The 55,308-nt window shown below is 59.3% G+C and carries 56 protein-coding genes (1 of these 56 running past the window's edge); 25 read left to right on the top strand and 31 right to left on the bottom strand.

Features of this window, described 5'->3' with window-relative positions; all coding sequences use genetic code 11:
* Nucleotides 1-19: 19 nt before the first annotated feature.
* Entirely contained in the window at nt 20-1,000 is a 981-nt protein-coding gene (locus Q7U49_RS08905) for an IS110 family transposase (protein WP_304763860.1), read from the bottom strand.
* Nucleotides 1,001-1,465: 465 nt separating this feature from the next.
* The gene (gene nth / locus Q7U49_RS08900; RefSeq protein WP_304763859.1) at nt 1,466-2,110 is read right to left on the bottom strand and encodes an endonuclease III; all 645 of its coding nucleotides are present in this window, start codon (nt 2,108-2,110) and stop codon (nt 1,466-1,468) included.
* Between the two features lie 83 nt (nt 2,111-2,193).
* Here nth and Q7U49_RS08895 point away from each other — a divergent pair, with 83 nt between their 5' ends.
* Nucleotides 2,194-3,381 (top strand): PLP-dependent aminotransferase family protein, encoded by a 1,188-nt coding sequence (locus Q7U49_RS08895; RefSeq protein WP_304763857.1) that lies wholly within the window; start codon nt 2,194-2,196, stop codon nt 3,379-3,381.
* Here Q7U49_RS08895 and Q7U49_RS08890 read toward each other — a convergent pair.
* From Q7U49_RS08890 to Q7U49_RS08865, 6 genes are all read right to left on the bottom strand, one after another.
* Nucleotides 3,378-4,913 (bottom strand): sensor domain-containing diguanylate cyclase, encoded by a 1,536-nt coding sequence (locus Q7U49_RS08890; protein ID WP_304763856.1) that lies wholly within the window; start codon nt 4,911-4,913, stop codon nt 3,378-3,380. The two genes, Q7U49_RS08895 and Q7U49_RS08890, sit on opposite strands and share 4 nt — an antisense overlap.
* Complete coding sequence (locus Q7U49_RS08885; RefSeq protein ID WP_304763854.1) at nt 4,906-6,696, bottom strand: N-acetylglutaminylglutamine amidotransferase; 1,791 nt, start codon at nt 6,694-6,696, stop codon at nt 4,906-4,908. The genes Q7U49_RS08890 and Q7U49_RS08885 overlap by 8 nt, the downstream gene beginning before the upstream one ends.
* Entirely contained in the window at nt 6,696-8,012 is a 1,317-nt protein-coding gene (locus Q7U49_RS08880; protein ID WP_304763852.1) for a hypothetical protein, read from the bottom strand. Before Q7U49_RS08880 ends, Q7U49_RS08885 begins: the two co-directional genes overlap by 1 nt.
* A 108-nt stretch (nt 8,013-8,120) precedes the next feature.
* A complete protein-coding gene (locus tag Q7U49_RS08875) occupies nt 8,121-9,458 on the bottom strand; it encodes a sigma-54 dependent transcriptional regulator (protein ID WP_304763851.1) in 1,338 nt (445 codons plus the stop codon).
* On the bottom strand, nt 9,458-10,900 hold the full coding sequence (locus tag Q7U49_RS08870) for a sensor histidine kinase (protein WP_304763849.1): 1,443 nt from the start codon (nt 10,898-10,900) through the stop codon (nt 9,458-9,460). The genes Q7U49_RS08875 and Q7U49_RS08870 overlap by 1 nt, the downstream gene beginning before the upstream one ends.
* Complete coding sequence (locus Q7U49_RS08865) at nt 10,900-11,655, bottom strand: PhnD/SsuA/transferrin family substrate-binding protein (RefSeq protein WP_304763848.1); 756 nt, start codon at nt 11,653-11,655, stop codon at nt 10,900-10,902. The genes Q7U49_RS08870 and Q7U49_RS08865 overlap by 1 nt, the downstream gene beginning before the upstream one ends.
* Nucleotides 11,656-12,207: 552 nt before the next feature.
* Here Q7U49_RS08865 and Q7U49_RS08860 point away from each other — a divergent pair.
* The 5 genes from Q7U49_RS08860 to Q7U49_RS08840 all read left to right on the top strand — a co-directional run bounded on the left by Q7U49_RS08860 (nt 12,208) and on the right by Q7U49_RS08840 (nt 18,792).
* Entirely contained in the window at nt 12,208-14,736 is a 2,529-nt protein-coding gene (locus Q7U49_RS08860) for a molybdopterin-dependent oxidoreductase (protein ID WP_304763846.1), read from the top strand.
* Nucleotides 14,737-14,764: 28 nt separating this feature from the next.
* Complete coding sequence (locus Q7U49_RS08855) at nt 14,765-15,562, top strand: 4Fe-4S dicluster domain-containing protein (protein ID WP_304763845.1); 798 nt, start codon at nt 14,765-14,767, stop codon at nt 15,560-15,562.
* Nucleotides 15,563-15,630: 68 nt separating this feature from the next.
* Complete coding sequence (locus Q7U49_RS08850; RefSeq protein ID WP_304763843.1) at nt 15,631-16,302, top strand: molecular chaperone; 672 nt, start codon at nt 15,631-15,633, stop codon at nt 16,300-16,302.
* A 60-nt stretch (nt 16,303-16,362) separates the two neighbouring features.
* Nucleotides 16,363-16,707 carry a c-type cytochrome gene (locus Q7U49_RS08845; RefSeq protein WP_304763841.1) on the top strand — a complete coding sequence of 115 codons (345 nt, stop codon included), beginning with the start codon at nt 16,363-16,365 and terminating at the stop codon, nt 16,705-16,707.
* Nucleotides 16,708-16,851: 144 nt separating this feature from the next.
* A complete protein-coding gene (locus tag Q7U49_RS08840) occupies nt 16,852-18,792 on the top strand; it encodes a cytochrome C (RefSeq protein ID WP_304763840.1) in 1,941 nt (646 codons plus the stop codon).
* Nucleotides 18,793-19,249: 457 nt separating this feature from the next.
* Here Q7U49_RS08840 and Q7U49_RS08835 read toward each other — a convergent pair whose 3' ends face one another.
* The 7 genes from Q7U49_RS08835 to Q7U49_RS08805 form a co-directional block, all read right to left on the bottom strand.
* Nucleotides 19,250-20,317, bottom strand: a complete 1,068-nt coding sequence (locus Q7U49_RS08835) for an ethylbenzene dehydrogenase-related protein (RefSeq protein WP_304763838.1) — start codon at nt 20,315-20,317, stop codon at nt 19,250-19,252.
* A 230-nt stretch (nt 20,318-20,547) separates the two neighbouring features.
* Entirely contained in the window at nt 20,548-21,555 is a 1,008-nt protein-coding gene (arsB, locus tag Q7U49_RS08830; protein ID WP_304763837.1) for an ACR3 family arsenite efflux transporter, read from the bottom strand.
* Between the two features lies 1 nt (nt 21,556).
* Entirely contained in the window at nt 21,557-22,060 is a 504-nt protein-coding gene (locus tag Q7U49_RS08825) for an arsenate reductase ArsC (protein ID WP_304763836.1), read from the bottom strand.
* Nucleotides 22,061-22,168: 108 nt separating this feature from the next.
* Complete coding sequence (locus Q7U49_RS08820) at nt 22,169-22,498, bottom strand: helix-turn-helix transcriptional regulator (RefSeq protein ID WP_304763835.1); 330 nt, start codon at nt 22,496-22,498, stop codon at nt 22,169-22,171.
* A 95-nt stretch (nt 22,499-22,593) separates the two neighbouring features.
* Nucleotides 22,594-23,289 carry a VIT family protein gene (locus Q7U49_RS08815; RefSeq protein WP_304763834.1) on the bottom strand — a complete coding sequence of 232 codons (696 nt, stop codon included), beginning with the start codon at nt 23,287-23,289 and terminating at the stop codon, nt 22,594-22,596.
* A gap of 13 nt (nt 23,290-23,302) precedes the next feature.
* Entirely contained in the window at nt 23,303-23,536 is a 234-nt protein-coding gene (locus Q7U49_RS08810; RefSeq protein WP_304763832.1) for a DUF2798 domain-containing protein, read from the bottom strand.
* 48 nt (nt 23,537-23,584) lie between these two features.
* On the bottom strand, nt 23,585-24,523 hold the full coding sequence (locus tag Q7U49_RS08805) for an MBL fold metallo-hydrolase (RefSeq protein ID WP_304763831.1): 939 nt from the start codon (nt 24,521-24,523) through the stop codon (nt 23,585-23,587).
* Between the two features lie 158 nt (nt 24,524-24,681).
* Between Q7U49_RS08805 and Q7U49_RS08800 the strand changes: the two genes are divergently transcribed.
* Nucleotides 24,682-25,470, top strand: a complete 789-nt coding sequence (locus Q7U49_RS08800; RefSeq protein ID WP_304763829.1) for an alkaline phosphatase family protein — start codon at nt 24,682-24,684, stop codon at nt 25,468-25,470.
* A gap of 34 nt (nt 25,471-25,504) precedes the next feature.
* Here the strand turns inward: Q7U49_RS08800 and Q7U49_RS08795 are convergent, their stop codons facing one another.
* Genes Q7U49_RS08795 through Q7U49_RS08780 form a run of 4 tightly spaced genes read right to left on the bottom strand, consistent with a single transcriptional unit; the run spans nt 25,505 to nt 29,748 of the window.
* On the bottom strand, nt 25,505-26,047 hold the full coding sequence (locus Q7U49_RS08795; protein WP_304763828.1) for a TlpA disulfide reductase family protein: 543 nt from the start codon (nt 26,045-26,047) through the stop codon (nt 25,505-25,507).
* A gap of 55 nt (nt 26,048-26,102) precedes the next feature.
* Nucleotides 26,103-27,422, bottom strand: a complete 1,320-nt coding sequence (locus Q7U49_RS08790; protein WP_304763827.1) for a sigma-54 dependent transcriptional regulator — start codon at nt 27,420-27,422, stop codon at nt 26,103-26,105.
* A complete protein-coding gene (locus tag Q7U49_RS08785; protein WP_304763825.1) occupies nt 27,394-28,863 on the bottom strand; it encodes a HAMP domain-containing sensor histidine kinase in 1,470 nt (489 codons plus the stop codon). Before Q7U49_RS08785 ends, Q7U49_RS08790 begins: the two co-directional genes overlap by 29 nt.
* Before the next feature lie 15 nt (nt 28,864-28,878).
* Complete coding sequence (locus tag Q7U49_RS08780) at nt 28,879-29,748, bottom strand: PhnD/SsuA/transferrin family substrate-binding protein (RefSeq protein WP_304763824.1); 870 nt, start codon at nt 29,746-29,748, stop codon at nt 28,879-28,881.
* 249 nt (nt 29,749-29,997) lie between these two features.
* On the opposite strand from Q7U49_RS08780, the gene Q7U49_RS08775 reads away from it, so the two are divergent.
* The 11 genes from Q7U49_RS08775 (at nt 29,998) to Q7U49_RS08725 (ending at nt 40,630) form a co-directional block, all read left to right on the top strand.
* Nucleotides 29,998-30,705: a 4Fe-4S dicluster domain-containing protein gene (locus Q7U49_RS08775; protein ID WP_304763822.1), complete on the top strand. Its 708-nt coding sequence runs from the start codon at nt 29,998-30,000 to the stop codon at nt 30,703-30,705.
* 12 nt (nt 30,706-30,717) lie between these two features.
* Nucleotides 30,718-31,578, top strand: coding sequence for an NrfD/PsrC family molybdoenzyme membrane anchor subunit (gene nrfD, locus Q7U49_RS08770; protein WP_304763821.1), 861 nt, complete (start codon nt 30,718-30,720; stop codon nt 31,576-31,578).
* Nucleotides 31,579-31,599: 21 nt separating this feature from the next.
* Nucleotides 31,600-34,239: a molybdopterin-dependent oxidoreductase gene (locus Q7U49_RS08765; RefSeq protein ID WP_304763820.1), complete on the top strand. Its 2,640-nt coding sequence runs from the start codon at nt 31,600-31,602 to the stop codon at nt 34,237-34,239.
* Nucleotides 34,240-34,344: 105 nt separating this feature from the next.
* Entirely contained in the window at nt 34,345-35,208 is an 864-nt protein-coding gene (locus tag Q7U49_RS08760; protein WP_304763818.1) for a molecular chaperone, read from the top strand.
* Between the two features lie 11 nt (nt 35,209-35,219).
* The gene (locus tag Q7U49_RS08755; RefSeq protein WP_304763817.1) at nt 35,220-35,669 is read left to right on the top strand and encodes a hypothetical protein; all 450 of its coding nucleotides are present in this window, start codon (nt 35,220-35,222) and stop codon (nt 35,667-35,669) included.
* The gene (locus tag Q7U49_RS08750) at nt 35,666-36,352 is read left to right on the top strand and encodes a hypothetical protein (protein ID WP_304763816.1); all 687 of its coding nucleotides are present in this window, start codon (nt 35,666-35,668) and stop codon (nt 36,350-36,352) included. Before Q7U49_RS08755 ends, Q7U49_RS08750 begins: the two co-directional genes overlap by 4 nt.
* A gap of 7 nt (nt 36,353-36,359) precedes the next feature.
* Nucleotides 36,360-36,851: a hypothetical protein gene (locus Q7U49_RS08745; protein ID WP_304763814.1), complete on the top strand. Its 492-nt coding sequence runs from the start codon at nt 36,360-36,362 to the stop codon at nt 36,849-36,851.
* 12 nt (nt 36,852-36,863) lie between these two features.
* Complete coding sequence (locus Q7U49_RS08740; protein WP_304763812.1) at nt 36,864-37,991, top strand: 4Fe-4S dicluster domain-containing protein; 1,128 nt, start codon at nt 36,864-36,866, stop codon at nt 37,989-37,991.
* A 39-nt stretch (nt 37,992-38,030) separates the two neighbouring features.
* Nucleotides 38,031-38,420 carry a hypothetical protein gene (locus tag Q7U49_RS08735; RefSeq protein WP_304763811.1) on the top strand — a complete coding sequence of 130 codons (390 nt, stop codon included), beginning with the start codon at nt 38,031-38,033 and terminating at the stop codon, nt 38,418-38,420.
* Between the two features lie 207 nt (nt 38,421-38,627).
* Nucleotides 38,628-40,076, top strand: a complete 1,449-nt coding sequence (locus Q7U49_RS08730) for an ethylbenzene dehydrogenase-related protein (protein ID WP_304763809.1) — start codon at nt 38,628-38,630, stop codon at nt 40,074-40,076.
* Between the two features lie 2 nt (nt 40,077-40,078).
* Entirely contained in the window at nt 40,079-40,630 is a 552-nt protein-coding gene (locus Q7U49_RS08725) for a DUF2231 domain-containing protein (protein WP_304763808.1), read from the top strand.
* A gap of 29 nt (nt 40,631-40,659) precedes the next feature.
* Here the strand turns inward: Q7U49_RS08725 and Q7U49_RS08720 are convergent, their stop codons facing one another.
* The 3 genes from Q7U49_RS08720 to Q7U49_RS08710 are packed head-to-tail and all read right to left on the bottom strand — an operon-like array spanning nt 40,660 to nt 43,155.
* Nucleotides 40,660-41,010, bottom strand: coding sequence for a cation diffusion facilitator family transporter (locus Q7U49_RS08720; protein ID WP_370653984.1), 351 nt, complete (start codon nt 41,008-41,010; stop codon nt 40,660-40,662).
* Between the two features lie 46 nt (nt 41,011-41,056).
* The gene (locus Q7U49_RS08715) at nt 41,057-42,376 is read right to left on the bottom strand and encodes an ATP-binding protein (RefSeq protein WP_304763807.1); all 1,320 of its coding nucleotides are present in this window, start codon (nt 42,374-42,376) and stop codon (nt 41,057-41,059) included.
* Nucleotides 42,377-42,423: 47 nt separating this feature from the next.
* Nucleotides 42,424-43,155, bottom strand: coding sequence for a response regulator (locus Q7U49_RS08710; protein WP_304763806.1), 732 nt, complete (start codon nt 43,153-43,155; stop codon nt 42,424-42,426).
* A gap of 230 nt (nt 43,156-43,385) precedes the next feature.
* On the opposite strand from Q7U49_RS08710, the gene Q7U49_RS08705 reads away from it, so the two are divergent.
* From Q7U49_RS08705 to Q7U49_RS08675, 7 genes are all read left to right on the top strand, one after another.
* Nucleotides 43,386-43,781, top strand: coding sequence for a hypothetical protein (locus Q7U49_RS08705; RefSeq protein ID WP_304763805.1), 396 nt, complete (start codon nt 43,386-43,388; stop codon nt 43,779-43,781).
* A 63-nt stretch (nt 43,782-43,844) separates the two neighbouring features.
* Nucleotides 43,845-44,105: a hypothetical protein gene (locus Q7U49_RS08700; protein ID WP_304763804.1), complete on the top strand. Its 261-nt coding sequence runs from the start codon at nt 43,845-43,847 to the stop codon at nt 44,103-44,105.
* Between the two features lie 7 nt (nt 44,106-44,112).
* Nucleotides 44,113-44,394 (top strand): hypothetical protein, encoded by a 282-nt coding sequence (locus tag Q7U49_RS08695; protein ID WP_304763802.1) that lies wholly within the window; start codon nt 44,113-44,115, stop codon nt 44,392-44,394.
* A 49-nt stretch (nt 44,395-44,443) separates the two neighbouring features.
* Nucleotides 44,444-45,133, top strand: coding sequence for an ABC transporter ATP-binding protein (locus tag Q7U49_RS08690; protein ID WP_304763801.1), 690 nt, complete (start codon nt 44,444-44,446; stop codon nt 45,131-45,133).
* Nucleotides 45,130-46,374 carry an ABC transporter permease gene (locus Q7U49_RS08685; RefSeq protein WP_304763800.1) on the top strand — a complete coding sequence of 415 codons (1,245 nt, stop codon included), beginning with the start codon at nt 45,130-45,132 and terminating at the stop codon, nt 46,372-46,374. The genes Q7U49_RS08690 and Q7U49_RS08685 overlap by 4 nt, the downstream gene beginning before the upstream one ends.
* Before the next feature lie 29 nt (nt 46,375-46,403).
* Nucleotides 46,404-47,138 carry an outer membrane lipoprotein-sorting protein gene (locus Q7U49_RS08680; RefSeq protein ID WP_304763799.1) on the top strand — a complete coding sequence of 245 codons (735 nt, stop codon included), beginning with the start codon at nt 46,404-46,406 and terminating at the stop codon, nt 47,136-47,138.
* On the top strand, nt 47,135-48,448 hold the full coding sequence (locus tag Q7U49_RS08675; protein ID WP_304763798.1) for a hypothetical protein: 1,314 nt from the start codon (nt 47,135-47,137) through the stop codon (nt 48,446-48,448). The genes Q7U49_RS08680 and Q7U49_RS08675 overlap by 4 nt, the downstream gene beginning before the upstream one ends.
* A 70-nt stretch (nt 48,449-48,518) precedes the next feature.
* On the opposite strand, the gene Q7U49_RS08670 is transcribed toward Q7U49_RS08675, so the two are convergent.
* The 9 genes from Q7U49_RS08670 to Q7U49_RS08630 form a co-directional block, all read right to left on the bottom strand.
* Nucleotides 48,519-49,490: a cation diffusion facilitator family transporter gene (locus tag Q7U49_RS08670; protein ID WP_304763797.1), complete on the bottom strand. Its 972-nt coding sequence runs from the start codon at nt 49,488-49,490 to the stop codon at nt 48,519-48,521.
* A 189-nt stretch (nt 49,491-49,679) separates the two neighbouring features.
* Nucleotides 49,680-50,864 (bottom strand): acetyl-CoA C-acyltransferase, encoded by a 1,185-nt coding sequence (locus tag Q7U49_RS08665; RefSeq protein WP_304763796.1) that lies wholly within the window; start codon nt 50,862-50,864, stop codon nt 49,680-49,682.
* Between the two features lie 47 nt (nt 50,865-50,911).
* Nucleotides 50,912-51,772 carry a universal stress protein gene (locus tag Q7U49_RS08660; RefSeq protein ID WP_304763794.1) on the bottom strand — a complete coding sequence of 287 codons (861 nt, stop codon included), beginning with the start codon at nt 51,770-51,772 and terminating at the stop codon, nt 50,912-50,914.
* A 125-nt stretch (nt 51,773-51,897) separates the two neighbouring features.
* Nucleotides 51,898-52,317 (bottom strand): rhodanese-like domain-containing protein, encoded by a 420-nt coding sequence (locus Q7U49_RS08655; RefSeq protein WP_304763793.1) that lies wholly within the window; start codon nt 52,315-52,317, stop codon nt 51,898-51,900.
* Nucleotides 52,310-52,999 carry a cytochrome c biogenesis CcdA family protein gene (locus Q7U49_RS08650; RefSeq protein ID WP_304763792.1) on the bottom strand — a complete coding sequence of 230 codons (690 nt, stop codon included), beginning with the start codon at nt 52,997-52,999 and terminating at the stop codon, nt 52,310-52,312. The genes Q7U49_RS08655 and Q7U49_RS08650 overlap by 8 nt, the downstream gene beginning before the upstream one ends.
* Nucleotides 52,996-53,481: a co-chaperone YbbN gene (locus Q7U49_RS08645; protein WP_304763791.1), complete on the bottom strand. Its 486-nt coding sequence runs from the start codon at nt 53,479-53,481 to the stop codon at nt 52,996-52,998. Before Q7U49_RS08645 ends, Q7U49_RS08650 begins: the two co-directional genes overlap by 4 nt.
* Before the next feature lie 17 nt (nt 53,482-53,498).
* A complete protein-coding gene (locus Q7U49_RS08640) occupies nt 53,499-53,939 on the bottom strand; it encodes a hypothetical protein (RefSeq protein WP_304763789.1) in 441 nt (146 codons plus the stop codon).
* A 49-nt stretch (nt 53,940-53,988) separates the two neighbouring features.
* The gene (locus Q7U49_RS08635; protein WP_304763788.1) at nt 53,989-54,225 is read right to left on the bottom strand and encodes a thioredoxin family protein; all 237 of its coding nucleotides are present in this window, start codon (nt 54,223-54,225) and stop codon (nt 53,989-53,991) included.
* 94 nt (nt 54,226-54,319) lie between these two features.
* A protein-coding gene (locus Q7U49_RS08630) for a permease (RefSeq protein WP_304763787.1) crosses the window boundary here: on the bottom strand, nt 54,320-55,308 show its 3' portion. Its footprint extends 58 nt past the window's final position; only the last 989 of its 1,047 coding nucleotides appear in the window; its start codon lies beyond the right edge, outside the window; its stop codon occupies nt 54,320-54,322.

Genomic DNA, 55,308 nt, shown 5'->3' with positions numbered 1-55,308 from the left:
AAAGACACCGTTGTCTTTGTCAAGCGGTAATCTGCCTCAAGTGATTGGGGTCGAAGGGTTTTCCTGACCGCAAGACGCCGTATGCAATTGCCAGAAGCTTGTGCATACACGCCACCACAATGACCTTGCCCGGCTTGTTCTGAGCTTTGAGCTTGGCCCAGAAGGCTGCCACCACAGGGTTGTAGCGTCCTGCCACCAGGGCCGGAAAGTACAGCGCGCGTTTGAGTTCTTGATGCCCCATGGGATGCGTGCCTCGCCGCTTGTCCAGTGAGGTTCCAGACTGCCGTATCAGTGGCGTCAGTGCCGCATAGGCAATGAGCGCCTTGACGCTCTTGAATCGATCCGGCCTTCCCACATAGGCCAGCAACTGCGGGATCGTCCTGTCTCCAAGGCCCGGGATGGATTGCAGCAGCGCTGCGCGTTGCCTGAGGTCCGGGTCGTCATCGATGGTACTGGCAATCTGGGCCTTGACCTTGGCGATAGCTTTGTCCAGGTTATCGATCACCTCTTGCACCGAGTCTGCAACCGAGCTGTGGGCAACCTCCAGGCGGTTGCACTCGCCTTGGCGCATGGCCTGCAGCGTGTCCAGGCGAGCCACCAGCGCTTGCAACGTCCGTACCGCTTTGGAGGGCGCCTCCCAGCGCTCAGGGCTTGTGCTCCTGCAAAACAGTGCCAGACACTTGGCGTCACCGCCATCGGTCTTGTTGCGCAGCCGGTTTGCTTCGGCAAAGCGCTTGACCAACAGCGGGTTGACCACGGACACCACCAAAGCCTGGTCGCTCAGAAAGCAAGCCAGTGCTTCGTGGTAGCTGCCGGTGGCTTCCATGCACAGGTGCAGCGAGGTGTGCGCCTCAGGTACATGGGTTTGCAGCCATTGCAGCAACGTTTCAAAGCCTGCAGTGTTGTTGGCAAACACTTTGGACTTGAACTTGTCGTGGGCCAGCAGCAGCACTACATCCAGCTTGGCCTTGCTGACGTCGATTCCAATGAAATATTGCACGCTCTGACCTCCTTGTTTGATGACAGGGATGAGTTCGCTGAATTCGACATGCGCACCCTAATATGCGGGGTCACTGCCGTCAGACCAAAAGGTTCGAGGCAGCGCCCCAAGACACCGTTCGAGCTACAGCGTCGAAACCGGGTTGTGCCCCAGTCTTTACCGCAGGATCAATGTCCCAAGGAGGAGCACAGGGTCAACAACCCGAACCCCCATCAGCGCTTAGGGGGTGATTGAATGATATTAAGGAGGAGCCCGCAGGGCGGGGGACACGCAGCAGGACGCTCTGCCGCCCAGACTCCCTGGTTAGGCGCCTTCAGCTTGGGCCGCAGCGCGCATTGGGTATCTGACTGCGCTCATGTCCCCCGGTTCGGGCTGGCGCCCGAACCTCCTCCTTGACTTCGCTTCGCCAGACACCCAACGCACGCTGCTCGGGTTGTCGGTGCCAGGTGCGATGGGGTGACTCGTTCAGCTTTTTGGCTGCGGTGTTTTTGCCTTGAAGTCGCAATACGGTGCCACCGCGCATTGCCAGCATTGCGGCGTGCGCGCCTGGCAGACGTAGCGGCCCAGCAAGATCAGCCAGTGGTGGGCATGCACGCGGTAGGGCTCGGGAATGCGCTTGAGCAGTTTCAGTTCTACTTCCAGTGGCGTTTTTCCCGGTGCCAGACCGGTGCGGTTGCTGACCCGGAAAATGTGGGTGTCCACTGCCATGGTGGGTTCGCCAAAGGCCACGTTGAGCACCACATTGGCCGTTTTGCGGCCCACACCGGGCAGCGATTCCAGGGCTTCCCGCGTGCGCGGCACCTCACCGTTGTAGCGCTCCATCAGGATCTGGCAGGTTTGCAGCAGATGTTTGGCTTTGCTGTGGTAGAGGCCGATGGTCTTGATGTAACTCTCCAGCCCCTCCAGGCCCAGTGCCAGCATTTTTTGCGGCGTGTTGGCCACCAGGAACAGGCTTTGCGTGGCCTTGTTGACGCTGACGTCGGTGGCCTGCGCCGACAACAGCACCGCGGCCAGCAGCTCGAACACGCTGCTGTATTTCAGCTCGGTTTGCGGCTGCGGGTTGGCTGTGGCCAGGGTGGCGAAAAAGTGTTCGATGGCAGAGGTTTTCATGGGTTTGATCGAGCGGGTGAGGGCTGGCAGGCAAGGCAAAATCATCGGTCACAATTTGGCCTTCATTCATCCGAGCTTATCTTATGCAATTCGCCACCCGACTCGACGCCATTGAAACTTCTGCCATCCGTGAGCTTTTCAAGTTGCTGGGCAAGCCCGGCATCATCAGTTTCGCCGGTGGCTTTCCTGACCCGGCGCTGTTTGACGCCGAGGGTATCGCCCAGTCCAGCGCTGCGGTGCTGGCCAACAACCCGGGCCCGGTGCTGCAGTACGGCGCCACCGAAGGTTTTCAGCCGCTGCGCGAAGCCATCAGCCAGTTCATGGCGGGCAAGGGCAGCACGGTCAAACCGGAGGGCCTGATCGTCACCACCGGCAGCCAGCAGGCATTGGACCTGATTGGAAAAACCATGATCTCGCCGGGCGACAAGGTGATTGTGGAGGCGCCCACCTTCCTCGCCACGATCCAGTGTTTCCGGCTCTATGGCGCGCACATCATCGGCGCGCCGATCGATGCCGACGGCGTGGATGTCGACCAGCTTGAAGCCCTGATTGAAGAACACCAGCCCAAACTGGTCTACCTGATCCCCACGTTTGGCAACCCGAGTGGCGCCACCCTGAGCCTGGCACGGCGCAAGCGCATTCTGGAAATTGCGGCACGTACGAAGACGCTGATTGTCGAAGACGACCCTTATGGCGAGCTCTACTTTGATACGCCACCACCGCCCAGCCTGCTGGCGCTGAGTGACGGGGTTCCCGGCAGCCGCGACTGGCTGGCGCATTGCGGCAGTTTCAGCAAGATACTGAGCCCCGGCCTGCGCGTGGGCTGGCTGATTGCGCCGCCCGAGTTGCTGGCCCGGGCCACCATGTGCAAGCAGTTCAGCGACGCGCATACCAGCAACCTGACCCAGGCCATTTGCGCCCATTACCTCACCTTGAACCGACTGAACCCGACCCTCGCCGTCGTGAGAAAAACCTACGCCGAGCGTGCGCGTGTCATGGCTGAGTCCTTGCGCCGTGAATTGGGTGATGCGATTGAATTCAACCAGCCCAAGGGCGGCATGTTTTTCTGGGCGCAGTTAACCGGTGCACAGGGCAAGCCATCCAACGCCGCCGAATTTGCCAAGCGCGCCATTGACCAGTTGGTGGCCTTTGTGCCTGGTGCACCGTTTTATGCGCACGACCCTGACCTGGCCACGCTGCGCCTGAGTTTTGCCACGGCCGATGTGGCCAAAATTGAAAAAGGTGTTGCGCGCCTGGCGCGTGCGCTTTAAGCCAGGATGGCTGATCGGACGCCGGTGCTGTTGGAGAACCCCATGAACAGGCGAATCCGGTTGCGGCCCTCGTCCTTGGCCTGGTACATGGCGGCATCAGCCCACTTCAAAAGATCATCCACAGGGCTGGCGTCGTCGGAAAAAATGAGCACACCCAGGCTCGCCGTGCATTGGTGTGTGACGCTGAACCCGGCACCGTCAACGTGTGTCGCTTCCAGCACATAAGGCTCTGACAAGGTGGCACGGATTTTTTCCGCAATGCCCATGGCCGTGGCGGTTGCGTCAGTCTGCATGTTGCCGAGTTCCGGAATCAGCACGACGAACTCGTCACCACCAAAGCGTGCCACCGTGTCCATCTCGCGAACACACTTTTTGAGTCTGGTGGCAGCGTCGACCAGCAGGGCATCACCCAGGGCGTGGCCATGGCGGTCGTTGAGCGCCTTGAAATTGTCCAGGTCAAGGAACATCAGGGCGTTGAAGCCACCGTGTCTTTTGCTGCTCGACAGCACCTGCCGCAGGCGGTCATCCAGCAGGCGCCTGTTGGGCAGATGGGTCAGGTCGTCGTAAAACGCCAGTTGCCTGATGTCGCGTTCCAGCTTTTTGCGCTCTGTGATGTCATGGATGGACACATGAATGGCAGGCTCGCCATCAAAGTCGATGGCGGTGCCCTGCACCTGGACGTCGATCACGGTGCCGTCGAACCTGAGAAACCTGGACTCGGTGGCCGGTGGAATGACCTCCTGGTTGATGATGCTTTTCATGCGCGCCGTCTGGGCTGCCCGTTCGTCCGGGTGAATCAGGTCGGTGGTTTTTTTCGCCAGCAGTGCGGCTGCATCCGGTGCGCTAAATAGCTTGATGGCTGCCGGGTTGGCGTAAATCAAGGTTCCCAGTCGGTGCACCAACATGGCTTCGGGTGACCACTCAATCAGGGTCCGGTAACGATCCTGGCTTTGTTGCAGCGCCAGCGCCTGGCTTTTCAAGGTGTTCTTGGTTTCCCGCAGTTGATCGAACCGCAAGCCAAAGCTCCTGACGACAAAAACGATCAAAACAGCCGACAGCAGGACAATGATGACCTGGTGGATCGCGTACACAACGGTTGGTGGCGCAAATTGTCCCGGCAAGTAGTGCAGGTGCTCGGCCGACCACAGGCCCAGGCTCGAAGCCACCGAAAGCAGGGCCATCCACTTCGCCGAACGGGCGCCATCGAGCCAGCCCGTCATCAGGATCAACACCGGATAAACCACCATGACGGGTGAGCGCAAGCCTCCGGAAAAAATGGCGATCCCGGTGATCGACACCCAGATGCCAGTCATGCTCAGCTGGATGGCCGCGTTGATTTTTTGCACCGAGATCAGGTACCAGGCGGCCAGACCCAACACGAAAATAGCGGGAGGACCTATCAAGTTGACGGGTGAATCGGTAAGCGCCGGACCCAGGGCCAGCACGGTGATGATCGGGCCCAGTAGCAGGGCCGCCACCATGTAGCGCAACACGGGCAGCAGCGTTTGCTGCGCGTTCAGCTCATCATTCATGGGGGTCCACATGCACCTGCAACCACCATTCCAGCAGCGCCAGATGCCAGAGCTTGCTGCCGTTGATGCGCGTGAAATGCTCGGGCGCCTCGGGGGCGGCCAGCAGTTTGTCGACATAGTCGCGCTGGTACAGGCCGCGCTGGACACAAGCGTCGGACATCAAGATGCCGCGCATCATTTCCAGGAACGGGCCGCGCACATATTTCAGCGCGGGCACCGGGAAGTAGCCTTTGGGCCGGTCAATGACGGCATCGGGAATCAGCCCGCGCGAGATCGCCTTGAGCGGAAACTTGCCGCCTTCCTTGAGCTTGAGTGACGGTGGCATGTGTGCCGCCAACTGCACCAGTTCGTGATCCAGAAACGGCGTGCGCACCTCCAGGCCCCAGGCCATGGGCATGTTGTCGACGCGTTTGACCGGGTCATCGACGATCAGTGTGGTGGCATCCAGGCGCCAGACCTGGTCCAGAAATTCATCGGCGTCTGGTTTGCCCAGTTCGGCGGCGATCAGTTCGGACGTCACGTCACCCACCTGAAACGCCGGGGTGATCATCTGCCGGTACTCGCTGTGGTCGCGGTCGAAGTAATGCTGGCTGAAGCGCTCCAGCGGTGTGCCGCTGGCGGCGTCCATCTGCGGGTACCAGAAATAGCCGCCAAAGACCTCGTCGGCGCCCTGGCCCGACATCACTACTTTGACATCTTTGGACACCCGTTCGGCCAGCAAGTAAAAGGCAATCACATCGTGGCTGACCATGGGCTCGGTCATTTGCGCCACCGCTTCCGGCAGGCGGGCCATGACCTCGCTGTTGGGGATGCTGTACTTGTGGTGGCGCGTGTGGAAGTGGGCGGCAATCTGGTCGGAGAATTCAAATTCGTCGGCTTTTTCGGCGCCTGCGCCCAGGTCTTCGAAGCCGATGGAAAAAGTGCGCAAATCCGGCACCTGGTCCGCCAGCAAGCCCACCAGCAGGCTTGAGTCGAGTCCGCCCGACAGCAGCACGCCCACTGGCACGTCGGCGGCGAGCAGACGACGCTTGACGCTTTGGCTTAAGTGCTCACGGGTGGCCGCCAGCCACTCGGCTTCGGACAGGGACGTTTCAGGTCGGGTGGCATCGAGTGTCCAGTAGACCTGCTCGGTGACCGTGCCGTCCGGGTCAAAGCGCAGCGTGGTCGCTGGGGGCAATTTGCGCACACCCTTGAGCACCGTGCGTGGTGCCGGCACCACGGTGTGCAGGGTGAAGTGGTGGTGCAGCGCCACGGCATCGAGCGTGGTGTCGACACCGCCACCGGCCAGCAGCGCAGGCAGGCTTGAGGCAAAGCGCAGCCTTTGCGTGGTCTGGTTCAGGTACAGCGGCTTGATGCCAAAACGGTCGCGCGCCAGAAACAGCTGGCTGCTGCGCTGGTCCCAGATGGCAAAGGCAAACATGCCCTTGAAGCGGGTCACACACTGGTCGCCCCAGGCGTGGTAGCTTTTCAGGATGACCTCGCTGTCACCATCCGAGAAAAAACGGTAACCCATGGCCTGCAACTCGGAGCGCAGCTCGCGGTAGTTGTAAATGGTGCCGTTGAACACCAGGCTGAGTTGCAGCACGGCGTCGACCATGGGCTGGTGCGCATGGGCGGACAAGTCAATGATGGACAGGCGCCGGTGGCCGAATGCCAGCGGGCCGTCCTGGTAACTGCCCGCATGGTCGGGTCCGCGCCGTGCCAACTGGGTCGACATGCGCGCCACGGCCGCCATGTCGGGTGCGGCACCGTCAAAGCGAAATTCCCCGCAAAGACCGCACATCAGCAAGCGCCCGAGGTCAGCGTCGTTGATGGCACCACAATCACGGGCGCAAAGCCACCGCCCTGGGTTCGGAAGTTGGTGGTTTGTCCGGCGTACATGCGCGCCGCCAGCAGTTGCACCTGCCCGGCATAGCTGTAGGCGCGGATGTCGAACTTGAGGTCGGTCTGCACGCCATCGACCAGGGTCATGCGCCCGCTCGGCGGCACCAGCGCCTGCGCGACAAAGTCGCCTTCCAGAATCTCGCCCCAGACGCGTCGCGTGAGTTTGTCACCACGGTAAGCGGCTTTGGCGCCATAACCCGCCACCGGTTTGAAGAACAGCTGGCGCCGTTGTGCCCACAACTCATCCGCGCGCTCGGGCGTGACCAGGCGCGTGGCCGGCACACTGGTGGACAGCAGCTTGCGGTCGGCAGCAGACGCACCCCAGGCCAGCAACAGCTCGTTCTGGCTCAGGGCAATCAGATTGCGCTTGTCGGCCAGCAGCGCGTGGGCGCGTGGGTGGGGGGTGAGCACCACGGCGTCGGCCTCATGCGCCTGGCGCAGGGCCAGATGGGCGGGCTCGGTCAGGTAAAAGTCGGTCAGGCGGTTGTAAACCATGTCGACCGGCAGGCCTTGATGCAACAGACGGCCGCTTTGCCAACTCAGCTCGGACGGGTCGGCAATGGCCGCCTGCACGCCGTACTGGCTGAACAGCTGGCGAAACAGCTCGAACTCTGGCGCCAGGTATTGGTCTTGGGGGGCCTCGTCGACGATCACCACCGAGCGCCAGGGGAGGGCACCGCGCTGCAGTTGCCACTCGGCAGCAAACATGTCAAAAATGGCTTTTTTCAGGGTGTCGTGTCGGGCGCCGGAGGTAAACGCCCAGTCCAGCTCGTCGCAACAGGCTTCCTGCGCGCGCGCCAGTGCCACATTGAGCAGCAGGCCGCCGGCGTTGGTGTTGATCTCGATGAGTTGCGGGCCATGGGCGCTCAAATGAAAGTCATAACCCATACAGGCACCGAGCAGCCCGAAGTCGTGCTGCGCCGAGGCGTCGGCCCGTGACAGCGCCTGTACCTGGTAGCCCGGCAGGGCGGCGACACGCTCGATGGCGGCAATGGTGGCCGTGATTTGCTGCTGCACCTCCTGCGAGATGAACACCACGGTGGAGGAAAACAGGTTGGGCCGGGTTTGCGTGATGTTGGCCATCATGCCCTTCAGGCTGGGCTCGCTCTCCAGTTGTTCGCGCAGGCGCGCGACGTTCAGGGTGCGGCAAAAACAGTCGCGGTTCAGGGCATCGGCAGCAGACAGGGCGCCCACTAAGGCAGGGTTTGGATTCATACAAGGAAGGATTTTGCCTGAGTCGGCTTGTCCGTGTCTGGTATGGGACCACATCGGCTTGTAGGCAGTAGCTTGACCACCTCACGGGTGGCATGGGTGAGCCAGAATTCAAGGTTTGCTACCGACTGTGTCTTTGTCGATGCCCAGTTTGCGCATTTTTTCCCACAAATTCTTCCGGCTGATGCCCAGACTGTCTGCGCAGCAGGCAATTTGCCATTGGCAGTTATCGAGGGCGTGCACGATGAAGTCGCGTTCACACTCACTCAGGTAGTCACGCAGACTGCCGGCCTCTACCTGTTGCTCGGTCAGCTGCGGGGCGGGGCGGTCAAAAAGTTTGTCGTGGGCAATGGTCCGGCCGTCGCTCATCAGACTGGCGCGTTCCAACGCGTTTTTAAGTTCCCGCACGTTGCCTGGCCAGCGGTAGTGCTTCAGCGCGTGCTCGGCGGCGGGGGTCAGGATGAGTGGGGGCTTTTTGTTAGTCGCTGCAATGGCGGCCAAAAATTGACGTGCCAGCGGCAGGATGTCTTCCGGCCGCTCACGCAGTGGCGGAATGCGCAGCTCGACCACGTTGATGCGGTAGTACAGGTCTTCGCGAAAATCACCCGACTGCACACGCTCCTGCAGCACCTGATGGGTGGCACACATCAGCCGGAGGTCCACCGGGATGGGCGTTTCACCACCAACCCGCACAATGCAGCGCTCTTGCAGCGCGCGCAGCAACTTCACCTGCATGGAAAGCGGCATGTCACCGATTTCATCCAGGAAAAGCGTGCCACCGTTGGCTTGCTCAAAGACCCCTTTTTTCGTTCGGAGTGCCCCGGTAAAAGCGCCCTTTTCGTAACCAAAAAGCTCGGCCTCGAGCAGGCTTTCGGTCAACGCACCGCAGTTGACGGCAATAAAGGGCTTGGTCACACCGGTCAACTGATGCAGGGCCTGGGCCACACGCTCTTTGCCAACGCCGGATTCACCGGTGATCAGCACCGAGGTATCACTGGTCGCCAAACGATGCAGCATGGCCTCGATGCGCCGCATGGCAGGCGATTGGCCCAGCGCAGTGTGTCCCTGGCTGCTGCCTTGGGCAACCACGGCATTGATTTTTTCGATCAATTCATCCAGGTCGAAAGGTTTTGTGATGTAGTCGTGCGCGCCGGCCTTGAGCAAGCGCACGGCGGTATCGATGTCAGCGTGTCCGGTAATGAAGACGAATGGTGGCAAGCTCAGGTGTTCACCCCTCAATTGCTCATACAAGGCATCGCCGGTGATGTCGGGTAGGCGGATGTCACTGATAACCAGTGCATAGTCGTGTGAGCGCAGGGCCGCGTGGGCGGCGCAGCCGTCACGGTGCCAGTCAAAGCTGAAGCCTTCAAGTTCGAGGCGATCGGCGAGTGACTCGCCCATGATTTCGTCATCTTCGATCAGGCAAATTTTGGGCAAGAGTTGCGGCATCAGGGTGTTTTGAATGTGGTCAGGGGAAAGCTCACGCTAAAGCGGGTCAGTGCGGGATTGGATTCAGCTTGAATGGTACCCCCCAGTTGTGTCACGATTTGGTAACAAATCCAGAGTCCCAGCCCGTTGCCAGTTTCCGAGAACTGGGTAAAGGGCTCAAACAGACGACCGAGTTGCTCGGGCGACAGCGATTTTCCGTTGTTCTCGATCACCATGTTCACGCCCCGCAAGTCCGTGGTCACGTGCAGTGCTACCTTGCCACCCTGTCCCGCGGCCGTGATGGCGTTGAGTAGTAAATTGATGAGCACCTGACGTACCAGCGTGGAAGGCAGGGCTACTTCATTGGGCAGGGCAATGTCCCAACTAAGCTCGGTGGCAAGCTTTTTGGCTGCGTGCTTCACCAGAATACGCACATCCTCAAGGTCCGTCGGACTCAAGGCGCGGCTTTTTACTTTGGCTTCCACCAGCAAGGCGGCTACCGTGTCGCGCACCTGTGACAGACCCCTTTCCAGCAATGACACGGTCTTTTGCATGACCGGGTCGGGGCTACCGAAACGTTTGAGGGTGCTGATGGCGTTGAGCATGCCGCCCAGCGGGTTGTTGATCTCGTGGGCAATGCTGGCCGTGAGTCGCCCGACGGCAGCCATGCGCTCACTTTTGATCATTTCCTTTTCCAGCTCTGCCTTCTCCATCAGCTTGGAGCGCATGTCGGCATAGGCTGCAAACAGCTGGCCCACTTCATCTTTGTAGGGGTAAAGCGAGGCGTCGAGTGCCTCAAACTCGTTGCTGCCGATGCGGCTGATGCGCTCGGTGATCAGTCGCATCGGCTGCATCATGCGCCGCCCCCAGTAGGCGGTAATGGGCAGCAGCACTCCCAACACCAGCAGGGTGACCCATAAGGCGTTTGCAAGCAGGTGGGTAAAGCGCTGCCAAAGCAGGGATTTGTTGTAGGCCACCACCAGGGTGCCCAGCCGGATCCCGTCATTAACAATCGGCAAGGTCACATAAATGTGTTGTCCCTGGTCAAGCACAAACACATTGGCATCCGGAGCGCGCGGGAACGCACGGTCCAGTTCAGCCAGTTCCTCGCCAAGGGAGTCCAGCGGACTCAGCATGGGATGTTCTTCGGGGCGCGACGACACGTAGACGCGGGCAGCGCTGTCGAGCACCATCAGGCTCTCGGCCAGTGCGGCGCTGGGCACGGCGGCAAAGGGCAGCGACACAATCTCAAAGGCCTGCCAGACCTCATCGTGCAGCATCACCGGAAACAACGACCGCGCCATGGTGCGGCCAATGTCCTGTGCGTTCTTGTGAATTTCCTGGTGCAGGTTGTCCCAGGTCTGAACGACAAACGAGATCGACAAGGCCAAGGCCGTGGCCAGGATCAAGCCGCCGCCCCAGAGCGGCATCTTGAACTGCAGACTGAGGTCAAAAAGACGCATCAGGGCTCGCCAAACAAGCGCATCATTTCGGCCACGCGGTCATACAGCTTGGGTGTGCCGGTGATGAATCCATCTAGGTTGAGCCGCTTCAGCAAGGCGCGACCCTGCGGCTCGTTGGCCATCCCCAGCAAGATGTCTTGCATCCGTTTGAAATCAGCCTCCGGCACATCGCTGTGAGCCACCATGGGCGGAAAACCGTATTCTTCGGATTTCCAGGCAATGCGCGTTTTGGCGGTGATGTCGGGGCGCACCTTACTCAAGGAATCCCACACATAGCTGTCCACGGTGGCGCCCTGAACCAGCCCGGCTGCCACCGCATCGATCACCTTGCGATGCGACCAGGTAAAAAATGTGCGCTTGAAAAAAGTGGCGGGGTCGGCGCCGCTGCTTTTGATTTCGAAGCGCGGCACCAGGTAACCGGTGTTTGAATAGGGGTCGGCGTAGGCAAAGACACTTCCCTTGAGGTCAAGCACGCTGCGGGTCTGGGTGTCTCGGGTCGGCACGATCAGGTAGGAGCGGTAGGTGGGTTTGTCGTTGTTGACGGCCACCGACAGCAAACGAACTTCATTTTTCAACATCACATAGGGGTAATCGCAAATCCATGCGAACTCGACCTTTTGCTGTTGCAGCAAATCCATGGTGTCGCGGTAGCGGTCACGCTGGATGAACTCGACGGGACGCTTCAAGCGCGCTTCCAGGTACACCCGCCATTCGGCCAGCAAGGCGTGCTGGTCGTGCAGGAAAGCGGGTGTCATGGCAAAGCGAATGGGACGCCGCTCAGTGTTACCCAGGGCGTGCAAACAACTTGCGCCAAGGCAAGCCATCACGAACTCTCGCCTGATGAGTTTTGACATATTTTCCTCGTTACCGCTTGGTGACATGGGCCATCGGGCTGACATCTGAGGTTACCGGACGGTAACACCATGATCTTGCCCGGCTCTGGCGCTGTGAAACATAAGAAAGTTCACACTGAACCTGCCGAATTCTAGCGACGGGGATGAGCGGACTGCCTCTGATATTTTCTGTTTCGGTGCGGTGATTTCTGATTTGAATCATTTGCCAGTTACCAAGGGGTAACGACCTGGCCGGCCTGCTGCTGATCGTGTAAATGCCCGGACACAAGCCCCCTGATGTCTGCGTTTCATGGCAATTCCCCTTTGAAAACAGGTGTCTGCGCTTGTTACTTCAATGCGTTGAGCAAAGACATGGGGAATCCGTCTGCGCCGTGGCATGAAGTTTGCGGAGAGTTCATCAGTCGAACATCAAATCAGGAGCATGTTATGAAGTTGACAAGACGGATTTTTATCATGGCCACAGGCATCTCTGCCGGGTCGCTCATGGTGGGTTGCGCGGGCATGTCGGCTGCGCCGCTTCATAGCGCGCTGGTCCCCCGCAAGGCCAAACCCAGTGGCCCCGCTGTGGGTGACTGGGTCGCCAGCACCTGCCAGGGCTGTACCCAGTGGTGCGCCATCCAGATCTTTGTGCAGGGCGGTCGTGCCACCCGGGTCCGTGGCAACCCGCTGTCCAAGACCAACCATGGCTATGTGTGTCCACGCGGCCACCTGATCCCGCAGCAAATGTATGACCCCGACCGCGTCAAGGTGCCCATGAAACGCACGAACCCGCTCAAGGGTCGTGGCATTGATCCAAAATTTGTACCCATCAGCTGGGACGAAGCGCTCAACACTGTGGCCGACAAAATGATCGCCCTGCGCACAGCGGGCGAAACGCACAAGCTCATGTACATGCGTGGCCGCTACTCGCCGACTTCGACGGAACTGCTTTACGGCACGCTGCCCAAAATTTTTGGCACGGGCAATTATTTCTCCCACAGCGCCATCTGCGCCGAGGCCGAAAAAATGGGTCCCGGTCTGACGCAGGGCTTTTTTGGCTACCGTGACTACGACCTGGCCAACACCAATTGCCTGGTGGCATGGGGCTGCGACCCGTTGGCCTCCAACCGCATGGTGCCCAACACCATGAACCGTTTTCCCGACATCGTCAAACGCGGGACAGTGATTGCCGTAGACCCACGCTTGTCCAACATCGCTGCCAAGGCGCATGAGTGGCTGCCGATCAGCCCCGGCACCGACGGCGCGCTGGCCGGTGCCATCGCCCATGTGCTGCTCACCGAAGGCCTGTGGAGCCGCGAGTTCGTGGGTGACTTCAAGGACGGCAAAAACCTCTTCGTTGCCAGCAAATCTGTGGATGAAGCGGCCTTTGCCGAGAAGGAAACCCATGGTTTGGTGAAATGGTGGAACCTCGAACTCAAGGACCGCACACCCGCTTGGGGCGAGACTGAATCCCTGATTCCGGCAGCTCAAATTGTCCGCGTGGCCCGCGCCATGGGCAAGGCGGCGCCCAAGGTCACCGTGTGGATGGGCCCGGGCGCGGCGATGCACCCGCGCGGCACTTACAGCGCCATGGCCGTGCATGCGCTCAACGGCCTGCTGGGTTCCATCGACGCCGAGGGTGGTGTCTGGCAGAGCGGCAGTGTGGCAACTGCCAAGTTCCCGAATATGGACAAATACGTCGACGACCAGGCCAAAGCCGCAAGCAAGGGCAAAAAGCTCGACGGCCGTGGCGCCAAGGACATGCCCGCCATGATGGGCGCCAAACCGGGCAGCGGTGTGGTGACCAACAACGTGGCCAATGGCATGCTGAAAGACCCGGGCGCGGTCAAAGTTTTCATTTCGTCCTGGTCCAACTTCGCTTTTTCAGCCACCGGCGCGCAGCGCTGGGAAAAAGCCCTGGCCGCCGTACCCTTTTTTGTGCACATGGTGCCCACTGCCTCGGAGATGACGATGTTTGCCGACATCGTGCTGCCCTCAACCTTCAACTCGGCCGAGGGCTGGTCCGTCGTCACTAACATGGGCAACGGTTATGCCTACGCTTCGATCCAGCAGGGCGCCGTCAAACGCCTGTGGGATGTTAAGCAGGAAGAAACCGAAGTCATGTGGTTGCTGGCCGAAAAGCTCAAGGCCAGGGGTTTTGCCAACCTGTTCGACTACTACGCCAAGGAGTTCAAGGACCCCGAAACCGGCAAGGCGCCGACCACCGCGCTTGAATTCTCGGAAATTGCAGCCAAGATAACCAGCGCGCCGCTGTGGATGGCCAAGGAGCCCCTCAAGGGTGATGCAGCGATCAACGGCTGGGCCGAATTCAAGAAGAAGGGCATGTTCAGTGGCCCGAAGTACACGCTTAAAAAAGGCTGGGGCGGCAAGTTCAACACGCCCACCAAGAAATTCGAGTTCTACAGCGAGTCGCTCAAGGCGGGCCTGCTGGAACACGCCAAGAAGTACGAAACCACCGTCGACGACATCCTGACGGTGAGCGGCTACGTGGCGCGCGGCGAAGTCGCCTTTGTGCCGCACTATGAAACTGTGAAACGTCATGGCAGTCTGGCCGACTACCCGCTGACCTTCATCGACTACAAGTCGCGCCTGAACCGCGAGGGTCGTTCGCAAAACCTGCCCTGGTACCAGGAGTTCAAGAAAGTCGATCCGGGTGATGTGTCCTGGGGTGACGTGGTCAAGATGAATCCGGTTGACGGTGCCAAGTTGGGCCTGAAGAACGGCGACAACGTGACCATCACATCCATCATCGGCACCATCAGTTGCCAGCTCAAACTTTGGGAGGGTGTGCGCCCCGGCACCGTCGCCAAGTGTTACGGCCAGGGTCACTGGGCTTATGGCCGGGTAGCTGCCAAGGACTTTGCCAAGGCGATCCCCAGAGGTGGCAACAACAACGAGATCCTGGTCGACGACTACGACCGGCTGAGTGGTGCCACCGCCCGCAATGGCGGCTTCACCGGTGTACGGATCCAGAAGGCCTGATCGCCGAGCAACAATTTAGGAGCAAATCATGTCAAGACTTGGAATGGTCATCGACCTCGCAAAATGCAACGGCTGCGGCGCATGCGCCTTTGCCTGCAAGACTGAAAACAACACCCGTGACCGCGCTGACGGGCAAAGCTTCAATTGGGCCGATTTCCTGATGTACACCGAAGGCACGTTTCCCAACACAAAGCACTTTGTCATGCCGGTGCTGTGCAACCACTGCAGCGATGCACCTTGCGTCACGAAGTGCCCTGGAAATCCTGAAAAAGCGGGTCCGGGCAACCCTTACAAGGCGCTGTACAAAACCCCCGAGGGGATTACCATGCACAACCCCGACTTGTGCGTCGGGTGCCGCGAATGCCAGACCAACTGTCCTTACAGTCACGAGAAGCTGGACAGTTCAAGCCTGGAAGGTGGCAGTTACAGTGTCATCAGCTTCAACGTGATGGACGAAAACACCCAGCCGCGCTGGGCCGACAAAACTTCGGTCATTCCGGGCTGCACGACTTCGGGTGCCGAGGTTGCGGCCCTGGCCGGTGCGACGCCCCCCATGTTGAACGCCTGGAAAGGCGGCGACTTGCAACCGGTGCGCAAGGACGATGTGGTCGAGAAGTGCACCTTTTGTTACCACCGCGTGCTCAACGGTCTGCAACCAGCCTGTGTGGAGGTTTGCCCGGCCAAAGCGCGCATTTTTGGCGATCAGGATGACCCGAACACACAAATTGCGCAAATCCTGAGGCTGGAGAAATCATTCCGCCTGCAGGAAGAAAAAGGCACCAAACCCAATGTACATTACATTGGCAAGTACAGCCCGCGCGCATGATGAGTCTGACCTCAGTTGCCATGGGAGCCGGTTGGACGGCTTCCCCATTTTTTTCTCAAGGAGAAGCAATGTCCGAATTCGAGCCTGACAAAGCCAGCGCAAGAGAGGACTTGTTTCGGTTTTTATCCGCCTGTTACTACGAACCGGCGCCGGAGTTTGCAGAGGAAAAGCTGTTTGACTCCATCAGGCTCGCCGCCGCCAGGGTTGACCCGGATCTTGCCGATGCGGCACGCAGGCTGGGCGAGGCGTTTGCCGCGCAGGACCTGCAGACCCTGCTGGTGGATTACACCCGACTTTTTCTTGGCCCGATCAAGGCCATCGCCAACCCCTACGGTGCGTCTTGGTTGACTTCGCCCGTGGCGACCGATGACAATCCGCTCCCAGCCGTTCTGGCGTTGTACAGTGAAGGCGGTTTTGAGATCGATCCCGACTTCAGGGAGTTGCCGGATCATGTGGCCGTGGAGCTGGAATTTTTGTACCTGCTCACGTTCAAAAGAAACCGGGCTCAGGCTGCGGGTAAAGCAGATGAGTCGGCCGCTGTCGACCAACTGCGAAAGCGTTTTCTTGGTGAACATCTGGGCGTCTGGATCGGACCCTTTGCCGCAGCGATCAAACAAGGAGCGGAAACTGCTTTCTATCGAGAATTGGCAGAGTTAACGGAGCGCTTTCTCACGATGGAATCTGCTTTGATTGATTTAGATCAATCGTCGTCGAACGCGTCGGGGACTAGAATGGATTAAAGCAGGCCTCTTCCCAGAAATACTTTTTTGTAGCCGACATTTCACTCAAGGAGTTCAACAATGTTCAAATCATCTCTCACCCTCGCCAGTGCATCTGCTGTTCTGGCTCTTGCCTTTATGTCGCCCGCGCACGCTGCGCCCGATGAAGAAGCAGCCAAGACCCTGATGAAAGCCAACGACTGCACCAAATGCCACGCCGTTGACAAGACCAAAAAAGGCCCATCACTGAAGAAAATTGCTGAAAAGTACAAAGGCAAGGCTGATGGTCAAGAAAAGCTTGTGACCAACTTCACCACGGGCCCGATGGTCAAGCTGGCCGATGGCACCGAAGAAAAGCACAAAGTTGTTGACACCAAAGACGTCAAAGAGCTGAAAAACCTGGCCAGCTATATTCTGGCGCAATAATCCAGACGCTCATTTCGGCAAGTTCGTGGCCACTGTCCTTACAGACCGTGGCCATTTTTATTTGTTCATCGGTATGGAATCATGCGACTTAAATCTTCACTTCTTTTAGGCGGGCTAGCCTGGCTCCTTGGTGCATGCCTGAGCTTGCCAGCACTCGCAGCCAGTCCTGCGGCTGCCCCCGTCCAGTTGGACAACGCGACCTGTCTGAGTTGTCACGATGGCAAGAAGGGCAAACTGGAAGTCCCGGGGGCTGATGGTGAGGCACGTGAGTTGCATGCTGTCAAGCCTGATAAATTTGGCCAAAGCGTGCACGCCAAGATGAGCTGCGTGGCGTGCCACGCCGACATCAAGGACAACGCCGAAACAGCCAATGCCCACGCCAAGGACCCGGCGCTCAAGCTCGCCAAGGTCGACTGCGCAGGCTGCCACCAGCAACTTTGGGATGATGCCAAAACCGCTGGAACCGGCAAGGACAAGCCGCAACTGGAACTCGTTGCCAAGAATATCGCGGCCTACAAGGCCTCGTTCCATGCGCGCCCCAATGCGGACGACGCCACCAAGCCCAACGCCTCGTGCGACAACTGTCATGACACGCACAGCTTCAATGTGCCCGCGAAGAAGACGCCTGAGTATGACCAATGGCGTTTGGGTATTTCCAACAATTGCGGCACCTGCCATGAAGACCAGCTCGACGACTATGCTGGCTCCGTTCACGGCAAGGAAGTGCTCGAAAAGAACAATCCCAAGGCCGCTGTCTGCTCGGATTGCCATGGCTCGCACAGCATCACCAACTCCTCTGGCGACCCGTTCAAGCTGGCCGTGACCCAGCAGTGTGGCACTTGCCACGAAGACAATCTCAAGACCTACATGGCCACCTACCATGGCAAGATCAGCACGCTGGGCTATGCGTACACCGCCAAGTGCTACGACTGTCATGGCAGCCACAAAATTCTGAAGACCGATGATCCCAAGTCCATGGTGCACATCGACAACCGCCTCAAGACCTGCCAGTCCTGCCACAGTGGCAAGGAAGATCTGGCTTTGGCACCGGTTGGCTTCAGCTCGTTCCAGCCGCACGGCCATGGCGGCGATTTCAACAAATACCCGGAAATCTGGGTGGCCTGGCAAATCATGATCCAGCTGCTGGTGGGGACCTTTGGTTTCTTCTGGCTGCACACGCTGCTGTGGTTCTTCCGTGAATACAAGGAACGTCAATTGCGCAAGACCCAAGCCCACATCAAGGTGGAAGCGCTGCCGGCTCATCTGAACGGCAAACACGTGCGCCGCTTCAGCCCGATCTGGCGCCTGGCCCACATCACCTTTGCCTTGAGCTTGATGATCCTGACGCTGACCGGCATTCCGCTGTTCTATCCGGCATCGCCCTGGGCAGTACCGCTCATGACGGCGCTGGGTGGCCCGCACATTGCCGGCTTGATCCACCGGGTGAGTGCGGTGATCTTTGCCGGTGTCTTCTTCTGGCACCTGTTCTACATCACCTGGCGCATTGCCAAGAACTGGAGCACCTTCAAGTTCTTCGGCCCTGACTCGCTGGTGCCCAACCTGCAGGACGGCAAGGACATGCTGGCCATGTTCAAGTGGTTCTTCGGCAAGGGTCCTCGTCCCAAGTTCGACCGCTGGACCTACTGGGAGAAATTCGACTACTGGGCACCGTTCTGGGGCGTGACCATCATTGGTGTGAGTGGCTTGATCATGTGGTTCTCCAACTTCTTCGGCGCCTTCCTGCCGGGTTGGGTGTTCAACGTGGCGGCCATCTTCCACGGCGAAGAAGCGTTCTTGGCGGTGGTGTTCCTGTTCACCGTGCACTTCTTCAACAACCATTTCCGGCCCGACAAGTTCCCGCTGGATGTGGTGATGTTCACCGGCACGTTCTCGCTGGAGGACTTCAAGCATGAGCATGCCAAGGAATACGAGCGCCTGGTGGCCAGCGGCGAGCTTGAGAAGTACCTGGTGGATGCGCCGTCACCCGGCAAGTTGGCAGCCTCACGGGTCCTGGGCTTTGTCCTGATCGTGTGTGGCCTGACGCTGTTGACGCTGGTGGGCATCGGGTTCTTCACGAGCCTGTAAGCAGCAAGTCTGCACCGATGCCATACACCATGGCATCGGTGCACTTGCCTTTGCAGCTGTACAGAGGGTCTCCGGGACAAAAATTTAAAGGCTTGTCAGTTCGAAGCTAGTCGAAAATAGCCTATGGCACCTTGCACCCTCACCACGGCGGTCATTGCAGACCAGACCATGTGGGCACTCCCGTTGAACTTTCCACTGTCCAACTCTTGAGCCGCGTAAGCCGACGGTCGCGGCGGGCCAGGAATTTTTGTCGAGTTCGCTAGGCTGGACATTTCCGATGCTGGTCTGGTTTGGGCATTTTTTCGGCCCATCAAACCCCGAAATCCAAGAGTCCGCCCGAGCGCGCAGCCTTTGCTTCAAATGGAGACCCCGCAACTGAAACGCAAAGGGGCTGCCCGAAACCGGGCAGCCCCTTTTATCAAAGGCCCAGAACAAAAGTCCGGGCTCACTGACTGGCTTACTTCTTGCCGAAGACCAGGTACATCGGGTCGTCTGACGTGGCGTGGCGCACCTGGGCGTTGTCAAAGGCGGCAAAGCCAAACCCGTAACGCGCACTCAGGTTGGCAAACTGCACGTCAAACTTGCTACCGGTCACCAGCTTGCGGCTGACCACTGCGGTGTGCATGCCGTTGGCATACGAGCTGGCAACCTGCACATCACCGCGGTCGGTACCCGTCAGCGGATTGCTGATGATCGACGCCACCTCGTCACCGGCCTTGAATTTGCTGTCGTCGAACGCCACCTCGTTGCCGCGCTTGATGTAGTAGGTTCCACCTGCATTGGCGGCCTTGGCCTCGCGGCTCATGAACTGTGGCTTGCCATCAACCAGCGGGACGTTGGTGTACTCGCCACCCTTCGGTCCCGGGTCACCCTTGCGGCCGGCGTTGGGCGATGTTTTGGCGTCATAGCGTGTGTCGTCGGTGTACTGGTCGTCCAAGTAACCCCAAGGTCCTGTGCGCTGGCCTTTCATGTGCCACATGTCCAGCAACTGGCCAGGCAGGTTGGTGTACTTGTTGCCGTAGGGCTTGGTCTGACCTTCATGACATGCCATTGCGCAGCCTTCGTTGTCGAAGGGCTTGGCTGTGGCTTCGTTGGTTGGCCAGAGCATGGCCCACTTGTCCTCGTAGTACAGGTTGTCATCCCCGCCCTTGTCAGCCGGGTCTTTGAGTTTCTTCCAAGAGCCATCTGCCTGCTTCTGGAAGGGGCCACGACGGACTGAATTGGTCGGGTCCGTGTATTGGACCAACATGTAGAGCATGTCATTGGTGTAAGCCGCCTTCAAGGTGACGGAGCTCTCACCTTTTGCACCGGGCTTGGCGCCGAAGTTGACCCCGCCGGTCAGCTCTGCCGACAGCGGGCTGGCCTTGGCCCAGACCGGATCGGCCGCGCCAACTGCAAGGTTGGGGGCGGTGCCTGTGTAGACAGCAACCAGAGAATCAGCAGGTACCTTGTCTTGCACAGATTGGCAACCGGCCAGGGCCAGCAAGGCAGTACCCATCACTGCCGTAAAAAGTTTTACTTTCATGTTCATGTTCCTTGGTTAAACTAAAAAATGTCTTCGTTAAAAACGTGAATCTCGACATCAAGACGCGAAACCCGCGGGTCAGAACGAATGAGCACAGTCTAGGTTTGCGTTAGATGTGATGGTTTGATTTGGGTCAATAATAATTGACCCACCTGTGAGTTGACGCCAAATCCAACAATCGCTTGTTGGTTTGGTTAACAAAGGCTGAAGTTGATTGTTTAGCCAAGTAATCACGCTGGTCGGGCCCGGTTGACCAGCCAGACCAGTGACAGCATCACTGGCACCTCCACCAGTACCCCCACCACGGTAGCCAGGGCGGCGCCGGAATTGAGCCCGAAGAGGGAGATGGCCACCGCCACCGCCAGTTCGAAAAAGTTGGAGGTGCCGATCAGGCAGGCCGGCCCGGCAATGTTGTGTGGCAGCTTGAGCAGCTTGGCGCCCCACCAGCTGATGAAGAAAATGCCATAAGTTTGCAGAATCAGCGGGATGGCTATCAGGCCGATGATCAGTGGCTTGGCCACGATGGTTTCCGCCTGAAAACCAAACAGCAGCACGACGGTGGCAATGAGGCCCACCACCGACCAGGGCTTGAGGCGCGCCACGAAATCACCCACGGCGTGGTCAGATCGGCGCGCCAGCACGTGACGCGTGGCCATTCCGGCGGCCAGCGGCAGCACCACATAAAGCACGGTCGAGAGCAGCAACGTTTCCCAGGGTACGGTGAGGTCGGTCACACCCAGCAAAAAAGCGGCAATGGGCGCAAAGGCAAACACCATGATCAGGTCATTCACCGAGACCTGCACCAGCGTGTAGTTGGCATCACCCTTGACCAGCTGGCTCCAGACAAACACCATGGCGGTGCAGGGCGCCACGCCCAGCAGAATCATGCCGGCGATGTATTCGCTGGCCGACTGCGGGTCGACCCAGGGCGCAAACAGGTAGTGGAAAAACAGCACGCCCAGCGCCGCCATGGTGAAGGGTTTGATCAGCCAGTTGACCACCAGCGTCAGGGCCAGGCCACGCGGTTTTTTGCCGACGTCCTTGACCGCCGACCAGTCGATCTGGATCATCATCGGGTAAATCATGACCCAGATCAGCACCGCAACCACTAGGTTGACATGGGCAACTTCCACTGCGGCAATGGCCTGGAATGTGCCGGGTGCCAGCAACCCAAGGCCCACACCCGCGACGATGCCCAGTGCCACCCACAGGGTCAGAAAACGTTCAAACAAGCCCATGTCATTGCCCCCGGGCCATTTCGCGGGCAGTGTTTTGCAGCATGGACTTTTCCAGCTTGCTGACAGGCAGGCTCACCAGCAGTTCCAGCCGGTGTTTCAAGGCCAGCATGGTCTGGCGGATGGCCTCGAGCTTGTGGGCATCGTCAGCACCGCCGACAGAAGGGTCGGCATAGCCCCAGTGGGCCGTGGCGGGCTGGCCGGGCCAATGGGGGCAGACCTCGCCGGCGGCGTTGTCGCACACGGTAATGACCAGGTCCATCTTGGGCGCATCCATGGTGCCGAATTCGTCCCAGGATTTGCTGTACAGGCCATCGACCGAAATACCGGCGCTTTGCAGCACCTGCAAGCCCAGCGGGTTGGGTTGCTGGTTGGGGCGCGGGCTGCTACCGGCCGAAAAGGCTTTGAAGCGGCCACGCCCAATGTGATTCAGGAGCGCCTCGGCCAGGATGCTGCGGGCCGAATTATGGGTACACAAAAATAGAACATTGACAGGTGCGCTGGACATGGTTGATTTCCTTGTGGCGAAGAGTTTCAGTATGGGTGGGTGGACAGTCGGGCAGGGTCGAACACCTGTATTTTTTTCATGATGACTTTCTTGGATTTCAAAATTGGTTCAGGGGCAGACGGGGTCGAGGCAGGTCTCGGCGCACAACTCGGGATGACCGGCGCAGCACTCGGCGGTCAGGTAGCCAATCAGGTCCTGCATCAGCACCAGGTTGGCGCGGTAACGCTGGTAGCGCCCCTCCTGCACCACGGACACAAGCTGCGCATGGGCCAGAGCCTTCAGGTGAAACGACAAATTGGTCGGTGGCACGTCCAGTGCGGCGCCAATTTCGCCGGCTACCAGGCCCTGCGGCCCAGCCTTGACCAGCAGACGGTAAACGTCCAGACGTACGCCAGAGGCGAGTGATTCAAAAACGGCAGTGGCAAGTGATTTGTCCATAGGTTTAATAATACAACAAGTATTGAAGTGTTGAATAAAACTTTGTAGCCTAGGTGACAATCCTGGCTACGGACCTGCAAATTCAGAATGCAGGCTCAAGCCGCCACGCCGAACAACCAGCCGACAGCGGCGGTGCAGGCCATCGCCAAGGCGCCCCAAAACGCCACCCGGGCAATCCCTTTGACGATACTGGCACCTCCGGTGTAGGCCGCCAGGCCACCCAAAAAAACCAGAAACAACAGCGATGTGGCCGCTACCACAGGCGTCAGATAGGCATAGGGCGTGAGCCAGGCCGTCAAGAGGGGCAAGCCGGCGCCAACAACAAAGGACAGTGCCGACACCAATGCTGCCTGCAAGGGGTTGGCACTCACGGTCTCGGAAATACCCAGTTCATCGCGGGTGTGTGCGCCCAACGCATCCCTGGCAGTGAGCTGCAGGGCCACCTGCTGCGCCAGTTCGGCGTCCAGCCCGCGCCCGACGTAAATCGCTGCCAGCTCGGCCAGTTCGCGTTCGCCGTCAGTGGCCAACTCCACGCGTTCGCGGGCAATGTCGGCCTGCTCGGTGTCCGATTGCGAACTGACCGACACATATTCACCCGCCGCCATCGACATGGCGCCGGCCACCAGACCGGCCACACCCGCCACCAGGACCGCGCTTTGGGTAGTGCTGGCAGCCGCCACCCCCAGGATCAGACTGGCCGTGGAGACGATGCCGTCGTTGGCGCCCAGCACGGCGGCACGCAGCCAGCCGATGTGTTGGGTGCGGTGGTATTCAGTTTGAATGTTGACCACGTGTTGTGCCGCATCAGGCGGGCGTCACGCCCAAGACACGCCCGGTGAGCTTGCGCGCGACGGGCGCCAGGAAAAAAATGACCGGTACACCGACGACGTAGGCGATGCCAAAGGCCTTCATCCAGAGTTGGAAAAAGTTATCAGTCAAACCAACATTGACGAAGGTGATGACCAGTGTCATGAGGAAAATCATCATGGCGCCCATGATCAATGAAAACACCAGGTGGAATTTCTTTTGCGGGTGCATGTGCATACTCCTTGTTAAAAATGGCTTGATGGGGATGTTCGGCAACGCTTATTCGCGTTCCATCTCCAGGTAGGTCTGGTTGGCCAGTTGTGGCAGCCAGACGTCGGCGTGTTTCAAGTGGGCAAACGGCTTGCCGTTGAATGCTTTTACGGCGGCGCTGATGTCCACCCCCTCATCCACCGCTTTTTTCATGTGGGCGCGCAGCGCCAGCAACAGGTCGCGGGTGTGTGCCTGCGCCGTCGCCAGGTTCGTCACCTGACCATGACCGGGCACGATGATTTTGGGTTTGAGCTGGTCGATGACGGCAAAACTGTCGAGCCAGGTCTTGGTGCGGCTCACCGGGTGCAAGCCCAGCACGCGGTCCACATAAACCACGTCTCCGCTGAACAACACGTTTTTTTGTGGCAGCCAGACCAGCGTGTCACCGGGCGTGTGGCCGCCCTGGCGGTGCTTGAGCTCGATCAGCACGCCACCCATGTCGATGGTGCTGTCCTGTGCCTTGACAAAGCGCGCGGGCAGGGTGGGGCGGGTGCCGTCCAGGCGTTCCTTCAAGACCTTGAGCCCGTCCATTTGTTCGCCAGATCGGGCCTGCATGTCGGCTTGCGCATCAGCATGGGCCAGGGTCTCGATGCCTTTTTCGGTGAAGTAGCCGTTGCCGAGCCAGCGGTGGTCCTGGTCGCCGGAGTTGATCACCAGCTTGAGCGGTTGGGTGGTGACTTTTTTGACCGCCTCATGGATCTTGGCCGCCACCTGGTAGCTTGAGCCGCTGTCAATCAGCACCGCGCCGACCGGTGTCACCACCAGGCCAATATTGGCATTCAGGCCTTCGTTGTCGTAGGTGCGGCCCTCGATGTCACCGATGTAGGCATAAACGCCCTCGGCCACCGGCTTGAAGGCAACGTCCACCGCCCAGGCGGGCAGGGCGAGCAGGCTGGTTGCAAGCAGGGTGGCTGCCGTTGTGGCAAGGGCGGTAAAGGGTTTGATCATGAAGTCTCCGGTTGGTGTGGGTGATTGTCAAAAATTCGCATGTCGGTGAAGACGGCGTCTTTGTCAAAAAGACGCAGGGTAGCTGAATAATTCAGTCCATTATTTCGTCAAAGGGCTGCAATACTGAAGACAATCAAATTTTCAAGCATGGGAACGTGATGAAAGCTGGTTTATTGCTGTTTTTCTTATCTATCGCGACGCCTGTTTTTGCCAGCGAGATCGAGACCGTGCTGATGGTGTCGATCGATGCCTTGCATCCGGCTGCGCTGAGTCAAAAGACCTCGCCCGCGCTTGAGCGCCTGATGCGGTCGGGCCGTTACACCCTGGAGGGCCGAAGTGTCACACCGCCGCAGACGCTGATTGCGCATACCGCCATGATGACCGGGCTGACGCCAGCGCAAAGCGGCAAGCAGGACAACGACTGGAAACCGGGCCAGCCGCAGGTGACGCGGGAAACGGTGTTTGACCTGGCCAAGCAGCGCGGTTTTCACACCGCCTATTTTTATGCCAAGCCCAAACTGGGCTACCTCATCAACGCCGCAGTGGACGAGCATGCCCTGGCCAGGGACGACGGCATTGACCGGGCAAAGGCTTTTTTTGCCCGGACTGACAAGCGCTTTGTCTTTCTTCATCTCAGTGGGCTTGAAGACGAGGGCGCTGATGCCGGTTGGTTGTCAGAAGATTATCTGGACGAGCTGACCTATATTGACATGATGCTGGCGCCTCTGCTCGAAGAGGTCGCCAAACGCGGCCGCTATCTGGTGCTGGTCACCAGTGACCACGCCGGGCATGGGCGCCTGCATGGCACGCTGCACCCGGAGGACTTCAAGCTGCCGCTGATCTTGGCCGCCAGTCACCCGCTGCCGCCGCTGGCGCCGGGCGTGTTTCCGATCACCGAGCTCAAGCGGCTTTTGCAAGACACGCTTGTGGCAGCTGAACGGGAGTGATCTTGCCCCAGGAGGCGTTGAAAATTGTAAAAAATTACAACCAGCTGGCGAGTTGCGCCACATCCTCCGGGAACATCTGGCCGCGCTCAGCTTGCACGACCTGGCCATCGCGCCGGAGCATCAGGGTGATGGGCAAACCGCGCGGTTTTGGCAGCACCTTGTGAATGGCAGGGGTGACCCAGCCCGAAGGAAAGCTATAGCCCCTCTTTTTCAAATAGGCCACGGCATCCTCAGGTTTTTTGTCTACAGACAGGGCCAGCATGCGCAGGCTGCGTGCTTGCTGGGTTTGCCAGAGTTTTTGCATTTCAGGGCTCTGCAGCGCACAAAAAGGGCAGGTGCTGGCCCACCAGTAAATCAGCGTCATGTGGCCCCGGGCTTGCTCTGGCTTGAAGACGGTGCCGTCAAACAAGGCCACCTCGGGCAAGGTCAGCGTGGTACCCACCGTGGGCAGCGGAGGGGCCACTGCTTCCATGGCGGCCGGCGTGGTTTGTGCCAGCAAGCCGCCGTGGCGTGCGCTCAGCACCAGTGCGCCCAAGGCGGGCAAACTGGTGGCGAGGCGTCGGCGCATCGGGTTCATGGCAGCTCCAGAGCAGGTTTACTTGCTGATGGGTGAATCGCTGCTGTGAGGGACGTCATGTGTTGATCTCCAGCCGTTTCATCTTTTCCCAAAGTGTCTTGCGCGAAATACCCAGCGCATCGGCGGTTTTGCCAAGACTGCCATCACAGTGGCCCAGGGCCTTGCGGATATGTCCGCGTTCGGCATCTTCCACCACAGCATGCAAAGACGGCAGGGCACCTGACGGCGTCGTGACCGTACCGTTGCCGGTTTGCGTCAGTCCGCGGTTGGCCATGGGCTGGTCCAGGATGCCGCTGTCGCTCATGACCACGGCATGCTCAAGATAGGCGCGCAGTTCACGCACGTTGCCGCGCCAGGTGCGGGCCATCACGTCGCGCAAAAACACTTCAGACATGGCAATGGGTGTGCCTTGCTCGGCGGTGATTTGCTGCAGGATCAGCTCGGTGAGCCAGCGGATGTCTTCGGGTCGGTCGCGCAGTGCCGGGATCTCGATGCGGATCACGGCCAGCCGGTAAAACAGGTCTTCGCGAAACTTGCCGGCCAGCATGTCGGCATACAGGTCGCGGTTGGTGGCGGCAATGATGCGAAAGTCGCTGTGCGTGGTGCGCTCGGAGCCCAATCTGAAAAAACAGCGCTCTTGCAGGACCCGCAGCAATTTTGCTTGCATGCTGGCGGGCAGGTCGCCCACTTCGTCGAGAAACAAAGTTCCGCCATCGGCACGTTCGACAAAGCCCTTGTGGGCACGATGTGAGCCAGTAAAAGCGCCCTTTTCATAGCCAAAAAATTCGGCTTCCATCATCGATTCAGGCACCGCAGCGCAGTTCACCGCCACAAACGCCCCTTTTTTGCTGCGCAAGTCCAGGTTATGGATCATTTGCGCCACCACTTCCTTGCCCACCCCCGATTCACCGCTCACCAGCACGGATGTTTTTTGTTTGGAGAGCTTGTGCACCAGTTCCTCAACACGACGCATGGCGGGTGATATGCCAAGGACCGTGGTGGCAACCTCCAGGTGACCCGACAGGACTTCCATCACAGCCGAGACCAGTTTTTCGGTGTCAAAGGGCTTGGTCAGGTACTCGCGGGCGCCGGCTTGCAGCGCGCCCACGGCATCGTTGACACTGCCGTAGCCGGTCAGGAAATACCAGGGCAGCTGCCGACAGGCGGACGGTAGCTGGGCATACCACTCGGTCGCCAGGCCGTCGGGCAGGCGCACATCGCTGACGATGGCTCCCCAAGGTGAGTCGATTTGAAGCTGCGCCTCGGCCAGGCGTCGCAACCAGATGACCTTGATGCCCTCCAGTTCAAAGCGTTGCACCAGCGACTCCCCCAGGATCAGGTCGTCTTCAATCAACAGCAGGTTTTTGTGGGTCATGATGGGTCAGGTTGGGAAGCCAGAAGCTCAGGCGGGTGGTAAAGGGGGGCGGGATGTCGGCCGCATCGGCAGCCATGAAGCCGCCGCCATAACGCACGGTAAATTCATGGCAAATCCAAAGGCCGAAACCGTTAGGGTCGTTGCCATCGTCCGTGCTCAGCCGCCGCTGCAGACGATCATCAGACAAGTGGCGACCAGTGTTCAAGATGACGAGGCTGACCTTGTGGGCATCGGCACTCAGACTGGCATGCACTTGGCCGGCCTGGCCAGCGGCCTTGATGGCGTTGAGCAACAGGTTGAGCATGACCTGGCGAAATACTGTTGAGGGCACGCACAGTTCGGCCTGCTGCGTCAGCTCGGAGCTGATCACCACGGCATGCTGCGCTGCCGTCGCGCGGGCCAGTGTAAGAATGTCCTGCATATCGTCCGCCGTCAGGCAACGGTCTTCCACTTTGGCTTGCGGGAGCAGCGCCGTGGTCATGGTGCGGATCTGCTGCAAGCCGCGCTCAATCAGGTCCAGGCTGCGGGTTCGGGTATCAGGCGCGTCACCGTGCAGGCGCAGGGTTCGCGTGGCGGTGATCAGGCCAGCCAGCGGGTTATTGATTTCATGGGCTACCACGGAAGTGATACGACCCACGGCGGCCAGGCGTTCGGCGGAGAGGGCGCGCTTTTCATTGGCTTGGGCGGCCGCGGTTTCTATGAGCAGTTGTCGCACTGCACCCGCAATACGATCGAGTTCGGGGTCCTGCAACTGCGGCAGCAGCAATTGAAGTTGCGCGGGATCGGTGCGCCCGATTTGGGCAATGCAGTCGGCAGTCTGGGCGATCGGGTGTGCCATGCGCCGACCAAGCAACCAGCCCAGCGGCACCAGCACAATGATGGCCAGTGCCGCTCCGATCAAGGCTGGTGTCGACAATGCCGCCCAATCCGGAGCAAAGACGGCGGCATCGACCTCCGCAAATACAAACCCGATCACCTGGTTGTCGTCACTGCGAATCGGTTCAACCAGCGTCATGCCGCCATCCGGGGTCGTCAAAGTGATGGACCTCGAGGCGTCACTCGTCGTTGGCAACAAGCGGCCGTTGATCAGCACGCCCAAAGCCTGCTCTCCGGTAGGCAGTCGCAAGGGGTCTGACCCGGCCAAAAAGCGCCCTTGGGCGTCGAGTAGCGCGGCGCGGGATTGGCCTTTTTCGGTCTGAGGCAACAACGCTGCCGTGTTGCGTAACAGCGTGAAGGCGCGCCATGTATCGTCCTGCGCCAGCAAGGGTTTGCCCTGCGCCACCAGCAAATCCACCACGCGCTGCACGGTGCTGACAATCTCCAGGCGCGCCGACCGTGCCGATATTTGTGCCGCGACCACGCTCACCAAGAGCACCGAGAGGATGACGGCCAGCACCAGACCCATCGGGATCTGTATGCGGTAGGGCAAGCGTGGCAGCATCGTTTGTCGCCGGTCTCAGGTCCGGATCATGTTCACGCTGGCGGCCAGCGCTTTGATCGGCTCAAACAGGGCGGCGTCGGGTTTGGCAAAACCAGTGAGATTCAGGGCGCGAAGCAGGCTTGCGCCTTGTGCATCTGTCGTCATGGTCTGCAGGGCGTCGCCCAAGGTCCGTAAAGCCGGGTTGTTGTCGTTGCGCTTGGCCACCATCGGTGGAAAGGCATACCAGTCGGAGCGCCACAGCACGTCGGTCTGTTCCACCACTGCCATTTTTTGCAGTTGCATGGTCTCCCAGACGTAGCCGTCAATGCAACCGGCTTGCGCCAGGCCGGAGGCCACGGCTTCCGCCACGTTGCGGTGACCGTGGGCAAAGAAAGACCGGCGCAAGTCCCGGGGGGTCAACCCGACAGCGCGCAGCTGTGCTTGCGCTACCAGCCAGCCTGAATTGGACAGCGGGTCCGAGTACGCCAGTACCTGATTTTTGAGGTCACTCCAGCCGCTCAAAAGGGAACGCTTGCCTTGCTGACCAATCAGGTAGGACTGGTAAAACGGTTTGTCATGGAACAACGGTGTCGCCAGCAGTTGCAATCTGCTTTGATGCAGCACAAAAGGGTAACCACAAATCCAGGCAGCATCGATTTGGTCGGTAAACAGCAGGTCAAGAATGTTCTGGTAGGACTCGCGTGCCACAAATACCAGCGGTACGCCCATGCGCGAACCCAGATAGTTACTCCAGCGCGTCAAAAATGCCGCTTGATCGGCCAGGATCACGGCCGTCAGGCCAACGCGCAACGGTGCAGCGCGCTCATCTTTGCGATCTTGTGCCTGGGCACTGGCCTGTAGCAGGTTCCAGGTTGCTCCGAATTCAAGCAAGGTTCTGCGTTGCATGGGTTCATTCACAGATAAAAGTCATGACAGGTAGTAGATAACGATTTCGTAACATTTTCGCCTGGTAGAAACCCGTATGACGTTACGTTTCCGTGACATTGGTGCGGTTTGAGTTTCTTTATTTCAAGCACTTTCTCCAGTGAAAAGCTGTTGTTCTGTTTTGTTTCGAGGTGTGGCACGTATGTTGCGCTATTTGATTCGGATAGCGTGTATCCGTCAAGAATCACATCCTCTTCAGGAGACAAACCGATGAGTGAAACAAGCAAAGTCTCGTCACAGGCAGCGGGCCAATCGCACAAGCGGCGATTTGCCATGGTGGTCGATATCCGTCGATGCATCGGTTGCATGGCGTGCCAAGTGGCCTGCAAGGCCGAATACGACACCCCCTTGGGGGTTAACCGGACCTGGGTACCTTACAAGGTCACAGGCAAGTACCCCACGGTATCGCGCAAGTTCTTGCCGCGTCTGTGCAACCACTGCGAAGACCCGCCCTGTGTGCGCAACTGCCCGGTGGGTGCCACCTTTGTGGTCGAAGACGGTGGCTTTGTGCTGCAACGCTACGAGCGTTGTATTGGTTGCCGCAGTTGCATGGCCGCCTGTCCCTACAACGCGCGCTTCATGCTGCCGTCGCACCGCACCTACACACCCATCACCAATGTCGTGGACAAGTGCACTTTCTGTTTCCATCGCGTCACGCAAAACCTGGTGCCGGCCTGTGTGCAAACCTGCATTGGCCGTTCCCGCGTGTTTGGCGACATCAACGACCCCAACAGCGAGGTCTCGTATCTGATTGCGACCAACCCAACGCAGGTGTTGCGCCCTGAGCAAGGCACCAAGCCGCACGTTTTTTACATTGGTGCCGACCGCAACCAGACCGAGTTTGGCCGCGATGGCTACAAGCCCGTTGAAGTGATGGAGCAGGAACGTGCTGCTTTCAAACTTCACTTCAAAATCTAAGGAGTACACATCATGGGTGAATATGTTTGGTTTCACGATGTCTCGTGGCATTCGGCTTACGCGATCTACTTCTTTGTTGTCGGCATTCTGGCGGGCTTGTCATTTCTGTCTTATGGTTCCTGGATCACGCCTGCATTGCGACCCTTGCGCGAAAAGGCAGCTTATGCCTCATTGGTGTTGCTGGGGGTGGGCGGGGCGCTGCTGGTGGCAGACTTGTCGCAACCCCTGCGCTTTCTGAACACGCTCAACCCCATGTACATGCAGTTCACCTCGCCGCTGGCCTGGGGAGCGCTGAACATCGCGGCATTTGGCATTTGCTCGGCGCTCTATATCTGGACCTTGTTCAAAAAACAGGAAAAGCATGGCAAGTTGTTGGCGACCTTGACCGCTTTGCTGGCCTTGGGCCTGCCCATCTACACCGGCTATGACTTGTCGGTGCACCAGTCGCGCCCGGTCTGGAACACGCCGGTGATGCCGGTGTTGTTTGTGGCGTTGGCGATTGCCTCGGGCTCGGCCGCCGGGGCGCTGCTGGCGGGTGCCAATGTGGCAGCGCAAAAAGTCCTGCGCGAGTACATGCTGTGGTCCACCGCAGCGGTGGGCGTGGTGTTGATCGGCGTGATGGGCACCACCCATTACGGTGGCGCTGCCGAGGAGTTGACCTTTGCCATTTTGACCACGGGCACCATGGGCTTGATCTTTGTCGGCTTCGGTATTTTGGGCGGCATCGCCTTGCCCGTAGGCCTGTTGCTGACCAGCACGGGGCAGCAGCACCGGGGTATTTTGATGATCGCGGCGGCGCTGATTCTGCTCGGTAGTGCCGCCCTGCGCTACGGCATTTTGATGGCCCCCCAGCAAATGCAAACCTTGTTTTGACCCTACTCCAGGAAACAAATCATGAAAATTCCCAAAGTCACACGACGCACATTTTTGGAAGTCAGTGCCAGCACCGGGGCGGTGGCTGCAGCGGCCCCCCGCTTGCTTAACGCCATGGAAAACGACCTGGGTGGAAGAGACATTGATCCGGTCACTGCGGTTGAACGGCGCGCCGTGCCAACCGGCTGCCATGTCTGCAACATTCAGGATGGCGCCATTGCCTACCTGGAAAACGACCGGGTGGTGAAACTGGAGGGCAATCCTGAACATGTGTCCACGCGCGGACGCCTGTGCGCCAAGGGCAATTCGGGCATGTGGTACAGCTACGACCCGGATCGCATTTTGTACCCGCTCAAGCGTGTCGGCGCGCGCGGTGAAGGCAAGTGGAAGCGCATCACCTGGGACGAAGCGCTCACGGAGCTGGCTGGCAAGCTTGACGCCGCCCTCAAGGAAGACCCCAACACCATCATGCTCAAGTACGGCCGCAACCGCACTGGCGGCACGATTGACCGTTTCATGCAAACCTTGGGTTCTGCCACGGTCGTGAACCATACCTCGGTGTGTGAATCGTCCAAAAAGGTTGGCATGGAGCCCACCTGGGGCCCAGACATTGAGACGCCGGATTTCGCCAATGCCAAATATGTCCTCAACTTTGGCTCCAACGTGCTGGAAGCTTCCTACTTTCACAATCCGCTGTCACAGCGCGTGACCGAAGGCCGCATTGACAACCACATGAAAATTGTGACGTTCGATGTGCGTTTGTCCAACACGGCAGGTTTCTCGGATGAATGGATTCCGGTGCACCCGGCCACCGATGGCGCCGTGGCACTGGCCATGGGCAATGTGATCCTGAGCGAAGACCTGCAAGACAGCGACTTCATCAACCACTGGACCAATGTCTCCGTGGCTGAGCTGAAGGCGCACTACAAGCAGTTCACACCCGAGTGGGCGTCCAAAATCTCGGGGGTGCCGGCAGAAACCATCGAGCGCATTGCCCGCGAATTTGCCACCACAAAACCTGCTACGCTGTTCACTTACCGCGGCCCGGCCAAGCACCTGTACGGCTCGTATAACGAAAAAGCCTGCATGATGCTGCCCATCATGACCGGCAACGTTGAGAAAAAGGGCGGTTATTGCCTGCCGCGCGGCATGGGCTGGCCACAGCCACAGCCGGCACCGGGCAAACCAGCCAAGCCGTCTTATCTGGCGCATCCGCCAGACTACCCTCTGGCCTCGCACAAGGTGTCGCACCTGGTGCCGTTCTGGATTGCCGAGGGCAAGCAGAAAGTCAATGTTTACTTTACCTACCAGGACAATCCGGTCTACACCAACCCCGGTTCCACCGCGGTCTGGGGCAAGCTGTACAAGGATGAAAAGCTGATTCCCTACCTGGTGTCCATGAGCCCTTTCATGGGCGAAGAAACTGCACTGGCCGATCTGATTTTGCCGGATTGCCCTTACCTTGAGCGCTGGGAACCCGAGTCGATGCCCAACTCCTTGTGGCCCTGGCTGGGCATTCGCCAGCCGGTGCACAAGTCGCTCGGCGAGTCACGAGAAAACCGCGTCATGCTGCGCGACATCATCCACAAGCTCGACCCCGATGGCAAGCGCGGCATGAAGCAGTTCTGGAACTTCAAGGACGGTGAGGACTACATGCGCCACCACTTTGACAATGTGCCAGGACTGAAGGAAGCCGGCGGCCTGAACTTTCTCAAAAAACACGGCGTCTGGCCTATTTATGGCACGCTCAATCCCAAGACCGGCAAGGTGTCGGACAAGACTGGTCGCGAAATTCAGGCCGAATATGGCTTGTACAAGAAAGAGCTCTCAGCGGCTGACATGGCGGGTGCCGCGGTTGACAAATCCGGCAATATCACCAAGGGTGGCAAGACCATCGGCTTGCAGCGTGACGGTAAAAACTATGTTGGCTTTCCCACTGGCAACCGCCTGATCAACGTGCGTGTCGATCAGTGGGCCGAGTATGGCTTTAATCCCATGCCCACCTTCAAGCGCATTCCATGGCACGAGTCCATGAAGGACGACGAGATGATCCTCTCCACCTTCAAGCTCAACGTGCACAAGCAGTCGCGCACAGCGGCAGTCAAGTGGCTGGCCGAGATTGCCCACAGCAATCCGGCCTGGATGAATCCGGAAACTGCTGCCAAGTTGGGGGTCAAAACCGGCGATCTGGTGCGGGTGGAAAGTGCGGTGGGTCACCTGGTTACCAAAGCCTACGTGACCGAGGGCATTCACCCCAAGGTGATCTCCATCTCCACCGGCTTCGGTCACTGGGAATACGGTCGCCTCGCGACCCTCAAGCTCAAAGACAAGAAAGCCGACTACAGCCATGGTGCAGATGATCCGGATCTGAACAACGTCTGGTGGGATGACAAGGGGGTGCACCCCAACAACATCATCCCCGTGGTGGCCGACCCGATTGGTGGCTCGCAAGGCTGGTATGACACGGTGGTCAAGGTCACCAAGGCCGGCCCCGGTGACAAATATGGCGACTCCGAGGGCAGTTGGGAAAAGCACGTGGCCGCCTTCAAGGAAACCATGCGCTACGCCTACACCGGTGATTTGCATCGCAAGATGCACCCGGAGATGGCGGCCTGGGGCGGGCCTGAAAGCGTCAAGCATCAGGCCTCAGGCGGACATTAAGCGTGTTGCCGTGCGGCGGAGTTGAAAATACCCGCCGCACGCAGCACTTCATAGCCTTTGTCGATCCGCAATTTTTGCGGCTCGGCATCATTGGAAAGCCCTCCCATGCTCCATGCGATATTTGATTTTGAAGAGGTGCTGGAAGCACCCGTTGAGTCGGACCACCAGACGCTTGATCTCCCAGCCTTGGCCCAGGAATGTCGGGCCAGGGCCCGTATTTACCGGGTGCTGGCCGGGGTGTTTGTTGAGGAGCCCTCAGACGAATTTTTGACCAGCATGGCCAATCCCGCCTGGCTGCAATCGCTAGGGCACGCCGGCATCCGCTTCGGCTCCGACTTTCTGGACACCGACCTGAGCACCCTGGTCAATGTGCTGGCGTGTGAATACGCCACCCTGTTTGCGTCCTCCGGTGGCTTTCCGCCTGTGGAGTCGGTGCGCCTGACCGGGCGCTTCAAACAAGACCCGCATTACCAGGTTTCTGCCTTGTACAAGCGTCTTGGCTTCGAGCAGGTCAAAGGCCGGTTTGAGGTGTTTGCTGATCAACTGGGTATGGAATTGATGTTCGTGGCTGAATTGCTGGAGCGCTGTTCGCAGGCCCTCGACGCTGATGACCTGGGCGCCTACAAGAGATGCGACAAGGAAATCAAACGCTTCTGGTCGCTGCATCTTGGGCGCTGGGTGCGCGGCTACAGCAGCCTGATCCAGCGCGCTGCCAACCATTCCTTTTACCGTGAAATGGCACGCTTTTTACATGGTTTTGCCACGGAAGAAATTGCGGCCATGGGCTTGAGCCGACTCGATGACCTGGATCAGGGGCAGTTGGTGGTGCCAAAATCTGAAATCACCCTGGAGTTCAATCCGGACGAGCCGGTCTGTGGTGAATGTCCTTCCGGCGCGGCCGAGCGGCTGGCGCCATCTGCCAAGGGGCGGGTGATTCCCATCAACGCCGTTCAGGACCTGGCTTTGTGAGGATCCGACCCATGTTGCTGGATTTGCATTCAAACCCCATTCTTCCGCCCGACCGTTCGGTGCTTTCGGAACTGGACTGGGGCGAAGTGGCCACGCTGTGGAACAGCAACCAGTTGGGACAGTTGCACGACTGGCTCAATGCGCGCTGGTCACGGCTGATTCGCAATAGTCCGCTGGGCACGAGAGATCCCGAGGCCGAGCTGCTGCAGGCTCTGGCGTTTGCCACCCTGGCGCTGTTTTTCACCCAAAACCAGAACCAGTCCGGCGCCCTGTTGTTGCTTGACGATGCCATGCTGGCGCTTGGAAAATACCGCCCGTCTTACCTGGGGATCAGGATCGAGCCCATTTACGGCACTTTGCAGGACTTGCGACCGATGTTGGTGGGACTGGCACCCGATGCGGATTGCCCGATGGTTCCCTTTGTTTATCCGAAATTCGAGACCCTGCGGGCCGCACCATGAGTGTGCAGTTTTGTTGCCTGGCGAAGAACTTCTCCGAACTTAACCCGGTGGTGCCCAGTTTTGTGTGTTGCACCCCACGCCTGGCCTCCATGCAAAATCAGGTGATGAATGCCCAGGTGCTGCTGGCAGGCGAGTCTGAACTTGTGGCCACGGCCTTGCTCAATGCCGGGGCCAGGAAAGTATTTTTGGGTGAGATCGCCTTGTTTGACAGTACCGTCGTAACGCGACTGGTGCATCAATTTGGCACCGAGCGCATTGGCTTGCAGGTGCCGGTGCAACGTCAGTCGGTCAGTTGGTCGTTTGAGACTGTATCCAATGAAGATTTCAATGTGGTCACCCCTTCGCTGTGCGAGCCGGTGTGGGAAGTGCTCAAGGCCAATGGTGAATCCTCCAGCGTGCGGGCGGCAGGCTGGATTGATGCCATGCTGCAGCACGGGGTGAGCACGGTATTGCTGCGCGCCGATATTTCTGACGACGCTGATTTGAACCTGTGCGCCGGCCTGGTCGAGTCACTGGGAAACAGGCTTTGGGTGGCGCCGCTCAACGACCCCCAGCCACCGATCGCCGACTGGGTTGCCTTTGGTCAGGTCAGACAGTTGGCCTTGCCCGCGGCGTTGTACCATCGTCGTCATGCGCTGGTACCACGCGAGGCGGCGGGCGGCAAGACGGTTTTAACGGTTTGAAAATGTCATGTCTACCTTGAAGTTTTATTTGCGTTTCCTGCTGTTGGCGCTGTTGGCGTTGGCTGGCGCTTCGTCGTATGCAGAGGCCTCTTTGCGTGATGAAGTCGATCTGATGGAGGCGCTTAAAAAGCAGCCTCCTTGCTGTGTGATTGATGCGCGCAGTGAGGCCAATCAGGCCAAATACGCCTTGGCAGATGCGCTCAAATATCGACCCGGTTTGCGCATCGTGCCCACAGCGTCCGTGGTGGTCGTGGCCGACGACAATCCGGCTGCACTGAACGTCGCTCAAACATTGGCCAAGCAGCACCCTGGAAAAAACATTTACGCCGTGCGCGGTGGTGTGACGGCCTGGGAATTTGTGCGCAAAGCCCTTGAAAAATTCACAGCGTCAAGCAGCGGTGCACCGCCCGCCGGGGTCAGTTTTGTGATTCCGCACAACACCTGTGAAACTGGCACGCCATTACAGGTGTTGAGCGGCAGCACCAAGGCCAAACCTTAGCCCGGCTGTGTGATGCCTGACTTTCGCGCCAGCCACTGCACCCGCTACCGCTATCGATACAGCGAATGCAGACGCTGTTCAGACGCTTGCCCGCATGAAGCCATTGCCTTGTCGGACGAGGGTGCCGCCCTGGTCGCGGACAAGTGCAAAAATTGCGGCTTGTGCATCAGTGCCTGCCACACCCAGGCCTGGAGCAGTGCGGATTTCAAGCCCATCGAGATCCTGCGCGAGGCCATTCAAAAACCCGTCTTCAGTCTCGCCTGTGCGCCTTCCGGATGTCGCGGCGATGCCGAGGTGCCATGTTTGGGGGGAATGGACGCAAGCTGGCTGGCCTACATGGCCAAACGCCGGATCCCGGTGGCTCTGCACGGTAGCGGGCATTGCCAACAGTGCGCGCATGGCAAAACAGGTGCAGCGCAGCTCCAGCTTCATCTGGAGGCCGTTGCGGTCCTGGCAGCTGCAGCCAAGCCGGGCGTTGACGAGGCCGCGCCCGAGCTGGCTTGGGTTATGCCCATGCTGGTCGATGACGCGCGCAGCACGGTTGCCAGGCAGACCAGTCAGTCCAAAAGTGCCAGCACAGCAGCCAGACGCAACCTGTTCGGTCGCATGTTCAGACGCAACCCTGCGTCTGAACCAACACAGGCAAAAACCAGCCAGTCGCCTCAAGTGCTGACCAGCGCCATTCGTGCCGGGGCTTACATGGTGTCGGAGCCGCGTGAACTGCTGCAAATTGTTTGCAAGCAAAAAGAAGATCGTCCCTTCACTGTCCCCTGGCACGAAAGCTTGCCGTTGATGCAACTCAGCTTGCAAGCCGGCTGCACCTTGTGTGAGGCGTGCTTTCGGGTGTGTCCGACCGGGGCCATCGGGATTGAGCAAAACCCCAATGATTGGGCGCTGACATTTCAAGCCGACCGTTGTGTCGCCTGTGAGGCGTGTCTGGAAGTGTGCCAGCCACGCGTGCTGGATGCCCAGGCTTCGTTTGATGCACGGCCTGGTCAACCAGTCATCACGCTGATCAAGCAGGCCATGCAACGCTGTGCGCGTTGTGATCGCCATTTTGTGTCGCCGACGCCGCAGAAAACCTGCCCGATTTGCAGCGACGACGAAGCCGCATTTGAGGCCATCTTTGGCGTTGACTGACCCTCATTCAATTCAATTTCAATCAAGGAGACAGCAGACATGCAATGGGAATTCACACCTGAAGATGTGGTCAAGGCGCGTTCCGCGTATGGTTTGCAGGACTTTCGCCGTGATTTGGGAGAGGAATTGCGCGCCAACCTCGGGCCCATGGATGAGGCACAGCAGACGCGCAGTTTCAACCTGGTCTACGACATGTGTTACGCGCTGGCGACAGATAAAAAATTTGACGACTTTGTGTCGGCTTATGCGTTCGATCCGCCCACTTGCGAGTTTCTGACCGAACTTAAATCCCACATGGCGGACAACGTGGTCATGCTGGGCGCCATTCTGCAGCGCCTGATCATGGACCGTGTCGAAGCCAACATGCCACTGGCACAGGCCATAGAAGACGTGGCGCAATGGCATGCGGCGCTTGTGTCGGGTAAGTAGCGATCTTTGATACATTGCCTGATCGACTACAAAAATAAATGAGAGGTGGTCCGTAGTGGGCTACCCCTATTTTTTATGCAGGCTCGCAGCACGCAGCCGAGCCCCGATATGTTCGATAGCGCACAGATCACGCTTTTGGTGATGCCTAAGCTCGCGCACAGGCCCCAGGAAGTCTTCCTGAGTTCATCCGAAATCAGGAGTGACTCTATGAGTGATATCCGTCGTTCTTCTCAGCGCAAGGGGTTTGTTGCCGCCTTGGCCTTGTTTGGCGGGGGCTTGCTGTTGTCGTGGTTCACCCACGGCACGGGCGTGGTTCAGAACGATCCCAAGCGCAACATCTACATCCCTGAAGAGTTGACCATGCCGCTGCAGGTGCAAGCCGCCTACAACGGGACCGACGTGTTTTTTCACTACCGCTGGCCGGCCAAGCAAGCTTCGATCTACCATGACATGCTGAAGTTCGAGGGCGGCAAATGGGTTCGCCACGGCGCCAGCGTGGTCGGGCCACAGACCGAGGGCATTTATGAGGATCGTGTCTCGATGATGGTGGACGACGGCGGCGTGCCTGAATTCGCCCGCTATGGCGGCTACATCACCATCGGCGACAGGATGCGTTTCTTCACCGATGAGGCCGAGAAGAAAGAGGTGCAGGCGCACCCCTACCTTGGACAGAAGCGTAACCAGGAGGAGGTCCGCAAGCATTTGCCAGAAACACGCAAGAATCCGGCCGACTGGCGTTCAGTGATCCCCGAGGATGAATTGGTGGCCTTGCGCAAGGGCGGCTATTTCCTCGATCTGTGGCACTGGCGCGCGCATCGCGGCAATCCGGTCAATGCCTCCGACGACGAGTATGTTTTCGACGCCCGTTCCGGCGACGCTGGCAAGGGGGCTTTCACGACCAATTGGGATGCCGAGAAAAAACAGCCCAAGTTCATGCTCGACCCGCAGAAAACCCAGCGTCGCGCGCTGAACTGGGACGATCTGATGCAACACAAACTCGGCTTTGACGATGTCTACTACATTACCGACGACACGGCGGTACCGTTCGATCCGGACTTCGCCTGGAAGGATGGCGACACCATTCCTCGCCGCCTGCTGCTGCGCAGCCGCGGCGACGGCTCGCATGCCGACATCAAGGTGGTGGGCAACGCGCGCTGGAAAGACGGCTTCTGGGATGTGACCCTGACGCGCGCCATGGACACCGGCAACCCGCTGGATGACAAGATTTTTGTCGACAAACGGGTCTATAACCTGGCTTTCGCCGTCCACCGCAATGCAAGCGGTAGCCGCTGGCACAATATTTCCCTGCCGATCACACTCGGCCTGGGCCGTGAGGCCGAACTGGTCGCCGCCCGGTTCGAAGGTGCGCAGCCAAGCTGGGATCAGCCGTGGAAAAGTTTGACACTGTTCTACCCCGGTCAAGTCAGTTGGCCCATGCTCAACAGTGCCAAGCATGCCGGCGCTGAACACATCAAAAAAGCCGAGCCGGTCAAGGCGCGCCACAGCGAAAGTCAGCTCGCCTACTACGGGGTTGAGGGCGAGTTTGCCGACGAAATCCGCCGCCAGTGGCTGTTCACGCTGTTCGCTGGCGTGTTCCTGATTGCCGCATTCGGCATCGCCCTTAATCAGTTGCTCAAACGCAAGCAAGGAGATTGACCATGGCCCCTTATCACATTGTTCTGGTTCACTTTCCGCTTGGCCTGTGGATGACGGCGACTTTGTTCATCGTGCTGCGTGCGTTTTCCGACGGTGCGCTGGCCAAGACCATCGACCGCGCCCTCGTGCCGCTCCTGTCCGTTGCCCTGGTCTTCGGGCTGCTGGCTTTTGCCATCGGTTTGCTGGTATGGCCGTGGGAGACCATCGCGTCCACGCCGCTGGGGCGCAACCATGTGTTGACGGCGAGCTGGACGGTCGCCTGCTGGGCTATTTTGTTGTGGGTGCGCTGGCGCCGCGGTGAAACCGTGTGGGACGGCATGTCGCGCTGGATCATGGCCGGTCTGGCACTGCTGGGTAGCGCATTGCTGGGCATCACCGGCACGCTTGGCGGCCATCTGGTCGGCATTTATTCCGATGTATCAGCCGGCTTGCGCCTCTTGGGCTGGGAGGTCTACACCACCTTCTATGTGCCGAACATGACCCTGGTAGCACTGCTTGTGATTGCCGTTTTGTTGCTTGGCTTTGGCGCATGGAGCCGCATCAAGGCTCGGTAGGAGCCGCTGCCGGTGTGTCGCTGCAAAAATCAATCGTTTTGGCGACCCATGATGAGCGCAATCTGGCTGGTGCCCATGGCCCACACATGCAGGTCGTGGACCTCGGTCACGTCGGGCAGACCTTGCAGAGGCTTGTGCACGGCATCCGGGTCCACGCTGTCGGGCACGCCGTCAAACAGCATGTGCAAGGACTGCTTGAACAAGCCCCAGGTGCCCCACAAAATCACGGCAGCAATGAGCAGGCTGACCACCGGGTCGAGCCAGATCCAGCCCATCCAAAGTGTCAGGGCGCCCGCCACCACCACCCCGGCTGACACCAATGCGTCAGCTGTCATGTGCAAAAGGGAGCCTCGGATGTTGAGCTCGTCAAAGCTAAGCATAAACAGCAGCGCGAACAAATCCACTGGGCCCAGTGGGCGTATCGCGTCAACTGCGAGGCAAGACCATTGTTGCAGCCAATCCGCCCTGCGGTCTGTTGGCCAGCAGCAGCTCGCCGTTGTGCATCAGGGCGATGTCTTTCACAATCGATAGCCCCAGACCAACGCCATCTTTCGGTTGAGTTCGCGCGCCGTCCACACGGAAGTAGGGGTCAGTAACCTTTGCCAAGTCTTCGGGCGCAATGCCTGGTCCCTCGTCTTCTACTGTGATGTTCAAATGCGAAACGCTGTCTTCCACGCGGATATTTGCACCATGGCCATATTTGAAGGCGTTGTCGATCAGGTTTTGCAACGCCCGACGCAGGGCTGACAACTTGCCGTTGAACGGTTTGAGGGTCTGCCCCAGAATTTGGATGTTTCTCCCCAGCACCTTTGCATCCTCTGCCATGCTTTCCAACAGTGCGTTGATGTCAATGGCACGAACAACTTCGTTGGTCTGCAGACCGCGCAAATAGTCCAGTGTGGCATCGATCATGGCAGCCATGGCTTCCAGGTCGGCCGCCATCTGCTCGCGTAGGCCTTCATCATCAATCAGCTCAGTGCGCAAGCGCAAGCGGGTCAATGGCGTACGCAGATCGTGCGACACCGCTGCCAGGGCGCTCGCTCGCTCGCTGACCAAGCGTTTGATTTTGGTCTGCATGCGATTGAAGGCTTGGGCAGCGCGCCGGGTCTCTGCCGATCCATCCTCCGCGAGGGGTGGCGCATTAAGGTCGCGTCCCAATGTGTCAGCCGCTTGTGCCAGTTGCTGCAGAGGACGTGTCGCCTGTCGTACCGCAATCAGGACTGCAGCACCTACCAACCCCAGGCTGAATAGCAACTGAATGATCAACATGTTGGACAGCGCCGGGGTTGTGGCATCGGCCATTTGTCCAGTCGTGATGCGAACCCACTGACCATCGATCAAACGAATATCCACGCTGCGTTTGATATTGCTGCGCTGCCCTAACGCTCCGATGCCTTTTCCGGCCCCCGGCCCCATACCCATACCAGGGCCACCACTTGTTGAGCGAATATCTCTATTGCTGCCCAGTCGCTCTATCAGCATGGTTTGAAATGAGCTATTTGGCGCATTGGGAAAGACCACATCGGGTGTAATCAGCTCCACCTGTAATCCACCATACTGGAGTGTCAGAAGTGCTTCTTCGCGACGTGCAGGTTCAGTGGATTCCAGGTTGCGAACGGCCTCGGCAATGCGATCAAGCATATTCAGCCCACGCACCTGACTGACCACGGCAGCACGCTCACCCCATTGCAGCCACACGCTGACACCTTGCGCCACTAACAAACCGGCCAGCAAAATCAGTGCCATCCGGGCGTACAGGCTTGATGACAGGGCTCGCCATGTCAGGCGCTTTGTTAAACGCATTTGCCTCTTGCCTCCACAATGGCTGCCAGCACATAACCCTCGCCGCGCACGGTCTTAATCAACTGTGGTTCGCGGCTGTCGTCGCGCAAGCGCAGCCGTAGGCGGCTTACCTGTACATCAATGGCACGGTCATAGGCCTCGGCCTCGCGACCATGAATCATTTCGATCAACTGGTCCCGCGTGACGACGCGGTTGGGATGTTCTAGCAAGATGCGCAGCAGACGGAATTCACCTCCTGAGAGGGGCGTAGCGACACCGTCTGGTGCAATCAGCAGTCGTTCAGCCGTGTCCAGGCACCAACCAGCAAAGCCCAGGCAGCGTGCTGGCTCGGGCTTCAAGTTGGGCGGCAGCGCACGGGTGCGGCGCAAGATGGATTTGATGCGTGCCAGCAGTTCACGTGGATTAAAGGGTTTGACCAGATAGTCGTCTGCGCCCATTTCGATACCCACAATGCGGTCGGTCTCCTCACCACGAGCGGTCAGCATGATCACCGGCAGGCTGGATTTGGCGCGCAGGTCGCGGCACAAGGTCAGGCCGTCGGTGTCGGGCAGCATCAAGTCCAGCACCAGCAGGTCGACCGCGTGTTGCTGCAGCATGTGCCACATCTCCCGGCCGTCCCTTGCAGCCACTGCTTCATAGCCATTGCGTGCCAGGTAATCCACCAGCAGACGGCGGATTTCAGGCTCGTCATCGACGATCAGGATGCAGTCTTTGTTGTCCATACCACTCCATATTTTGCGCTATTGGGCAAGCCTACAACCAGCCGCGACACCATGGAAGCGGTCGACCCCGCGAGTTTTGTAACGCACTGTAACGCAAGGCCACAGTGCAACAAGGCGATGCAAATCAGTCCTTTGCCGCAACACGGCATTGACATAGGTCCGCTCAAATAGTGCCCAGGGATGCAGGCAAGGTCTGCTCCCACCCACAGGTTTAACTTAAGGAGTCCACCATGAAAACCTCAACTATTGCCAAATCTATTGCTATCTCCACCGCTCTGGCCGCTGCATTGTCAGCCTCCGTGTTGGCCCAAAGTGGCCCAGTTGCCGGATCCGGCATGGGTATGGGCATGGGGCCTGGTGCAGGTCAAATGGGTCCTGGCGCGCGTGGGATGCGTGGCATGCGGTTTGACCAGACCAACACCCCCGGTTGGACGCTGATGTCGGCCGAGGAACGCACGGCCAACCAAACCAAGATGCGTGCTGTCAAGACCTATGACGAATGCAAAGTCGTGCAGTCCGAGCAGCACGCCGTCATGGAAACACGCGCCAAAGAAAAGAACATCACCTTGAATGCACCGCGGCAAAACGGCTGCGATGTCATGAAAGCACGTGGCTTCATCAAATAAAGACCGACGGATGAACAGGCAGCCAAACACCCCGCATTCCAAAACCGTCCATTCAAGGTCCGTATGAAAAAAAGCTCATTTCTTTCATTGCTGGCGGTAACCCCGCTTGTCGTCACATCCGGCATTTTGCTGGCCCAAGGCATGGGTGGCGGAATGATGGGTGGCATGCGCGGTATGTCAGGCGTACAAGTCCCTGCCGACAACCCCATCACACCAGCCAAGGTGGCGCTGGGCAAGCAACTCTATTTCGATGCCCGCTTGTCAAAAGACGGCACCTTTGGCGCGCGGCGATGGGTTCTATCAAAAGTTCCCGCTGTTTGCTGAAGGAACCTTGGTTACCAAATACAAATTGCAGGATGACTTGGGTCGCTTCGACACCACCCAGCAAGTTGGCGATGAGCATGTGTGGCGCGTGCCCTCCATGCGCAACGTCAAAGAAACGGCACCGTACTTTCACAATGGCATGGTGCCTACTCTGGAGGAAGCCGTGCGTGTATGCGCCGCGGGTGGCAACAATCGCGACCTGACGCAGGGTGAGGTCAAGTCCATCACTGCTTTTTTGGGGTCATTGAGCGGTGTTTTGCCCGAACAGAAAATGCCCAAGTTGCCTTGAGGTTACTTAGCGACCACAGAACTGACTGATAACAACCAGAAAGAAATAAATGTCATTGATACAAGCCATTAACATCACCAAAAACTATAGGGTGGGTGAGCAGCAGGTGCCCGCACTCAATGGCCTCAGCTTTGAGATCGGCGAGGGCGCTTTTGCCGCTTTTGTTGGCCCCTCGGGCAGCGGCAAGTCCACCCTGCTTAACCTGATTGGCTGCCTGGATCACCCCACCAGTGGCACGCTGCGGGTGCACGGCACCGATATCAGCACGCTGTCGCGCAGCGCCGCAGCCACATTCCGTGGCGAGCACCTGGGTTTTGTGTTTCAGGATTTCAATCTGGTGCCGGTGCTCAGCGCCTATGAAAACATTGAGTATCCGTTGCTGATGGTGCGTGGTTGGTCTGAAGCCAAACGCCGTGAGCAGGTCAACAAGATGATTGCCGCCGTGGGCATGACGGAGCAGGCACACAAGCGCCCGGACCAGCTCTCGGGTGGGCAAAAGCAGCGTGTGGCGGTGGCCCGCGCCTTGGTTGGTCAGCCCAAACTGGTGCTGGCCGACGAGCCCACCGCCAACCTCGACCATGACACCGCCTACAAGGTGCTGAATCTCATGAAAGCCATGCGCGACGACTTTGGTACCAGTTTTATTTTTTCCACCCACGACCCCAAAATCATGCATGAAGCCGAGCAAATCTTCACGCTCGAAGATGGTCGCCTGCTGACCCAAGGAGTTGCCGCATGAACTCGACCCTGAAACTCGCATTGCGTAACCTGTTGCGCTACCAGCGCCGCACCCTGTTGACCGCCTTGCTGATCACGCTGGGTGTGGTGGCGCTGTTGCTGTTTGTGGCGGCAGCCGGCTCGTTCAAGCAAACCATGGTCGGCTCGATCACCGACAGCATGCTGGGCCACTTGCAGGTACACCGCAAGGGCTATACGGCATCGATGGACAACCTGCCACTGACCATGAGCCTGCAGCCGCGTGCGGTGGAATTGGTTGAAGATGCCCTCAAGGCCGACCCCGACGTGCTGGCCTATTCCAAGCGGGTCAAGTTCGGCGCCATGTTCAGCAACTTCACCGAAAACAGCAGTATCCGCCTCAACGGCGTCGATGCGGCTGCCGAGGATGCTGCCGTGCCGGCGCTGCGCCAGCGTATCAGCGAGGGCGACAAGAGCGGTCCGCTGGTGGCGCCCGGCAAGGTGCTGGTGCCCGCGCTGCTGGCGCGCGGCATGAAGGTCAAGCTGGGTGACTCGGTGGTGCTGGTGGCCACCAACGCTTCGGGCTCAGTCAACGGCAAGACCTTTGTGGTGGGCGGCATTCTGGAAGGCATCACTGGCCCGGGCGGACGCGATGGCTACATCGACATCAAGGACGCTCGCGAACTGCTGCGCATGGAAAAGGAAGAGGTGATGGAGGTCGCGGTGCGACTGAAAGATATCGGCACCTTGTCCGCCACCCAGAAACGCCTGAACACCCAGCTTGACACCATCCGCAACAAGGAGGACAAGCCGGCCACTGAGTTGCACACCTGGGCCGATCTGTCACCGTTTGCCAACATCGTCAAGATGATTGACATGATGACGTTTTTTATTCGGATCATGCTGGTGGCCATTGTGCTGGTCAGTGTGATGAACGTCATGCTGATGGCAGTCTATGAGCGCATCCGCGAAATCGGCACCTTGGCGGCCATTGGTACCCAGCCGCGCAAGCTGATGGCGATCTTTTTGAGCGAGGGTTTGTTGCTCGGACTGGCAGGTGCGCTGGCGGGTGTGGCGCTGAGTTACGTCGTGGTGGCTGCGCTCAACGTCTGGCCCATCGTTTTTAACTTCGGCCGAGAGCAAATCACGCTGCACCCCGCACTGGCAGCCTCTGAAGTGCTGGGCGTTCTGGTGATGGCGGTGCTGGTGTCGGGCCTGGCCAGCTTGCAGCCCGCATGGCGCGCCGCCCGCATGGACCCGATCCAGGCCCTGCGCCACGTCTGAACCTATTGAAAAAAGTACGAGAAAAAATCATGAAATTCCTCAAAATCATCACGTTGACGGCGCTGTGCGCCCCCTTGCTGGCGTTTGCCGTGGACGGCGCGGCCATTCTCAAAAAGCTCGACCGCAATCTGGATCCCGAGTCGTATGAAAGTTACCGCAAACTGATCAACATCGAGCCCAATGGCAATAAAAAGGAGTTTGTTCTGTATTCGGTCAAGAAGGGCAAAGAGCAGACCGCCAGCCTGTTTTTGCAGCCTGCCAGCGACAAGGGCCGCAGCACCCTTCGCCAGGGCGACAACATGTGGATGTATTTGCCCAGCGTTGGCAAGCCAATGCGTATTACCAGCCTGCAATCAGTGACTGGCGGCGTGTTCAACAACGCCGACATCATGCGGCTGGATTACGCGGTGGAATACGACGTGGCGAGTGCGGAAGAATCCGACAAGCTTTACACCTTGCACCTGAAGGCTAAAACCGGTGAGGTGGCGTATGACAAACTCAAAATGACGGTGGACAAAAAGCTGGTGCTTCCTGTTGACATCGAGGCCTATGCCAGCAGTGGCATGTTGCTCAAAACCCTGCACTTCAAGGATATCAAGGACTTCGGCGGTGGCATCAAGCGCCCGGCTACCATCGAGACCGACAGCCCGTTGTACAAGGGTTACAAGTCGGTGATGCTGTACTCGGGTTTGAAGAAGCGCGACTTTGCCGATGAGGTCTTCACGCAGGGCTTTATGGCGCGGCTGGAGGAGTTGCGCAAGTGAGTCACGCAGTTCATACCAAGCACCCGGTGAAAGGAGTCTCGCTGGGCTTGCTGCTGACTGCCTGGTGCTTGTCGGCCAGCGCGCAAGAATTTACCTTTGATGCCGCCGAGTTCGAGAAAAAAACCTTTGAGTTTTCAGGCTACCTGGAACAAAAGGAAGAGTGGCTGAAGCTGCGTGGCGAGAGCCCGGCTTTTCAGATGGCCTATCCAGGCGAATCCGAACGCTCTGATTTACTGCGCAGCACCACCACGCTGGAGCTCCGCGGCAAGGTCAATCTGGGTGATTTTGTGCTCGATGCCCGGGCTCAGGGCGGTTATGCCAGTGATCCCCTGGTCAGCAGCACCCGGGATTTGGCCGCGATGGAAGGCGGCCTGCGCTGGAGCGCCAGCCCCGGCCTGACGTTTGACCTGGGCAAACGGGTGCAGCGCTGGGGTAAGGGTTATGCCTGGAGCCCGGTGGCGATGGTGGAGCGACCCAAAGATGCCAATGACCCGGCTGCCTCTCGCGAAGGTTTTGTCATGGCTTCAGGCGAATGGACCCGAAGCTTGTCCGGGTCCATCAGCGCCGTCAGCATCACAGGTTTGCTGGTGCCTACCGACGGCGACATGAATGCTGACTTTGGCCCCGCGAAAGACCTCAACCCCGCCGCCAAGCTCTACTTGCTGGCCTGGGACACCGACATTGACCTGATGTGGCGCAGCAAGGGTGCGCGGCCCGAGAGTTTTGGCCTGGACTTTTCACGCAACCTGAGTCCCGCGCTGGAGATTCATGGCGAGTGGGCGCGCACGCGCGATGCGAGCCGCAACACGGTGACGGCCTCGGGCGTGACGAGCAGGGAGCGCGTTGATATGGATTCCTATTTGCTCGGACTGCGTTACCTCACGCAGGGCGAGGTCACCTGGATTGCAGAGTATTACCGCAATGGCGCCGGCTACAGCGCACAGGAACTCAACGACTACTACCAGTTTCTGGAGGCAGCCATTGCGCCCGGTGCGCCAGCAACGCTTGCCAGCAGTGCGCGCAGCGTCGCACAGTCGGGCTACGCCAGGCCGAATCCGGGGCGCGATTACCTTTATGTAAAAGCCAGCGTCAGCGAGCCTTTTGACTGGGTCTACGGCGCGGCATCTCTGACAAGCATGGTCAACCTGAATGATCACAGCTACCAGATCACGCCAGAGATCAGTTACACCGGTTTCGCCAACTGGGAGCTGCGCGCCCGCCTGATCTTCCTGTCCGGCAAGGAGTTCACCGAGTTCGGTGAAAAGCTCTCCAGCGGGCGTTTGGAGATTTACGGGCGTTATTTCTTTTGACGCGACAAATGCGCCGGGCGGCCTTTCGTGGCAATGCGGCACGCATGCTCGATGCCTCCCGCCGCAAAAACTATTCCCTTTGGCATCTCATGCCGGGCCGCAAACCGCAAATTTGCCCATAAGCCGGGGTTTCAAGCTGTAGCGTGACATGGCGAATTTCAAAGTGCTCGTGCAACTCTTCCTCCGCTTCGCACAACAGCGCAGCGGTGTCGGTGGTGTCGGTGACCAGATGGGCGGTGAGCGCAATCTGACTGGTGCCCATGGCCCACACATGCAAGTCGTGGACCTCGGTCACGTCGGGCAGGCCCTGCAAGAGCTTGCGCACGGCATCCGGGTCCACGCTGTCGGGCACGCCGTCAAACAGCATATGCAACGACTGCTTGAACAAGCCCCAGGTGCCCCACAAAATGACCGCAGCAATCAGCAGGCTGACCACCGGGTCAAGCCAGGTCCAGCCCATCCACAGCGTCAGGGCACCGGCTACCACCACACCGGCTGACACCAGGGCGTCAGCAGCCATGTGCAAAAAGGCGCCCCGGATGTTGAGGTCGTCACCGCCACGCATGAACAGCAAGGCCGTCGCGGTGTTGATGACGATACCGATGCCCGCCACCACCATGATGGTCACGCCCTGCGCGTGCAGCGAAACATCGCCCGACATCAGGCGCCCAATGGCCTCCCAGGCCAGGCCGCCCATGGCCACCAGTAGCAGCAAGGCGTTGGCAAAGGCCGCCAGGATGGTGGCGCGCTTCCAGCCGTAGGTATGGCGCGCGTTGGGTACCAGCTTGACAGCCAAGGCACCACCCCAGGCCAGCACCAAACCGGCCACGTCGCTCAGGTTGTGCCCGGCATCGGCCAGCAGCGCCAGCGAGTTGATGCGCCAGCCGTAAAACGCCTCAATGGCAACAAAAATGATGTTGAGCGTGATGCCGATGGCAAACGCCTTGTTGAAGTTGGCCGGCGCATGGCTGTGACCGTGGCCACTGTGGCTGTGCTCCTGGTCATGGTCGTGGGCAGGGGTGTGGTCATGCGTACTGGACATCAGAAAACTTTCATTGAATCAAACTTCAGGCATCACAGAAGACGGAGAGTGCTACCGAAAGACGCTGTCATTTTGATGCAAATTAATTTTCAAATGGATTCGGTCACCCACCATCAGCAGGACTCGACCTCTTTGATGCCAGTCGGCATCCGGCGTGGAGAATTCGCGCAGGAAAACCGCCAGTGCAGTTCACAGCATTTCCAGCGCCAGTGCAATGCCCTGACCGCCACCAATGCACAGCGTCACTATGCCGCGCCTTAACCCATCGCGCTGCATGGAGTGCATCAGCCGTGTGGCCAACACGGCACCGCTGGCGCCAATCGGGTGGCCGTGGGCGATTGCACCGCCCTCGACGTTGACGATGTCTTCGGCAAAACCCAGCTCACGCAGGCATGCCAACGTTATGGCGGCAAAGGCTTCATTGATTTCGATACGCTGCACGTCAGACACCGCCCAACTCGCGCGCGCCAAGGCTTGGCGCACGGCGGGCACCGGGCCCAGGCCAAACATGCCCGGCTCAACTGCGCCGAGGCCATAGGACACCAGCCGTGCCATAGGCTTGAGGCCATGGTTTTCGGCCCACTGCCGATCGGCCACGATCATGGCTGCCGCGCCAGAGTTCAAGCCCGGCGCGCTGCCTGCAGTGATGCTGCCGTCCGGGCGAAAAGCGGGTTTCAGCTTGGCCAGCGATTCCGCCGTGGTCTCGGGCCGGTTGTGTTCGTCCTTGTTGAACAGCGTCGGGCCTTTGCGCCCGGTAATCTCTACCGTGGCGATCTCGGCATCAAACTTGCCAGCCGCTTGTGCTGCGGCAAAGCGCTGCTGCGAGCGCAGCGCCCAGCTGTCCTGGTCAGCACGCGAAATGTTTTTGAGCGTCACCAAATCTTCTGTGTGCCAGCCCGAATGCTTGCCGCTGAACGCATCGTTGAGACCGTCCATGAGCATGCTGTCGAACATCGTCACATCGCCCATGCGCGCACCCCAGCGGGCTTGCGGCAGCAGGTAGGGCGCGCGGTCCATGTTTTCCATGCCGCCGCCAATGGCGCAATCGACCATGCCCGACCAGACCTCCAGCGCGGCGCTCACCACACCTTGTGCACCTGAACCGCAGACACGGTTCACGGTCAAGGCCGGAATTTCCACCGGCAGCCCGGCAGCAATGCCCGACTGGCGCGCCGGGTTCATCTTGTTGCCGGCCTGGATCACGTTGCCCATCACCAGGGTCTGAATCTGGTCGGCCGCCAGCCCCGAGCGCTTGAGCGTTTCGCGGATCACAGTAGCACCAAGATCAGGCGCGGGCACGTCCTTCAGGCTTCCGCCGTACGTGGCAATGGCGGTACGCACCGGATTGCAAATGACAACTTCTTTTTGACTCATGCTGTAACTCCTTGAAACAAGGGTCTGGGACGACCGGGGGGTGATGTCTATTGATCCTTCGGCAACGGCACCAGCAGTACCGGCCGGCCCGCGTTCTCGCACAGGCGCGACGCAGTGCTGCCGATAACCATGCTCTGCACCCAGTCCTGGCCATGCTTGCCGACGATGATCAGAGAGCAGTCGCGCTCCTGGGCCGTGCGAGCGATCGCGGCGGACGGATCACCCCGCAGCACCAGGGCCTCGCCGTGGCTGGCGCTCGCCTTGATTTGCCTCACCAGAGAGTCCAGCGCGGCATGCGTCATGAGGGGCAACGCGGGCGTGGCCTCTATCGCCTTCGGCGCCAGCACGGTCAGGCAGTCAATCTGGGCGGCCCGGCCTGCCAGGGCTACGGCTACTTGTTCGGCGGCGCTGGCGTGCTTTGACAAGTCGGTGGCCAGCAGCACATGGCGCAATGTCTTTGTGCATACTGCGCTGCAGCGCCCGGCGGTGCCTTCGGGGTCGGGCTCAATCCATTGCAGTAACAGCGGCAGCGTGGTTTTGCGGATCAGGTCGCGCGCAACACTCCCCAAGAACAAGCGGCTCACGAAGTTCTGGCTGCGTGACCCGACCACCGCCAGTTCAGCCCCGGCTTCAGCGGCTGCCAGCAGAATCTCGTCCGCGGGCACGCCCGCCAGTCGCACACTGATCTCCACCTGCAAGCCTGCTGCCCGCAACGAGGCAGCGCGCCGCTCCAGCAAGACCGTCGTGTCTTCCAGTTGGCGGTAGCCCGGGCCCTGCACGTAACCAACCTGAACAATGTGGACGATCAGCAACCGCTGCACGCCCCAATTCATAAGCTCCGGAATGCAGTCCAGCAGCGGTTCTTCAGCGGCGGACAAATCGAGGGCCAGGATGGCGGTCTTGAACATGGTCATTTCTCCTTACTGCGCTGCAGCTCGCGCCGCTTGTTGATTTTGGTGCTGCTCGCGGACTCAACGCCGCTGGGACACCACATCCAAGCTCATTTTGGTCGTGTCATTCGTCATATGTATTGCTATTTCTCAAGTGTTGTGTGCCGTTTGCCAAGCACAGGGAAACCCTTTTGCATCCAAAGCAGAATGCCTCCTCGCATGGGATGCACGTTTTTTAATCCGTGGGCCAGCAAAAACTCGGCAGCTTGCTGACTCTTGACGCCATTAAAGCAGACGGTCACCAGTTCGCGTTCCTGGGGCAGTTCCTGCCAGCGCCGCGCCAACTGGCTCAAAGGCAAGTTGATGACCTCGGGCGCATCAAAAGCCAAGGCAGCCAAATCTGCTGGTTCACGCACGTCGACAAACAAGGCGCCTTTTTTTGCTTGCTGGCGGGCGTTGGTGGTACAGATTTCAGACATATGGATTTTCGGGAAATGGAAACGGAACAATGCGCAATCGATATTCAATGTATTTGAATTCACCGTATAAGCGACTTTAAGCAAGGGTCAGGTTGAAGCCCAGTCCTTGCGCCACCCACCAGGCGCCCGCCAGCAACATCACAGCGGCAAACGCGCGCCGGCCGGGCAGCCAGGCATCCCAACGCGAAAAGCGCGCAATCATGGCGCTCGCCGCAGAGGGCATGGCGCCGGCCAGCAGCAGCAAGGCACTGTGGCCGATGCCGTAAGCCAGCAACAGTGCGGCGCCCCATAGCATTGACGCGCCCATGGCAGCACCCGAACCGGCAATGGCCAGTGCTGCACCCAGCGCCGGTGTGGCGCACGGGCTCATCACCGTGCCAATCAAGGCGCCCAGCACCAGCGCACCCCACAGGCCCGAGCGCGCCAGATACTTCTGCAAGGCAGTGGGCAAGCCCACGCTGCAGGCGCTGCCAGCACGCCAAAGCCACACCGCCAGGCCCATCACCAACACGCCCACCACCACCAGCCATGGGCCGGGCAGCGTGCCCATCATCAGACCCAGTCGCGCTGCCGCCAGGCCCATCAACAGCAGCGCGATGTTCATGCCCGCCACAAAGGCTAACGACAGCGTCCAGGCGCGGCGCGGGCTGTTGGCCTGGCCGCCGACAAAACCGACCGCCACCGGCACGGCTGCCAGCACGCAGGGCGAGGCGGACGTCAGCACGCCGCCGGCAAATGCCGCTGCCAGGCCTTCCAACCCGGTCATGGCGCTGCCGTCAGGCCAAGCTGCGCCAGAATGTCTTCGGCACTGATCTTGCCCATGTGGCGCCCGATCTCAACGCCCTGGGCGTTGTAGAACACCTGCGTGGGCATCAGGCGAATCTGGTACTTGCTGATGTAGCCGCGTTCTTTCAGGATGTCCACATCGGCCACGGCAATGCGCGGATCGAGGGCGAGCGCATGCAGCACAGGCTTCATCTCGCGGCAACTCACGCAGTTGTTGGCGCCGAACTCGACGATGGTCGGCTTCCCGGCTTTCAGCACCAATTGAACGGCGTCAGGCGCGGCATCGCTCGCTTGGCCATTCGCGTTGGATGGCGCTTGAGGGCTTTGCGCCTGATAGACCCAGCCGCCCAGAAGGAAAGCTGCCACGGCTCCCAGGAGGGCCGCCGCGTTGGCTGGATTGCGCCACCAGGGCGTTGGTCTGGCGTTTGAAAGACGCTTGGGTGGCAAAGATTCTTTGGACATGGTCGGGGCTTGGTGGCTTAATTTTCAGGGCTGCCAAAAAGTCGGCGCCACCAGCTTGCACGTGCGCCGGGCAGGAGCGTGGTGTCTTCGAGTGGTTCTGGCTTGATGCGCGACAGCACCCAGAGCGGCTGTACCGGCGTGCTGCTGCAACTGCAAAATGACCCCATGTTGTGCGGGTCGTAGATTTTGATAAAGCCAGGTTGCGCGCGCTTGTCGGCGTAAACAATGCCGCAGAAGTTTTTCTTGTGTTCGCGCCGCAGCAGCGCATCCACCTCGTCGATGAAGTGGTTCAGTCCGTCCGCCGACAACGGGATTGTCGGCACGGCCTCGCCGCTCTGGCTGGCATACCAACCCTGTGGTTCGGCACGGACCCTGAGCCACAAGGCGTCGAGTTGCGGCCAGTCCAGCATGCCGACAAAATTGCCGTCGAGCTGTTGAGAGAACGCTACTGTCGTCATGGCGCGAGGTGAACGGTCATACAAAATCGCCGTCACTTTGGTTGTTGAATCAGGCGGTTTCCAGCCATTGCGCAATCTTGTCACGGCTGGGCACGCCCCCGGCATGCACCACCCGACCGTTGATGACCACGCCGGGCGTGCTCATGACGCCGTAGCCCATGATGTCGCGCAGCTCTTCGACCTTGGTCAGCGTGACGGCCACACCTTTGGCCTGGGCCATCTGGTCGATCAGCGCCATCGTGGTCTTGCAGTTGGCACAACCGGTGCCGAGTACTTTGATGTCCATGGTGTTTTCCTTGAAGTTGAAGTAGAAAAGAAGATTTAATTAGTTGGGGTCAGAGCAAAATTGCTCCGCAATTCTTGATCTGACCCGCAAATTGTTAAAGCACAGCATTGAAGACAAAGCCGACCAGCAGGATGCCCGCCGAGACGACCGCGACAAAAGTGGCGATCAGCCGAACCTTGAGCACCTTGCGCAGGATGATCATCTCGGGCAGCGACAGCGCAATCACGCTCATCATGAAGGCCAGCACGGTGCCCAGAGCGGCGCCCTTGGCCAGCAGGGCCTGCACGATCGGGATCACGCCGGCGGCATTGGTGTACATCGGCACGCCCATGATCACGGCCAGCGGCACGCTCCACCAGGCCTCTTTGCCCATGAAGCTGGCCATGAAGTCCTCGGGCACATAGCCGTGGATCAAGCCACCCAGCGCAATGCCGACCAAGATGTAGGGCCAGACCTTGCCGACAATTTCTTTCACGGCCATGAAGCCGCCTTCGATGCGTTCACCCAGGCTCATGCCGGTAGCCTCAAAATTGGCCGACATTTTGGGCATGTCGCGCACCCAGTCTTCCAGATAGGCTTCCATCTTCAGGCGGCCGATGATCCAGCCGGCCACAATGGCCACGCTCAGCCCCAGGCTCAAATACAGCAGGGCGACTTTCCAGCCGAACATGCCAAACAGCAGCGTCAGCGCCACCTCGTTGACCATCGGTGCCGAGATCAGGAAAGAGAACGTCACTCCCAGCGGTACACCCGCTTGCACAAAACCGATGAACAGCGGCACCGCCGAGCAGGAACAAAACGGGGTCACGATACCCAGACTCGCCGCCATCACGTTGGCGGTGCCCTCACTGCGCCCGGCCAGCAGGGCGCGTGTGCGCTCGGGCGTGAAATAGCTGTTGACCATGCCCATGACAAACACCACGGCGGTCAGCAACAGCAACACCTTGGGCGTGTCGTAAAAGAAAAATTGCAGCGCACCGCCCAGATGGCTGTCGCGCGCCAGCGGCAGCATCGCCACCAGCGCTTCAGAGGCCGGAATCAGTGTGTTGTAAAGCGCCAGCCAGACAATGGCGGCCAGGATCA

Source organism: Rhodoferax sp., from assembly GCF_030653815.1.
Classification (GTDB): domain Bacteria; phylum Pseudomonadota; class Gammaproteobacteria; order Burkholderiales; family Burkholderiaceae_C; genus Rhodoferax.
The sequence above is the reverse complement of the archived record's forward strand: the minus strand, read 5'-3'. Positions and strand labels throughout refer to the sequence as shown.

What these genes read in the sequence shown, in the direction of transcription:
- Q7U49_RS08855 (WP_304763845.1), top strand. Translation starts at nt 14,765, where the DNA reads ATGTCAAGACTTGGAATGGTCATCGACCTCGCAAAATGCAACGGCTGC.
- Q7U49_RS08725 (WP_304763808.1), top strand. Translation starts at nt 40,079, where the DNA reads ATGGCCCCTTATCACATTGTTCTGGTTCACTTTCCGCTTGGCCTGTGG.
- Q7U49_RS08680 (WP_304763799.1), top strand. Translation starts at nt 46,404, where the DNA reads ATGAAATTCCTCAAAATCATCACGTTGACGGCGCTGTGCGCCCCCTTG.
- Q7U49_RS08645 (WP_304763791.1), bottom strand. Translation starts at nt 53,481, where the DNA reads ATGTCCAAAGAATCTTTGCCACCCAAGCGTCTTTCAAACGCCAGACCA.
- Q7U49_RS08820 (WP_304763835.1), bottom strand. Translation starts at nt 22,498, where the DNA reads ATGGACAAATCACTTGCCACTGCCGTTTTTGAATCACTCGCCTCTGGC.
- Q7U49_RS08875 (WP_304763851.1), bottom strand. Translation starts at nt 9,458, where the DNA reads ATGCCGCAACTCTTGCCCAAAATTTGCCTGATCGAAGATGACGAAATC.
- Q7U49_RS08710 (WP_304763806.1), bottom strand. Translation starts at nt 43,155, where the DNA reads ATGGACAACAAAGACTGCATCCTGATCGTCGATGACGAGCCTGAAATC.
- Q7U49_RS08895 (WP_304763857.1), top strand. Translation starts at nt 2,194, where the DNA reads ATGCAATTCGCCACCCGACTCGACGCCATTGAAACTTCTGCCATCCGT.
- Q7U49_RS08835 (WP_304763838.1), bottom strand. Translation starts at nt 20,317, where the DNA reads ATGAAAGTAAAACTTTTTACGGCAGTGATGGGTACTGCCTTGCTGGCC.
- Q7U49_RS08690 (WP_304763801.1), top strand. Translation starts at nt 44,444, where the DNA reads ATGTCATTGATACAAGCCATTAACATCACCAAAAACTATAGGGTGGGT.
- nth (WP_304763859.1), bottom strand. Translation starts at nt 2,110, where the DNA reads ATGAAAACCTCTGCCATCGAACACTTTTTCGCCACCCTGGCCACAGCC.
- Q7U49_RS08850 (WP_304763843.1), top strand. Translation starts at nt 15,631, where the DNA reads ATGTCCGAATTCGAGCCTGACAAAGCCAGCGCAAGAGAGGACTTGTTT.
- Q7U49_RS08890 (WP_304763856.1), bottom strand. Translation starts at nt 4,913, where the DNA reads ATGAATGATGAGCTGAACGCGCAGCAAACGCTGCTGCCCGTGTTGCGC.
- Q7U49_RS08865 (WP_304763848.1), bottom strand. Translation starts at nt 11,655, where the DNA reads ATGACACCCGCTTTCCTGCACGACCAGCACGCCTTGCTGGCCGAATGG.
- Q7U49_RS08860 (WP_304763846.1), top strand. Translation starts at nt 12,208, where the DNA reads ATGGCCACAGGCATCTCTGCCGGGTCGCTCATGGTGGGTTGCGCGGGC.
- Q7U49_RS08685 (WP_304763800.1), top strand. Translation starts at nt 45,130, where the DNA reads ATGAACTCGACCCTGAAACTCGCATTGCGTAACCTGTTGCGCTACCAG.
- Q7U49_RS08885 (WP_304763854.1), bottom strand. Translation starts at nt 6,696, where the DNA reads ATGTGCGGTCTTTGCGGGGAATTTCGCTTTGACGGTGCCGCACCCGAC.
- Q7U49_RS08635 (WP_304763788.1), bottom strand. Translation starts at nt 54,225, where the DNA reads ATGGACATCAAAGTACTCGGCACCGGTTGTGCCAACTGCAAGACCACG.
- Q7U49_RS08735 (WP_304763811.1), top strand. Translation starts at nt 38,031, where the DNA reads ATGCAATGGGAATTCACACCTGAAGATGTGGTCAAGGCGCGTTCCGCG.
- Q7U49_RS08765 (WP_304763820.1), top strand. Translation starts at nt 31,600, where the DNA reads ATGAAAATTCCCAAAGTCACACGACGCACATTTTTGGAAGTCAGTGCC.
- Q7U49_RS08805 (WP_304763831.1), bottom strand. Translation starts at nt 24,523, where the DNA reads ATGATCAAACCCTTTACCGCCCTTGCCACAACGGCAGCCACCCTGCTT.
- Q7U49_RS08795 (WP_304763828.1), bottom strand. Translation starts at nt 26,047, where the DNA reads ATGAACCCGATGCGCCGACGCCTCGCCACCAGTTTGCCCGCCTTGGGC.
- Q7U49_RS08730 (WP_304763809.1), top strand. Translation starts at nt 38,628, where the DNA reads ATGAGTGATATCCGTCGTTCTTCTCAGCGCAAGGGGTTTGTTGCCGCC.
- Q7U49_RS08755 (WP_304763817.1), top strand. Translation starts at nt 35,220, where the DNA reads ATGTTGCTGGATTTGCATTCAAACCCCATTCTTCCGCCCGACCGTTCG.
- Q7U49_RS08780 (WP_304763824.1), bottom strand. Translation starts at nt 29,748, where the DNA reads ATGCAACGCAGAACCTTGCTTGAATTCGGAGCAACCTGGAACCTGCTA.
- nrfD (WP_304763821.1), top strand. Translation starts at nt 30,718, where the DNA reads ATGGGTGAATATGTTTGGTTTCACGATGTCTCGTGGCATTCGGCTTAC.
- Q7U49_RS08740 (WP_304763812.1), top strand. Translation starts at nt 36,864, where the DNA reads ATGCCTGACTTTCGCGCCAGCCACTGCACCCGCTACCGCTATCGATAC.
- Q7U49_RS08745 (WP_304763814.1), top strand. Translation starts at nt 36,360, where the DNA reads ATGTCTACCTTGAAGTTTTATTTGCGTTTCCTGCTGTTGGCGCTGTTG.
- Q7U49_RS08870 (WP_304763849.1), bottom strand. Translation starts at nt 10,900, where the DNA reads ATGCGTCTTTTTGACCTCAGTCTGCAGTTCAAGATGCCGCTCTGGGGC.
- Q7U49_RS08665 (WP_304763796.1), bottom strand. Translation starts at nt 50,864, where the DNA reads ATGAGTCAAAAAGAAGTTGTCATTTGCAATCCGGTGCGTACCGCCATT.
- Q7U49_RS08705 (WP_304763805.1), top strand. Translation starts at nt 43,386, where the DNA reads ATGAAAACCTCAACTATTGCCAAATCTATTGCTATCTCCACCGCTCTG.
- Q7U49_RS08810 (WP_304763832.1), bottom strand. Translation starts at nt 23,536, where the DNA reads ATGCACCCGCAAAAGAAATTCCACCTGGTGTTTTCATTGATCATGGGC.
- arsB (WP_304763837.1), bottom strand. Translation starts at nt 21,555, where the DNA reads ATGGGCTTGTTTGAACGTTTTCTGACCCTGTGGGTGGCACTGGGCATC.
- Q7U49_RS08845 (WP_304763841.1), top strand. Translation starts at nt 16,363, where the DNA reads ATGTTCAAATCATCTCTCACCCTCGCCAGTGCATCTGCTGTTCTGGCT.
- Q7U49_RS08660 (WP_304763794.1), bottom strand. Translation starts at nt 51,772, where the DNA reads ATGTTCAAGACCGCCATCCTGGCCCTCGATTTGTCCGCCGCTGAAGAA.
- Q7U49_RS08790 (WP_304763827.1), bottom strand. Translation starts at nt 27,422, where the DNA reads ATGACCCACAAAAACCTGCTGTTGATTGAAGACGACCTGATCCTGGGG.
- Q7U49_RS08715 (WP_304763807.1), bottom strand. Translation starts at nt 42,376, where the DNA reads ATGGCACTGATTTTGCTGGCCGGTTTGTTAGTGGCGCAAGGTGTCAGC.
- Q7U49_RS08720 (WP_370653984.1), bottom strand. Translation starts at nt 41,010, where the DNA reads ATGCTTAGCTTTGACGAGCTCAACATCCGAGGCTCCCTTTTGCACATG.
- Q7U49_RS08750 (WP_304763816.1), top strand. Translation starts at nt 35,666, where the DNA reads ATGAGTGTGCAGTTTTGTTGCCTGGCGAAGAACTTCTCCGAACTTAAC.
- Q7U49_RS08785 (WP_304763825.1), bottom strand. Translation starts at nt 28,863, where the DNA reads ATGCTGCCACGCTTGCCCTACCGCATACAGATCCCGATGGGTCTGGTG.
- Q7U49_RS08640 (WP_304763789.1), bottom strand. Translation starts at nt 53,939, where the DNA reads ATGACGACAGTAGCGTTCTCTCAACAGCTCGACGGCAATTTTGTCGGC.
- Q7U49_RS08800 (WP_304763829.1), top strand. Translation starts at nt 24,682, where the DNA reads ATGAAAGCTGGTTTATTGCTGTTTTTCTTATCTATCGCGACGCCTGTT.
- Q7U49_RS08760 (WP_304763818.1), top strand. Translation starts at nt 34,345, where the DNA reads ATGCTCCATGCGATATTTGATTTTGAAGAGGTGCTGGAAGCACCCGTT.
- Q7U49_RS08650 (WP_304763792.1), bottom strand. Translation starts at nt 52,999, where the DNA reads ATGACCGGGTTGGAAGGCCTGGCAGCGGCATTTGCCGGCGGCGTGCTG.
- Q7U49_RS08700 (WP_304763804.1), top strand. Translation starts at nt 43,845, where the DNA reads ATGAAAAAAAGCTCATTTCTTTCATTGCTGGCGGTAACCCCGCTTGTC.
- Q7U49_RS08775 (WP_304763822.1), top strand. Translation starts at nt 29,998, where the DNA reads ATGAGTGAAACAAGCAAAGTCTCGTCACAGGCAGCGGGCCAATCGCAC.
- Q7U49_RS08880 (WP_304763852.1), bottom strand. Translation starts at nt 8,012, where the DNA reads ATGAATCCAAACCCTGCCTTAGTGGGCGCCCTGTCTGCTGCCGATGCC.
- Q7U49_RS08825 (WP_304763836.1), bottom strand. Translation starts at nt 22,060, where the DNA reads ATGTCCAGCGCACCTGTCAATGTTCTATTTTTGTGTACCCATAATTCG.
- Q7U49_RS08670 (WP_304763797.1), bottom strand. Translation starts at nt 49,490, where the DNA reads ATGTCCAGTACGCATGACCACACCCCTGCCCACGACCATGACCAGGAG.